This is a genomic window from Desemzia sp. FAM 23990, from assembly GCF_045528485.1.
Taxonomy (GTDB): domain Bacteria; phylum Bacillota; class Bacilli; order Lactobacillales; family Carnobacteriaceae; genus Desemzia.
The window spans coordinates 1-57671 of record NZ_JBGQQW010000024.1; the positions used below are offsets into that span (position 1 = coordinate 1).

Annotated in this window: 51 protein-coding genes, 1 other RNA gene and 1 pseudogene; 43 read left to right on the forward strand and 10 right to left on the reverse strand. The window is 38.3% G+C overall.

All coding sequences use genetic code 11. From position 1 onward, the window contains the following. Positions 1–738: 738 nt before the first annotated feature. A complete protein-coding gene (locus ACEN4I_RS09885) occupies positions 739–873 on the reverse strand; it encodes a hypothetical protein (protein ID WP_407097342.1) in 135 nt (44 codons plus the stop codon). A gap of 179 nt (positions 874–1052) precedes the next feature. Beyond that, a complete protein-coding gene (locus tag ACEN4I_RS09890) occupies positions 1053–1457 on the reverse strand; it encodes a hypothetical protein (RefSeq protein ID WP_407097341.1) in 405 nt (134 codons plus the stop codon). A gap of 167 nt (positions 1458–1624) precedes the next feature. Here ACEN4I_RS09890 and ACEN4I_RS09895 point away from each other — a divergent pair, with 167 nt between their 5' ends. The 8 genes from ACEN4I_RS09895 to nth all read left to right on the forward strand — a co-directional run bounded on the left by ACEN4I_RS09895 (position 1625) and on the right by nth (position 10495). Beyond that, a complete protein-coding gene (locus ACEN4I_RS09895; protein WP_407097340.1) occupies positions 1625–1969 on the forward strand; it encodes a nucleotide pyrophosphohydrolase in 345 nt (114 codons plus the stop codon). Between the two features lies 1 nt (position 1970). Beyond that, a complete protein-coding gene (gene dapB, locus ACEN4I_RS09900; RefSeq protein ID WP_407097339.1) occupies positions 1971–2762 on the forward strand; it encodes a 4-hydroxy-tetrahydrodipicolinate reductase in 792 nt (263 codons plus the stop codon). Then, the gene (locus tag ACEN4I_RS09905; RefSeq protein WP_407102819.1) at positions 2705–3976 is read left to right on the forward strand and encodes a CCA tRNA nucleotidyltransferase; all 1272 of its coding nucleotides are present in this window, start codon (positions 2705–2707) and stop codon (positions 3974–3976) included. Before dapB ends, ACEN4I_RS09905 begins: the two co-directional genes overlap by 58 nt. A gap of 289 nt (positions 3977–4265) precedes the next feature. Further along, positions 4266–7067, forward strand: coding sequence for an ATP-dependent DNA helicase DinG (gene dinG / locus ACEN4I_RS09910; RefSeq protein ID WP_407102820.1), 2802 nt, complete (start codon positions 4266–4268; stop codon positions 7065–7067). An 80-nt stretch (positions 7068–7147) separates the two neighbouring features. After that, positions 7148–7624: a DUF5590 domain-containing protein gene (locus ACEN4I_RS09915; protein ID WP_407097336.1), complete on the forward strand. Its 477-nt coding sequence runs from the start codon at positions 7148–7150 to the stop codon at positions 7622–7624. Between the two features lie 97 nt (positions 7625–7721). After that, a complete protein-coding gene (gene asnS / locus ACEN4I_RS09920) occupies positions 7722–9020 on the forward strand; it encodes an asparagine--tRNA ligase (RefSeq protein WP_407102821.1) in 1299 nt (432 codons plus the stop codon). Positions 9021–9128: 108 nt separating this feature from the next. Further along, complete coding sequence (locus ACEN4I_RS09925) at positions 9129–9851, forward strand: DnaD domain protein (RefSeq protein ID WP_407102822.1); 723 nt, start codon at positions 9129–9131, stop codon at positions 9849–9851. Between the two features lie 11 nt (positions 9852–9862). Further along, positions 9863–10495, forward strand: a complete 633-nt coding sequence (gene nth / locus ACEN4I_RS09930) for an endonuclease III (RefSeq protein WP_407097333.1) — start codon at positions 9863–9865, stop codon at positions 10493–10495. A gap of 142 nt (positions 10496–10637) precedes the next feature. Here the strand turns inward: nth and ACEN4I_RS09935 are convergent, their stop codons facing one another. Both ACEN4I_RS09935 and recU read right to left on the reverse strand, forming a co-directional pair. Further along, positions 10638–13244 carry a PBP1A family penicillin-binding protein gene (locus ACEN4I_RS09935; protein ID WP_407102823.1) on the reverse strand — a complete coding sequence of 869 codons (2607 nt, stop codon included), beginning with the start codon at positions 13242–13244 and terminating at the stop codon, positions 10638–10640. Between the two features lie 170 nt (positions 13245–13414). After that, on the reverse strand, positions 13415–14038 hold the full coding sequence (gene recU / locus ACEN4I_RS09940) for a Holliday junction resolvase RecU (protein WP_407097331.1): 624 nt from the start codon (positions 14036–14038) through the stop codon (positions 13415–13417). A gap of 68 nt (positions 14039–14106) precedes the next feature. Between recU and ACEN4I_RS09945 the strand changes: the two genes are divergently transcribed. From ACEN4I_RS09945 to ACEN4I_RS09960, 4 genes are all read left to right on the forward strand, one after another. Continuing rightward, entirely contained in the window at positions 14107–14649 is a 543-nt protein-coding gene (locus tag ACEN4I_RS09945) for a DUF1273 domain-containing protein (protein WP_407097330.1), read from the forward strand. 137 nt (positions 14650–14786) lie between these two features. Next, positions 14787–15125 carry a cell division regulator GpsB gene (gene gpsB / locus ACEN4I_RS09950; RefSeq protein ID WP_407097329.1) on the forward strand — a complete coding sequence of 113 codons (339 nt, stop codon included), beginning with the start codon at positions 14787–14789 and terminating at the stop codon, positions 15123–15125. A 26-nt stretch (positions 15126–15151) separates the two neighbouring features. Next, positions 15152–15526, forward strand: an RNA gene (gene rnpB / locus ACEN4I_RS09955) — RNase P RNA component class B. A gap of 107 nt (positions 15527–15633) precedes the next feature. After that, entirely contained in the window at positions 15634–16788 is a 1155-nt protein-coding gene (locus ACEN4I_RS09960) for a class I SAM-dependent RNA methyltransferase (RefSeq protein ID WP_407102824.1), read from the forward strand. A 161-nt stretch (positions 16789–16949) separates the two neighbouring features. Here the strand turns inward: ACEN4I_RS09960 and ACEN4I_RS09965 are convergent, their stop codons facing one another. After that, the gene (locus ACEN4I_RS09965) at positions 16950–17372 is read right to left on the reverse strand and encodes a ribonuclease HI family protein (protein WP_407097327.1); all 423 of its coding nucleotides are present in this window, start codon (positions 17370–17372) and stop codon (positions 16950–16952) included. 119 nt (positions 17373–17491) lie between these two features. On the opposite strand from ACEN4I_RS09965, the gene ACEN4I_RS09970 reads away from it, so the two are divergent. Continuing rightward, positions 17492–17932 (forward strand): EbsA family protein, encoded by a 441-nt coding sequence (locus ACEN4I_RS09970; RefSeq protein ID WP_407097326.1) that lies wholly within the window; start codon positions 17492–17494, stop codon positions 17930–17932. Between the two features lie 147 nt (positions 17933–18079). Here ACEN4I_RS09970 and ACEN4I_RS09975 read toward each other — a convergent pair whose 3' ends face one another. Beyond that, positions 18080–18283 carry a cold-shock protein gene (locus tag ACEN4I_RS09975; RefSeq protein WP_079650851.1) on the reverse strand — a complete coding sequence of 68 codons (204 nt, stop codon included), beginning with the start codon at positions 18281–18283 and terminating at the stop codon, positions 18080–18082. Between the two features lie 254 nt (positions 18284–18537). On the opposite strand from ACEN4I_RS09975, the gene ACEN4I_RS09980 reads away from it, so the two are divergent. The 21 genes from ACEN4I_RS09980 to ACEN4I_RS10080 all read left to right on the forward strand — a co-directional run bounded on the left by ACEN4I_RS09980 (position 18538) and on the right by ACEN4I_RS10080 (position 40041). Further along, on the forward strand, positions 18538–20208 hold the full coding sequence (locus ACEN4I_RS09980) for a formate--tetrahydrofolate ligase (protein WP_407102825.1): 1671 nt from the start codon (positions 18538–18540) through the stop codon (positions 20206–20208). A 200-nt stretch (positions 20209–20408) separates the two neighbouring features. Further along, the gene (locus ACEN4I_RS09985; RefSeq protein WP_407102826.1) at positions 20409–22301 is read left to right on the forward strand and encodes an ABC-F family ATP-binding cassette domain-containing protein; all 1893 of its coding nucleotides are present in this window, start codon (positions 20409–20411) and stop codon (positions 22299–22301) included. A 56-nt stretch (positions 22302–22357) separates the two neighbouring features. Then, positions 22358–23305, forward strand: coding sequence for a thymidylate synthase (locus ACEN4I_RS09990; protein WP_407102827.1), 948 nt, complete (start codon positions 22358–22360; stop codon positions 23303–23305). Between the two features lie 27 nt (positions 23306–23332). Continuing rightward, on the forward strand, positions 23333–23833 hold the full coding sequence (locus tag ACEN4I_RS09995; RefSeq protein ID WP_407097322.1) for a dihydrofolate reductase: 501 nt from the start codon (positions 23333–23335) through the stop codon (positions 23831–23833). Positions 23834–23996: 163 nt separating this feature from the next. Further along, positions 23997–24830 carry a GDSL-type esterase/lipase family protein gene (locus ACEN4I_RS10000; protein WP_407102828.1) on the forward strand — a complete coding sequence of 278 codons (834 nt, stop codon included), beginning with the start codon at positions 23997–23999 and terminating at the stop codon, positions 24828–24830. Positions 24831–24868: 38 nt separating this feature from the next. After that, positions 24869–25489: a YpmS family protein gene (locus tag ACEN4I_RS10005; RefSeq protein ID WP_407102829.1), complete on the forward strand. Its 621-nt coding sequence runs from the start codon at positions 24869–24871 to the stop codon at positions 25487–25489. Positions 25490–25509: 20 nt separating this feature from the next. Then, positions 25510–26034: a peptide-methionine (S)-S-oxide reductase MsrA gene (msrA, locus tag ACEN4I_RS10010; RefSeq protein WP_407102830.1), complete on the forward strand. Its 525-nt coding sequence runs from the start codon at positions 25510–25512 to the stop codon at positions 26032–26034. Then, positions 26031–26252, forward strand: coding sequence for a YozE family protein (locus ACEN4I_RS10015; RefSeq protein ID WP_407102831.1), 222 nt, complete (start codon positions 26031–26033; stop codon positions 26250–26252). Before msrA ends, ACEN4I_RS10015 begins: the two co-directional genes overlap by 4 nt. Before the next feature lie 30 nt (positions 26253–26282). Further along, complete coding sequence (gene deoD, locus ACEN4I_RS10020; RefSeq protein WP_407102832.1) at positions 26283–26996, forward strand: purine-nucleoside phosphorylase; 714 nt, start codon at positions 26283–26285, stop codon at positions 26994–26996. Between the two features lie 78 nt (positions 26997–27074). Further along, entirely contained in the window at positions 27075–28574 is a 1500-nt protein-coding gene (locus ACEN4I_RS10025; protein WP_407102833.1) for a S41 family peptidase, read from the forward strand. Between the two features lie 118 nt (positions 28575–28692). Continuing rightward, positions 28693–29235 carry a signal peptidase I gene (gene lepB / locus ACEN4I_RS10030; protein ID WP_407102834.1) on the forward strand — a complete coding sequence of 181 codons (543 nt, stop codon included), beginning with the start codon at positions 28693–28695 and terminating at the stop codon, positions 29233–29235. A 22-nt stretch (positions 29236–29257) separates the two neighbouring features. Continuing rightward, positions 29258–29926, forward strand: coding sequence for a signal peptidase I (gene lepB / locus ACEN4I_RS10035; RefSeq protein ID WP_407102835.1), 669 nt, complete (start codon positions 29258–29260; stop codon positions 29924–29926). Between the two features lie 121 nt (positions 29927–30047). Continuing rightward, positions 30048–30920, forward strand: coding sequence for a ribosome biogenesis GTPase YlqF (ylqF, locus tag ACEN4I_RS10040; protein ID WP_407102836.1), 873 nt, complete (start codon positions 30048–30050; stop codon positions 30918–30920). After that, positions 30913–31713 carry a ribonuclease HII gene (locus tag ACEN4I_RS10045; protein ID WP_407102837.1) on the forward strand — a complete coding sequence of 267 codons (801 nt, stop codon included), beginning with the start codon at positions 30913–30915 and terminating at the stop codon, positions 31711–31713. The genes ylqF and ACEN4I_RS10045 overlap by 8 nt, the downstream gene beginning before the upstream one ends. Positions 31714–31833: 120 nt before the next feature. Next, positions 31834–32706 (forward strand): DNA-processing protein DprA, encoded by an 873-nt coding sequence (dprA, locus tag ACEN4I_RS10050; protein WP_407102838.1) that lies wholly within the window; start codon positions 31834–31836, stop codon positions 32704–32706. A 252-nt stretch (positions 32707–32958) separates the two neighbouring features. Then, positions 32959–35037, forward strand: coding sequence for a type I DNA topoisomerase (gene topA, locus ACEN4I_RS10055; RefSeq protein WP_407097310.1), 2079 nt, complete (start codon positions 32959–32961; stop codon positions 35035–35037). Positions 35038–35265: 228 nt separating this feature from the next. Next, positions 35266–36165, forward strand: coding sequence for a tyrosine recombinase XerC (gene xerC / locus ACEN4I_RS10060; RefSeq protein ID WP_407097309.1), 900 nt, complete (start codon positions 35266–35268; stop codon positions 36163–36165). 34 nt (positions 36166–36199) lie between these two features. Beyond that, positions 36200–36742: an ATP-dependent protease subunit HslV gene (gene hslV, locus ACEN4I_RS10065; RefSeq protein WP_407102839.1), complete on the forward strand. Its 543-nt coding sequence runs from the start codon at positions 36200–36202 to the stop codon at positions 36740–36742. Positions 36743–36795: 53 nt separating this feature from the next. Continuing rightward, positions 36796–38220, forward strand: coding sequence for an ATP-dependent protease ATPase subunit HslU (hslU, locus tag ACEN4I_RS10070; RefSeq protein WP_407097307.1), 1425 nt, complete (start codon positions 36796–36798; stop codon positions 38218–38220). Between the two features lie 18 nt (positions 38221–38238). After that, entirely contained in the window at positions 38239–39036 is a 798-nt protein-coding gene (codY, locus tag ACEN4I_RS10075; protein WP_407097306.1) for a GTP-sensing pleiotropic transcriptional regulator CodY, read from the forward strand. Positions 39037–39162: 126 nt separating this feature from the next. Further along, positions 39163–40041, forward strand: coding sequence for an aldose 1-epimerase family protein (locus tag ACEN4I_RS10080; protein ID WP_407097305.1), 879 nt, complete (start codon positions 39163–39165; stop codon positions 40039–40041). Positions 40042–40292: 251 nt separating this feature from the next. Here ACEN4I_RS10080 and plsY read toward each other — a convergent pair whose 3' ends face one another. Continuing rightward, positions 40293–40895 (reverse strand): glycerol-3-phosphate 1-O-acyltransferase PlsY, encoded by a 603-nt coding sequence (gene plsY, locus ACEN4I_RS10085; RefSeq protein WP_407102840.1) that lies wholly within the window; start codon positions 40893–40895, stop codon positions 40293–40295. Between the two features lie 412 nt (positions 40896–41307). Between plsY and parE the strand changes: the two genes are divergently transcribed. The 9 genes and pseudogenes from parE to ACEN4I_RS10130 form a co-directional block, all read left to right on the forward strand. Further along, on the forward strand, positions 41308–43302 hold the full coding sequence (gene parE, locus ACEN4I_RS10090) for a DNA topoisomerase IV subunit B (protein ID WP_407097303.1): 1995 nt from the start codon (positions 41308–41310) through the stop codon (positions 43300–43302). After that, positions 43292–45766 (forward strand): DNA topoisomerase IV subunit A, encoded by a 2475-nt coding sequence (gene parC / locus ACEN4I_RS10095; protein ID WP_407102841.1) that lies wholly within the window; start codon positions 43292–43294, stop codon positions 45764–45766. The genes parE and parC overlap by 11 nt, the downstream gene beginning before the upstream one ends. 176 nt (positions 45767–45942) lie before the next feature. Next, positions 45943–46485, forward strand: a complete 543-nt coding sequence (locus ACEN4I_RS10100) for a cysteine hydrolase family protein (protein ID WP_407097301.1) — start codon at positions 45943–45945, stop codon at positions 46483–46485. A gap of 78 nt (positions 46486–46563) precedes the next feature. After that, a complete protein-coding gene (locus ACEN4I_RS10105) occupies positions 46564–47787 on the forward strand; it encodes an MFS transporter (RefSeq protein WP_407102842.1) in 1224 nt (407 codons plus the stop codon). Positions 47788–48091: 304 nt separating this feature from the next. Beyond that, positions 48092–50320 (forward strand): formate C-acetyltransferase, encoded by a 2229-nt coding sequence (gene pflB, locus ACEN4I_RS10110; protein ID WP_407102843.1) that lies wholly within the window; start codon positions 48092–48094, stop codon positions 50318–50320. Between the two features lie 105 nt (positions 50321–50425). Then, positions 50426–51193 (forward strand): pyruvate formate-lyase-activating protein, encoded by a 768-nt coding sequence (pflA, locus tag ACEN4I_RS10115; protein ID WP_407102844.1) that lies wholly within the window; start codon positions 50426–50428, stop codon positions 51191–51193. A 101-nt stretch (positions 51194–51294) separates the two neighbouring features. Next, positions 51295–52242 carry a LysR substrate-binding domain-containing protein gene (locus tag ACEN4I_RS10120; protein ID WP_407097683.1) on the forward strand — a complete coding sequence of 316 codons (948 nt, stop codon included), beginning with the start codon at positions 51295–51297 and terminating at the stop codon, positions 52240–52242. A 50-nt stretch (positions 52243–52292) separates the two neighbouring features. After that, positions 52293–53222 carry a manganese-dependent inorganic pyrophosphatase gene (locus tag ACEN4I_RS10125; protein WP_407102845.1) on the forward strand — a complete coding sequence of 310 codons (930 nt, stop codon included), beginning with the start codon at positions 52293–52295 and terminating at the stop codon, positions 53220–53222. Positions 53223–54205: 983 nt separating this feature from the next. Beyond that, positions 54206–54550 (forward strand): annotated as a pseudogene (locus ACEN4I_RS10130) (transposase); the annotation flags it as partial. 199 nt (positions 54551–54749) lie between these two features. Here ACEN4I_RS10130 and ACEN4I_RS10135 read toward each other — a convergent pair. The 3 genes from ACEN4I_RS10135 to ACEN4I_RS10145 all read right to left on the reverse strand — a co-directional run bounded on the left by ACEN4I_RS10135 (position 54750) and on the right by ACEN4I_RS10145 (position 57377). Beyond that, on the reverse strand, positions 54750–55484 hold the full coding sequence (locus tag ACEN4I_RS10135; protein ID WP_407097685.1) for a hypothetical protein: 735 nt from the start codon (positions 55482–55484) through the stop codon (positions 54750–54752). Between the two features lie 712 nt (positions 55485–56196). Then, a complete protein-coding gene (locus tag ACEN4I_RS10140) occupies positions 56197–56781 on the reverse strand; it encodes a hypothetical protein (protein WP_407097686.1) in 585 nt (194 codons plus the stop codon). Between the two features lie 455 nt (positions 56782–57236). Beyond that, the gene (locus ACEN4I_RS10145) at positions 57237–57377 is read right to left on the reverse strand and encodes a hypothetical protein (protein WP_407097687.1); all 141 of its coding nucleotides are present in this window, start codon (positions 57375–57377) and stop codon (positions 57237–57239) included. Between the last annotated feature and the right edge of the window lie 294 nt (positions 57378–57671).

Below are 57671 nucleotides of genomic sequence, written 5' to 3' on the forward strand. Positions count from 1 at the left end.
CTGCGGGTTAAAAAGCCCAAAAAAACGTTTTTTCATCTTATATAGCACAAAAACAGAACAAAAAAGGCAAATCAACGTATAATTGTTTGGAAAAATGGAATAATTTCTCTTTGAACTTTAAAAAAAAATTTTTACCGAGAAAATATTGACACTAACTCTTGAAGAGTATCTGTCAACTATTTATCGGTCGAGTTAGTAAGACAGGAAAGCAACTTGTGTTTACGGCACTTTTTTTATATTCCCTCCATAGACCTATTTCTGAAACCAAAATACATTTTTTTGTCTCAGCCCTTTACTGGAGGTGAAGTATCCTCCGGAATGCTTTGTTTGCTTTTGTAGCCATGGTACCGCCTGAAGCCTGTAGTCTCCAGACTTTCAAGCTTCAAACTAAGCGTCAGCGCTTCAGCGCTGACGCTTAGTAATTCACATTTCATACTTTTCACGGCTACAAACAAACACGCTTCCTCGGGATTTTCAAGTTTGCGGATTAAAATACTGCATTGACACTAGAATTGATTCGTTCAGTTGTATGAGATCAGAGAAAAGTTTCAGCCTTAGCTGACTAGAAAAACTGTTTCTTTCAATACTTCAGCTTCTTACTTCGTTGGTTCTTTTTGAGCTTTACCTGCTTCTTGCATCAGATCGTTCAAAAAATAAGCTGTGTCTTAAAAAGTCATTTTAGGAGCTATTTCTGCGCTTTTGTAAGTGACATAGTCACTATATTTTTTCCTTTTCCCGTTAATTTCCCACCCTGTACTTCATCCAATGGATACTGCGGTTTGCTTTTAAGCCATACATCATTGTCCGGTTGACTGGTACTGAACCAAAACCATTTCGACCTCTATTTTCTGTTGTTGGTTTAGTTGTTGACATACGGGTATTTTCCTTCTTTTTTATCTCTTTTCAATCACCTCGATAAATATTATAAGCATACTCTTGAAGGATCTGAAGATAAGTTGAACTCGTCAAAAAAAGAAGCCGGAAAAGAATTTCGACTTCTTTGATGTAAGAAAGAAGAGCTAGTAATAAGGTAAACTATCCAATCTTTCAGATTAAAAATGCAGTTTTTCTATGATACGTTTAACATTCTCACCTTGCCATTTATAGCCGGCAATTTTTTTATTGACTTGATACTTGTCTTTTTTTCTTTTTAGCGGATCCTGGAACTTGATGACCATATTGTAAAAAATGAGCTTATTTTTAAATTCCAGCTTATCAATGTCTGAAAAAGGAATGACATAAATCTCTTCTGGCAATAATTTCCCCGTAAAAGATAACGGCAATACGACAATCTCCTGTTGGTTGTTAAAATTCAACAACTGAACTTTAACTTTTGCGGCGTTCATGTTTGGAGTCAATACGCTCCCTTTGTGTTCTAAATTTCCCATAATAGTTTGCCCTAATTCTGCTAGATAACCGTTCTTTTGCAGAACTGAAATCACTTCTTGTTCTTCCATATCGATTCCTCCAAAAAAAAGTTGTTTTCTGTAATAAGTATAGAAATTATAGACATCAGAAGCTACTTTTTTGCTTTTGATCCCTTAAAGAATTCAATTTTAATGAAGAGATGCAAGTTCCCTTCTTGATTTTTGACCGGATAAAAGAGAAAATAGACGAGAACTAAATGGAATTTGGGGTGATATTTTTGGAAAAGAGTCTTTCATCAATACAACAAGAAGTAGATGATTACATCCAACAATTCAAGACGGGTTATTTTTCTCCCTTAGGTCAACTTGCTCGGCTTACGGAAGAAGTGGGTGAATTGGCAAGGGAAATCAACCACCATCATGGTGAAAAGCAGAAGAAAGCTTCTGAAGGCACCAAAGAATTAAAGGAAGAGTTGGGGGACACCTTATTTGTCCTCATTTCATTAGCCAATTCATTAGAGATCGATTTGACGGAATCTTTTGACTTAACGATGAAAAAATTCAATGAACGAGATGCGAATCGTTTTGAAAGGAAAGAATAAGATGATAAAAATCGTAGTAGCAGGTTTCAAAGGGAAAATGGGCAGTACAGCAACCAAGATGGTATTGAAGCATCAAGAATTTATACTAGTGGGTGTTTTAGATCCATACGCTGAGGAAAGCAAGTTAAGTGAATTAGCGGATTATCCTTCGGTCGATGTGCCAGTCTTTACTGATAAGCAAAAGTTGATTGATAGTGTGAAAGCGGATGTGTGGATCGATTTTACTGTACCAGAAGTAGCTTTGGAAAATACACAATTTGCTTTACGCCACAGTATCCGTCCAGTTGTAGGTACTACAGGCCTTAATGAAGACGATGTGGCGGATTTACAGAAGATGGCAGAAGAAAGCCGTACAGGTGGCTTAATTGCTCCTAATTTCGCTATTGGAGCTGTGCTGATGATGCAATTTGCTGCTCAAGCTGCAAAATATTTCCCGGATGTTGAGATTATAGAGTTGCACCATGATCATAAATTGGATGCACCAAGCGGAACAGCGATTAAGACTGCAGAAATGATTGCAGCAGAACGTGGATTCCATCAACAAGGCCATCCAGAAGAGAAAGAAAGTATTAAAGGAGCTCGAGGAGCAGATTACCAAGGAATGAAAATCCACAGTGTACGTTTGCCTGGCTTAGTGGCCCATCAACAAGTTCAATTTGGAAGTAATGGGGAAGGCTTGACGATCCGTCATGATTCGTATGATCGTTCGTCCTTTATGACTGGCGTAGCTCTCGGATGTACGAAAGTGATGGAAAAAACGGAATTGGTTTACGGATTGGAAAATTTATTATGATAGAGCTTGACCACACTTTTAAAGAAGCTTTGCCGATAATTGAAAAAATTGAAAAAGCAGGTTTTGAAGCTTATTTTGTAGGCGGAAGCGTCCGAGATGCTTTGTTGAAAAAAGAAATCAATGATGTAGATATTGCCACCAGCGCCTTTCCTGCAGAAATCAAACAGATCTTTCATAAAACCATTGATGTAGGAATCGAGCATGGGACAGTTATGGTCTTGTGGGGAGGAGATTCTTATGAGATCACCACTTTTAGAACTGAATCTGCGTACCAAGACTTCAGACGTCCAGATAAAGTAGAATTTGTGCGCTCTTTAGAAGAGGATCTAAAACGACGGGATTTTACAGTCAATGCTTTAGCGATGGATAAAAACGGTCATATCATGGATTATTTTGAAGGACAAAAAGATTTAAACAATCGTGTCATTAAAGCTGTGGGGTCACCGCAAGAACGGTTCCATGAAGATGCTTTACGAATGATGAGAGCTGTTCGTTTTGTAAGTCAATTAGGCTTTACGATGGAGACAAACACTCAAAAAGCAATCGCTGACCACCATGCGTTGCTGGGGAAAATTTCAATTGAACGTATTTCCGTAGAGTTCATGAAATTGATGCAAGGAAAAAGTCGATCAAAAGGGCTTGAATTGTTTATTCATACGGAATTGTATGCCTATTGTCCTGGATTAGAGCAGCATAAGGATAAATTAGAGAAATTTGCCCGATTTGAAGGAAGTCTATCTACTCGCTCAGCGGCTTGGACGATGCTGATTCACTTTTTAGAGATTCCAACTGCTGAAGTGACAAAATTTTTGAAATTATGGAAATGCTCGAATAAAGAAATGCATGAAGTACAGTTGGAAGTGAAAACATTGCGATCCAGACTAACGCACCCTTATACAGCTGTTGACTTATACCAATCAGGCTTGACGATTGCTTTAGAAGTGGAACATATCTTGGAACAAATGCATTTTCCAGCCAATATAGAGCTAGTGGTTGAGCAGTATGAAAATCTCCCAATTAAAGAGAAAAAGGATGTCCAAATCAGCGGGAATGAGATTTTAGCAGCATTGAAAATAAAACCTGGAAAATGGTTGGGGCAGCTGCTGGAAGACATCGAAATGTTGATCGTTATCGGGCAATTAGCAAATGATTCTGAAGCTATTCTATCTTGGGTGAAAAATCAATCAGAGATAGGAGACCGTTCTGTGAACTGATACTAGAACAGCATGAAAAATCCATTTTTTCTTTTCAATTCAAAGCATTGATGGATGGTCAGATGATTGCTTTTGGAATTCATAAGCGAGCATGCGTACACAGAAAGTTTTCTCCAAAAAATACAACACTAGAATCTGCCCCGCCGTTTTCAATGTCCATCTGAAAGCGGCAGGGTTTCTTTTGTTTGTGCTGGATATTTATCTGCAAACGCAGGAAGAATCTCCATACACAGTTAAAATATGGTATGATGTAATGGATGTAAATTGAGAAAAGAATTAGGTGACAAGAATGGATGAAATGACCACATATGCTGTTGTGGATATTGAAACAACAGGAGGAAATGTTCAAAGTGGAGATCGAATCATTCAATTTGGCTGCGCATTGATTGAAAATGATCAAATCGTACACCAATTTGCAACTGATGTGAATCCGCTGAGAAGCATTCCCAAAGAAATTGAACATTTGACTGGAATCTCAAACCAATCTATTGCGCATGCTCCTTATTTTGAGGATGTCGCGGCAACCATTTATAATTTATTAGATGGATGTATCTTTGTTGCGCACAATATTCAGTTTGACTACCATTTTCTTTCAGAAGAATTTGTTCGTTGCGGTTTGCCGCCGCTTACTTTAAAAGGAATTGATACAGTCGAGTTAGCGCAAATTTTATTGCCTACTGAACCGAGTTTTACATTGAATGATTTGATGAATTCTCAAAATATTGTGCACAAAAACCCGCATCAGGCAGACAGTGATGCTTATGCGACTGCAGAGTTGTTCTTGTTACTTAAACAAACATTAAAAAGCCTTCCATTAGTGACTGTAGAAAAACTAGCTGCTATAGCCCCTAACTGTACAATGGATACAGAAATTTTTATCCGTAGTAATCTGAAAGAAATGAAGCAACAAATCACCGACTTGCCAGAAGGATTAATGATCAAAAAAGGATTAGCCATTCGTCAAAAAGAGGTTTCTTTTGAACAACACGTTCATCGCGAGATCAAAGAGTATCCGCAAGGGCAGCAAGAAAAGGCGAACTTGTTTCAACCGCGTTTTGAACTGCGGAAAACGCAGATCGAAATGATGGATGCTGTCCAGCAGTCGTTTGTTTCAGATAAAAAAGAGCACATGATTATTGAAGCCCCAACTGGGATCGGAAAAACATTTGGTTATTTATTGCCAGCGGTCTACAACGCTTCTAGTGAAGATCCAATCGTCATCAGCACTTTTACGACATTGCTGCAGCAACAGCTGTTCCACAAAGATTTAGCACAGCTGCAAGAAATGATCTCATTTCCGATACAAGCTGCTATTTTAAAAAGCAAAAGCCATTATATTCATTTGTCTAAATTCGAAAGTTTGTTGAAAGAACCGATAATGCAAAAGTTAGAAGCCATTTACCAGATGCGGATCTTAGTGTGGTTGACTCAAACTGAAACAGGAGATCTGGATGAACTGAATTTGACCAATTACAATCAACCTTTTTGGAGTAAAATACGCCATCGGGGCTGGTTGGGAAATGAAACAGAAGATGACTGGTATGAAGAAGACTTTTTCCTTCATGCTCAAAAGCTGGTACAGCATGCTGGAATTATTGTAACGAATCATGCTTATCTATGCCATGATTTGCAAAAAGAAGACAAGAGACTGAAGAATTTTCAGCGATTGATCGTTGATGAAGCTCATCATTTAAGTGAAGTCGCCCAACAATCGACCAGTCAAATTTTTCGTTATTATTATTTGCAAAAGTTGTTCAAATGGTTGGGTAAAAAAGAAGATAAAAGCAGCCTGATCGGACAACTGACGATATTAGCAGATAAAACAACTGCATCGATCACCCATCAATTAGAGAATATTGAAATGAGTGTGTACTTTTTAACCGAGGCGCTGTCAGCATTCGTTGATGAATTGCTTCAGTTTTGTTGGGAACACATTCCTCAGGATGATTACAAAGATCGATACGACATACTTTACGATAGAGAAGAGCATGCTGTCAGGTTCAAAAGAACCACTAAAAAGATTTTGTCTTTGATGAATGAAGTCAGTTATTTAGGGTTTGAAGCAGTTGCTGCATTGTTCAACGAAAGAGAACGATTTACTCAAACTGAATTGCATGTAATCACTGACTTTTATGATTGCTTGACCGATCTGAAAAAGCAACAAGATATTTTTGATGCCGTTTTTCAGCAGTCTGATGAGCAGGAAGTAACGTGGTTTTCTTTTGCAGAAAAATCGCCTAAAAATAGTTTCGCTGCACAACAATCTTATGTGTTCAACTCCCATTTTTTAAAAGAGCAGCTGGTGGATAAGGTTCCGACCATTATTTATACCGGTGCTACGTTAGAAGTAGACGGCAGCTTTGACTATTTCCAAAATCAGATTGGTGAAACAAATGTCCATACGTTAAAATTGGATTCTCCGTATGATTATGGAAAACAAGTTAAATTTTGGGTCCCAGAAGGAGTCAAGCCGGTCAAAAGTATGACGAAAAAAAGGTATGCTCAAATGATCGTCCAGTATTTAAATACGATTTGTAAAAATTCAGATGAAAATGTCTTGGTGCTGTTTACTGCTTTTGAACCGTTGCATGATGTTTATGAACAATTGCAAAGAAAATCGGATTTTTTTGGAAGAGAGATATTGGCACAAGGACTATCAGGCAGCAGAGAGAGGATTCTCAAACGCTTTTTCAGATCACAGGGGGGCATTTTACTAGGAGCAGACAGCTTTTGGGAAGGTGTCGATTTACCGGGTAAAGCGCTCAGCGTTCTCGTAGTGACTCGATTGCCTTTTGAATCACCAGAACGGCCTTATGTAAAAGCCAAGCATTACTGGATGAAGAAGAATCACTTAAATCCCTTTTACGTTGATACCTTGCCTAAAGCTACTTTACGGTTAAAACAAGGACTGGGGCGTTTAGTAAGGTCTCCATCAGACAAGGGTGTTTTTATCGTATTGGACGAAAGACTGTTGTATTCCAATTTTGGCAAATTGATGCAGCGTTCGTTGCCCCAAGGGATGAAGATCGAAGAAATTGCTGAAGAGAAAATGGAATCAGAACTAAGTAAATTCTTAACAGATGACCTGTAGAAAAGAGCTTTTATTTCTGCTATACTAATCTAATTAGAGAGACTATTTTTGATAAAGAAAAGACGGGATTGTTTGAAAAAATGAAAAAAAACATTTTTATTGTTTCTATCGTTGTGATGATAGCGGTGATTGCTTTTTCTATTTCAGTGTATCAAACTGCCAGCAGTCCTTTACATAAAGCTGAGGATGAGGCATTTGCTGTGGCGAAAAGCAGTGCCGGCTTAACTAAAGTAGACGATTTCTATTGGTACAATGGAACCAAGACGTACTTTACTGTCACTGGTACAAATCAGGAAGGCGAAGCAGTTATTGCAATCGTTGCTCAAGATGGAGGAGCTGCTACAGTATATAACCAAGCTGATATCATTACTGAAGCAGAAGCTGTTCAGCTGACCAAACAAGCAACAACGCCAAAAAAAATTCTTGAAGCTAGAATCGGGATGGAAAATGGAACGGCCATTTGGGAAGTTGCCTACAAGCAGGAGAATGGCCGTTTGGGTTATTACGTCATGTCTTTAGAATCAGGAGAATGGATAAAAGGAATCGAGAATATTTAAAATTCCTTTTTCAAATGCTTTTCCTGTAGTACAATGAATGAGGTAAAGTACTATGAAACGTTAAGAAAAATTCAAATGCAAAAAGGAGATTACTAAGTTGAATCGTATTAGAATTATTGACTCTAAAAACCATGTGGGTGAAGAAGTGGAAATCGACGCTTGGATCGCTAACAAACGTTCAAGTGGAAAAATAGCTTTTCTGGAATTAAGAGATGGCTCTGCCTTCTTTCAAGGGGTCATTGTAAAGAATGATGTTGAAGAAGAAACGTTCCAATTAGCAAAAAGCATCTCACAAGAATCTTCTGTTGTGATCAGAGGAATCATCCAAGAAGACACTCGCTCGAAATTCGGTTATGAAATTTTAGTGAAAGATATTCAATTGATTGGCGAGAGTCATGATTATCCAATCACGCCTAAAGAACATGGTGTGGAATTTTTGATGGATCATCGTCATTTATGGTTGCGTTCTTCTAAACAACACGCCATCATGCAAGTTCGGAATGAAATCATTCGCGCAACCTATGAGTTTTTCAACAAAGAAGGATTTATCAAAATCGATCCGCCGATTTTAACAGGTAGTGCAGCTGAAGATTCAACAGAACTTTTCCATACAGAGTACTTTGATCAAGATGCTTACTTATCTCAAAGTGGCCAATTGTATATGGAAGCTGCAGCTATGGCTTTTGGAAAAGTATTTTCATTTGGGCCAACATTTAGAGCAGAGAAATCAAAAACTAGAAGACATTTGATCGAGTTCTGGATGATGGAACCTGAAATGGCCTTTACCTCTCATGAAGAAAGCTTAGTTGTTCAAGAAAACTATGTTGCTTATATCGTTCAACAAGTTATCGACAACTGCGAACAAGCTCTTCATACTTTAGATAGAGACGTAGAAACGTTGCGCAAATATACACAACTGCCTTATCCAAGAATCAGCTATGATGATGCTGTTACATTACTGCAAGAGAATGGATTTGAAGACCTTGAATGGGGAATCGATTTTGGTTCTCCGCATGAAACCTTTATTGCTAGCCAATACGACAAACCCGTGTTTATCGTAAATTATCCAAAAGCAATCAAAGCGTTTTATATGAAACAACACCCAGAAAGAACAGATGTCGTTTTATGTGCTGATATGATTGCACCTGAAGGTTATGGAGAAATTATTGGAGGCAGCGAACGTGAAGAAAACTTAGATCTTCTAAAAGCCCGTCTTCACGAATTCGGTCTGAAAGAAGAAGACTACGATTGGTATTTAGATTTGCGTAAATACGGTAGTGTCCCTCATTCAGGATTTGGTTTAGGTCTGGAAAGAACCGTTGCTTGGATCACTGGAACTGAACACGTACGTGAAGCTATTCCTTTCCCACGCTTATTGAACCGTATCTACCCATAGAAAGAATCACACGAAACCCGAATGGGAGCTGGGATAATCATCCTGGCTCCTGTTTTTATTCATCTAATGAACCAGTGCAGTGAGAAGTAAAAGAAGGGAGTGGAGTTGATGAGTCTTTCACTCATTCAAAAATGGATAAAGTTGGGCAATACAACTATTTCGAATGTATTGTTGCAACACTATCGTCAACTAGGTATCACCAACAACCAATTGATTTTGATTATCCAATTGAAATCTCTCATGGATAGTGGGAGTGATTTTCCGGATATCGAGATCATTGCTCAACGGATGCAATTGCCAACGGCTAAAGTATTTACCGCTATCCATGACTTGATTCAGCAAAAATATTTGACTATTGAAACCAGTATAGATAAAGAAGGCAAATCAAAGGACAGCTACCAGCTGGATTTTCTTTGGGAGCGATTAGCGACTTTATTGGAGCAAGAAGAAAGAACGATCAAAAAAGAAGAGCAGCAATTGACTGAGAAGGACTTATTCAATCGCTTCGAATCTGAGTTTGGCCGTCCTTTGTCGCCAATGGAAATCCAAACTATCGGTATGTGGCTGGATGAAGATAAGTATGAAGTTGATTTGATCGAAATGGCTTTAAGAGAAGCAGTTTTGAGTCAAGTGTATAATTTGAAATATGTAGACCGGATCTTATTGAACTGGGAAAAGAAAAATATCAAAACAAAAACGCAAGTTGTTCAAGAGTCAAAGAGAAGACGCAATCACCAAACAAATATGCAACAACCTGCGCCTACTAATGAAACAACAGTTAAACCGAAAGTACCATTATACAATTGGTTAGAAAATCAGGATAATCATTAAGGAGGGGTTTCTTGCTTTCGAAAAAGAAAACCATTCAAGTCATTGAAGCTATGGGGCAGATTTTCCCAGAGGCTAAATGTGAATTGATTCACCGCAATGCGTTTGAGCTGCTGATATCGGTCATGATGAGTGCTCAGACAACAGACGCAGCTGTAAACCGTATTACTCCAAAGTTGTTTGAATCCTATCCGACACCTGAAGCGTTTGCTGATGCACCCGTGGAGGAAATTCAAGAACACATTAAAACGATCGGTTTGTACCGCAATAAAGCAAAATATATCAAAGGCTGCTGCGAGAAGTTGATTTCAGATTTTAATAGTAAAGTTCCGAGAACTAGAGAAGAACTGGAGACATTGCCTGGAGTAGGTAGAAAATCCGCCAATGTGGTATTAAGTGTCTCTTTTGATATTCCTGCAATAGCGGTAGACACTCACGTGGAACGAGTGACTAAACGCTTAAAGATCGTACCTCAAAAAGCCAGCGTCAGAGAAGTAGAAGAAGTCCTGATGAAGAAATTGCCTCCTGAGTTATGGGGCAAAGCGCATCATCGATTGATTTTCTTTGGCCGCTATCAATGTCCAGCTAGAAAACACGATCATGAAAAATGTATTGAACTGCTGGAAAACCATATGTCAGAAGAATAAGGTGAAAGATTGATCCGGAAGCGAATCAGTCTTTTTTATAGAACTTATTTCAAAATAAAAGCAAAAAAGAAAGCTGTTTGATCCAGATCCAATAGGATCAAACAGCTTTCTTTGGTTTATTTTAATCACAGAAGAAGAAAAATTAATCTTCATCTGTTTGTGATTCTTGACTGCTCTGTGAGGAGCTGGCTTGAGAGCTTTCAGAAGCTTGAGAAGAACTAGAACTGCTTTCATCTGATTGGCTAGAGGAGCCTTCAGAACTTGACGACTCTGAAGAAGCACTTGATTCAGAAGAGCTTTCGCTTTCTTCACTTTCGGATTCTTCTTCACTCTCATCGCTTTCTTCCTCCTCACCGGAAGGAGGAACCACAACACTGACTGAAGCCGTTGGACCGGTCTTTCCATTAGCTCTTACAGCAACTGTGATGCCAACCGTACCTTCAGAAGGGTTTTGAACGACATACCCTAAATCTTTAGTTGTGGCTGTTTGGCCGCCCACAGTCAATTCATAAGTTGGTTCTTCATCTGAATGGCTTAAAGAATAAGCATCCCAGTTAATAATGATTTCATTTGCTTCAGCATCATAAGAAGCTTTTAGTCCGCTTGGTGCAGTCAATTCTTCTCCATAATTCGTTGATACTGAAGTAGGTTCTGTACCTCTAACAAATAGTTCTCTGACAATTTCTGAGCTAGGAGTATTGGGGCCTGGAAGAGCAGCCGGGTTAGATCCTTTTTCAACTGCCACTTCAACTACAGAACTCGGCTTAGTCCAATCTGAATTTTCAACAGATTCTGAAAGTTGGGCCATAACTTCACGATAAATTTTTCGCGGTATTTCTCGTGTACCGTCATCATCAGAAAGCCAGTGACCTTCTTCAAATATATTCGTGTATCCGCTCCAAACAGAAACAGAGTAATTTGTAGTATAACCTACATATGCAGAAGCAGGAACCGCTCCATTAGGAATATTGTGCTCTGCCATCTGATCAGAAGTATAATTTGCCGTCCCGGTTTTTCCAGCTTGTGGAACTCCTGGGATGCTGACTAAACGAGAAGTTGTTCCGACATCCACAACGTCTTTCAACATATCTGTAATCATATAAGCTGTAGAATCACTCATAGCTTTTGTTGTAGAAGGTGTTAAATCGATTTCTTCTCCATCAGCGGTAATCACTTTTGAAACTGTGTAAGGCTCAGTATATTCTCCGCCGTTTGCAAATGGTGCATAAGAAGCTGCTAAATCAATTGGTGATAACGAGCCACTAAAAGAATCTGCTTCATAAACGGTGTTATCTTTTGCTAAACTAGGGTAGTCAGAAAGGCCTACATTAGTTAAGAAATTTTTAACATTTTCTTGTCCAACATCTTTAAAAATCTTGTATGTCGGCACATTACGAGAATCCACTAAAGCGCGTCGCATGCTGATTTGTCCTTCATAGTCTCTGTCCCAGTTATTGATAGTTTGACCAGACTCATAAGTGGTCGGTTCATCTACTACTTGATGGTATGTTGAGTAGTCTAGATACTCGATTGCTGGACCGTAAGTTGTAAGAGGTTTAATGGTAGAACCGATTTGTTTTATTTCAGCAGCATGATTAAAGAGCATTTGACCTTCTTGTTTACGCGATCCGCCGATAGCTTTCAACTGTCCTGTGTTGACATCTACGACTGTTACTGCTGACTGCATGTCGTCGTTAGGGAAGATGTTGTAGTCATCTGAATTTAAGACGTCATAAACTTGTTGTTGAGCATCCATATCTATATTGGTATAGATTTTCAATCCAGCAGTATGAGGATCTAAGCCTGTTTTTTCTTTGACCTCTTCAATGACGGTGCTTAAGTAACTATCAATGACTTGAGTATCTGCTGAATTACCTTGGTTTTCTACCAATCCTTCAGTAATAGGCACATCTTGAGCCGCATTCATCTCTTCTTGAGAAATTTTTTCATTTTCATGCATCATATATAAAACGGTGTCTCTTCTTTGTTTAGCACGATCAGGATTCGTATAAGGATTGTAAGCATTCGGAGCTTGCGACATACCCGCTAATAAAGCAGCTTCATGCAATTCCAATTCGCTTACAGGCTTACCGAAGTAATACTCACTAGCGGTGCCCATCCCGTATTGGTTGTCAGACATATAAACTTTATTGATATAAAAAGTCAAGATCTGTTCTTTTGAATACTCTTGCTCTAATTTTACAGCTAACCAAGCTTCTTGAGCTTTACGCTTTATTGTTTGGTCTTCTTGTTTAGTAGAAAAAACAGACAGTTTGATCAATTGCTGGGTGATGGTACTTCCACCTTCAGCACCAAATCCATCGGTTACGTTGGCTAAAACAGCTCCTGCAATTCGGATGGGATCAACTCCGATATGATTATAAAAACGTTGGTCTTCAATAGATAAAACAGCGTCTACTAAAACTTGGGGAATTTCACCAGCTTCTACTAGAACTCGTTCTTGTCCGCTAGAATATAACTCATTACCTTCTGGGTCGTAAAAAGTAGTAGAAGGATTGTCTACTAGATCATCAAGTGTGATTTCTGGTGCGCTAGAAGCATAATAAGTGAACAATCCTACACCGCTTAGCAAAGCAATAATGACCAGTGCGACAAGAGCGATCAAAATCCGTTTAAACCAAGATTTATTAACTTTCTTTTTTTTCTTTTGTTGGTTCTTTTTTCGGTTTCCAGATTTTTTCTGGTTCTTTTTCTTGGAAACACGAGACATTTCATTATTTTCTGGCATATCTTAATTCTCCTTAACAAATATCCATGGAGGTAAAAAAAGATCTCCATTTCTTATGTGCAATTTTTACTTGACCTGTGTATGGCTAGTCTTACTTTAGATACGTCAAATCTATGTAAGCCTAGCAAACTTTCCATACTGAATTTCCTTTGACAACGCAGTTCTATTTCCTATATGTTAGATAGAGAGTAGTCAATCAATTGATCCACCACGTCCAAATAGGGAATACGCGGCGAAAAACCATAATACATCTCATACCCGTTTTTTTCAAGTTCTGAAATGGGAATAGATTTGCGTCCATCTTTTTGATCGTCCCAGTAAGTGAGCAATAGCTTAGCTTCTAGGAGAAAAAGGCGATTTATTGACGAAAATCGTAAAATAACGAAACAAATTCCTTTTTGTTTCAAGCACTGATGCATATGGGTAATTTGATGCTGATGAAAGTTCTTTAAAGGAAACGATAATTTGTTTTTGGTTTCTTTAGCTTCAAAATCCAAATAAAAACCACGGTAAACTCCATTGTAATCGGTAGTAGACGCTTGTCTGAAATATGCTTCTTTAATGACAGCTGCACTTCGTTTAGGGTAGTCTACGTTGACGATTTGTATAGGTGTAGGTTTCTTATGAATCACCGCCCGTTCTTGTCTTAAATAACTGATATTGCTATCATTGATATCATCTTCTAAAGACATTCCTCGATTACTAAACGTAGTCAGTTTGTTTTTTTTCTTACGCGGTGTTGGCTTTGTTTCTGGTTTAGCATACTGCTTACCATTAGGATAATTTACTACCATTTGCATCACTTCCTAGTTTGCATTATACCAAATATGATACTTGAAAGAAAAGGAGATTCAAATAGTTTATGACAAACTTATATATTAGCGGCTATCGAACCTATGAACTAGGCGTTTTTTCAGAAAAAGACGCCAAAATTGATGTCATAAAAAAAGCTCTGAAAAATGAAATTACCAGCTTTATCGAAAATGGCGTCGATTGGATTTTAACTAGTGGTCAATTAGGTGTGGAGCAATGGACAGTAGAAGTAGTCGACGAATTGAAAATGGATTATCCTGAAATCCAACAAGCCATTATTTTTCCGTTTTTAGAGTTCGGTTCCAACTGGAAAGAAGATAAACAATTAAAATTGAGTGAACTGAAAGAATTAGCGGATTATATTGAATCGACTTCTCACCAACCATATAAAGATCCTTCCCAATTAAAAAATCACCAACATTTTTTATTGGAGCATACCAGTGCTGCCTTGTTAGTGTACGATAGAGAATTTGAAGGGAAAACGAAGTTTCTTTATGAAGAGATACAAAAGAAACAAGAACACAGCTCTTATGAATGTCGTTTAATCGATTTTGATCAATTGCAAAATACGATTCAAAATGAAAATGAGTAGTCCGATTTATTAAAAAAGTGAGAGAATCCATTTAAAATTCAGTTTGCTATTTTTTTTTAACCGTATCTTTGTTATAATGGTGAGGAAGAGAAGAGTTTCTAAAATATTGGAAAAGTTGAAACGAATGAGGTGCAATTATGGCGAATAGAACTTTAACGACTAAAGACATCCTACAAAAAGAATTCAAAACAGGTATGCGTGGATACAGTCCAGCAGAAGTCGATGAATACTTGGATGAGGTTATTCGTGATTATGAATCATACAATAAAGAAATCAGTCAGTTAAAAGCAGAGAACGAACGTTTACATAGTAAAGTAGACGAGCTGACTAAGCAAGCAGCATTGCAAAAACCAGGACAATCTGGTCAATCCAGCAATACAGTAACCAATTTTGATATTTTAAAAAGACTGTCAAACCTTGAAAGACATGTATTTGGTTCTAAATTAGATACAGATAATTCAAGTGACTTTGAATAGTCAGCATGGTTAAATAGATATTTGTAAATTTCGGGCAATCGCGGTCTAGCTAGACTAGGCTGAGGAAAGTCCATGCTCGCACAAGCTGAGATGCTTGTAGTGTTCGTGCTTAGCGAAATCATAAGCTAAGGCCTTTAGTGCAAACTAAAGTGACGGCAGAAAAAAAAGCTAAGGTGGCAACACTATGCTTGAGTATTCTTGAAAGTGCCACAGTGACGAAGCAATAGGGGAAACGCTATTGGTGGAACGGGTAAACCCCTCGAGCGAGCAACCCAAACTTTGGTAGGGGCACTCTTTCTATGGAAATGAACAGATGAGAGAGGCAATTCATTGCAGACAGATGATTGCCCCCAGATAATTTGTGCCTGAAAATTATCTGGGACAGAACATGGCTTATAGAAATTTACAATCAGGGAAACCCTCCTTTTTAAGGAGGGTTTTATACATATTTTTTGCTTTTCACCTAAAAAGCAGTTTAGTATAGTAGAAAAAGAATGGAGCATTCTACATGACAATAGAAAAATTTAAACTCGTTGCTACAGCAGCAAGCGGGATTGAAGCGTTAGTTGGAAAAGAATTACGCCAGCTTGGTTATGAATGCCAAGTTGAAAATGGAAAAGTTTATTTTGAAGGCGGATTAGAAGACATTGCACGGACAAATCTTTGGTTAAGAACAGCCGACCGCATCAAAATAGTGGTTGCGGAGTTTGAAGCTTATACATTTGATGAGTTGTTTGAAAAAACAAAAGCTGTTGCTTGGGAAGACTTGATTCCTATGGATGGAGAATTTCCAGTAGCGGGTAAATCGATCAAATCTAAATTGTATAGTGTGTCAGATTGCCAAGCGATCGTAAAAAAAGCAATTGTGAACCGTCTAAGTGACGTTTATCACCGCAGCAGCCGCTTGCCTGAAACCGGGGCTTTGTTTCCTTTAGAAGTGGCTTTGTTAAAAGACAAAGTAACCATTACTTTGGATACCACCGGATCAAGCTTATTCAAACGTGGGTACCGTACTGAAAAAGGGGGAGCACCTTTAAAAGAAAATATGGCTGCAGCTTTGATTCTGTTGACTACTTGGCGCAAAGATAAACCATTTCTTGATCCAATGTGCGGTTCTGGTACTATTCCTATTGAAGCTGCTTTGATCGGACACAATATTGCTCCTGGATTCAATCGCTCTTTTGTCAGTGAAGGATGGGACTGGTTTAATGAATCTGTGTGGGAAACAATCCGTGAACAAGCAGAACAAGAAGCTGATTACGATGTTGAATTGGATATTCAAGCTTCTGATATAGATGGACACATGATCGAAATAGCGAAACGCAATGCTACTGAAGCAGGTGTTTTAGATAGTATCTCCTTTAAACAAATGCAAGTAGCTGATTTCAAAACGGATAAAGAATATGGGGTGATAGTGGCGAACCCCCCTTATGGTCAACGTTTAGGCGAAGAAGAGTCGGTAAGAAAAGTTTATCGTGAAATGGGAACAGCCTTCCGTCCATTAGAAACATGGAGCAAATATATTCTGACCAGCGATTTAACGTTTGAAAAAGAATATGGTCAAAAGGCTACGAAAAAACGTAAATTATACAATGGTGCCTTGCGGACTGATCTGTTCCAATATTGGGGAAAACGTCCACCTCGTCAGCCTAAAGAGCAATAAAACAGCCTTTTAAGTGTTTAGTTGTTTGGTACAACTAATAAAAAACGAATCTATATTTGTCATCTGCCCATTAGTTGCTGTAGACAACTGATGGGCAGATTTTGTTTTATCAGGAAAATAAAAGGATGCAGCTCTTTTGTTGTTGTAGAGACAAAAATAAGTTATGCTTTAGTGGAGTCGAAATTCTTGAGAGCCGTTCTTAGTGCTTGGCGAGCCAAGTTGTCTGCACCTTTGTTTTTTGCATCTGGGATCCATTCAATGAGGTACAATTCAAACTGATTTAAGAGGCTTTTTAATTGGTGCAAATGAGGTTTAAAGACTTCATTTTTCACATAGCTTTTTTGGATAGCCGAAACAACTATTTTGCTATCTGAAAAAATTTGAAGAACCTCTTTGTTCAGTTTATGATCTACGAGATAGGACAAGCCTGTAACTAAAGCGATAAACTCAGCTTCATGATTACTGTAGGTACCTTCAAGAGGTACGGCAGTTTGTTGATAGAGATCTTCGCCAACTAAAACAAAACCTATTCCGCTGGGACCGGGATTGCCTTTAGTTGCGGCATCTGTATAAATTTTTATCATTAGAAAAAACTCCTTAAAAAGTACCAATTTATTCAAACTTAACTGCTACTATTATAGTACTACATTTGAATAAAATTGTTTATATATTAAGATACATAGGATGAATGTGAGGGAATTGTGTGAAACGGTCAAAAAAATCAAAAATCATTCTTTCGTTTGAACCGGCTTATCAAATAATCTATTGGTCGATCTGTTGGTTGACTTTTTTTATAGCTGTAATAGCTGCATTGGAGTACACAGCAATTAATTGGACAAGTATTGTCTTTGGTGTATTAACTATTGGGTTAGTTGCTTTGACTAGGACCATTCATTTGAAGATAGAAAAGGAGCAGCTGATTTTTTCAGGTTGTTTGAAACAAAAAAAGACGCTCTCTATTTCAGCTATTCATAAAATTGCTTTTTCTAAAATGAGAGTCATCATTTTATTGAACAGCAATGACTCTGAGCAATACCGTTTTTATTTAAACCAAAAAAACAAACAAATTTTTTTAGCTCACATGAAGGAACACTATCCTGCAATTATTTTAGAAGAACAACAAGCTGCTTCTAGTGAATATTAGTTGGAGCTGAAGTAACTCAAAAGCATTAAAAAAGAGCGGGAAATCCCGCTCTTTTTTAATGCTTTTGTTGACCAGATAGTGAGCAATGATTGTGTAAAAAATATTCTGATCCCCCTATGTGTAACGCATGGAAATAAAAGGGCAATGCTACTTTGCTATTCTTACTTTGGTCGCTTGTGGACCACGATTTCCTTCAGCGATATCAAACGTTACTTTTTGTCCTTCAGCCAAAGATTTGTATCCTTCTGCTTCGATGCCTGTAAAGTGTACAAAGATATCTTCAGCATCGTTGTATTCGATAAAGCCGTAACCTTTGTCATTGTTGAACCATTTAACAATACCATTTTCCATGATAGGTTTCCTCCTAATAAGGGGATTTTTCAATTGTAAGACGATAGAGATTAGAATGCTATGTCTTTCAATCATTATATGAATAAACAAATAATCCGTCAATGGAAATCTCCTTATAGAAAAACGCTTTCTGTTTGTGCAGGTATTTTTTCATTTGCAGACAAGAGAAAGTTTTTTTCAGTTTGCGAATGCGGTATACTAGTTAAGAGAGAAAAGGTGTTTTCCATAATGGAAATTGAAAGGATGATGAATCAATGCTGACAGATATTCAAATTGCACAACAATCAAAGAAGAAAAAAATCAAAGAAATTGCGCACAAGATAGGTTTAAATGAAGAGGATCTTGAGCTGTACGGCAATTATAAAGCAAAAATTCAATTAGAAACGATTCAACAATTGAAAGATAAAGAAAACGGAAAGTTGGTACTAGTAACATCGATCAATCCCACACCTGCTGGAGAAGGAAAGTCCACGGTATCCGTTGGGTTGGCAGATGCATTGAATCGGGTAGGAGAATCCACTATTCTGGCTTTGCGCGAACCTTCTTTGGGTCCTACAATGGGAATCAAAGGTGGGGCTGCTGGAGGAGGTCACGCACAAGTTGTTCCTATGGAAGACATTAATTTGCATTTTACAGGAGATCTGCATGCTTTAACTTCTGCTAATAATGCATTATCGGCATTTATTGATAACCATATTTATCAAGGTAATGAATGCAACATCAATCCTACGACAATCAGTTGGAAACGGGCGGTTGATTTGAATGACCGAGCTTTAAGAAATGTGGTGGTTGGATTAGGCGGAAGATTGAATGGTGTACCTCGTGAAGACGGATTCGATATCACAGTGGCCAGCGAATTAATGGCCATCCTTTGTTTAACTACTGGTCTTCAAGATTTAAAAAATCGTTTAAAACAAATTGTGGTTGCTGAAACCTACGACAAACAACCTGTTACTGTAGCAGACTTGCATGTAGAAGGAGCTTTGGCATTATTGCTGAAAGACGCTATCAAACCAAATTTGGTTCAGACGCTGGAACATACGCCTGCTTTAGTGCATGGGGGGCCTTTTGCCAATATTGCTCATGGATGCAACAGTGTACTGGCTACCAGCACTGCAATGAAATTAGCGGACTATACGGTGACAGAATCGGGATTTGGAGCTGATTTAGGTGCCGAGAAGTTTTTAGACATCAAAGTTCCCAATTTGGAGAAAGCTCCTGATGTTGTCGTTATTGTAGCAACGATCCGGGCACTGAAGCTGCATGGCGGAGTGAAATTGGATCAGTTAGAAGAAGAAAATAGCAAAGCGATCACTAAAGGGTTTGCTAACTTAGAAAAACACATTGAAAATATCAAACGCTACAATTTACCCGTTGTAGTCGCTATTAATGAATTCAGTAAAGATACTCCAGCTGAAATCAATCATCTAGCTGCCTTATTGAACAAACAGCAAATCCCTGCTGCGAACACTTCCGTATGGGCAAATGGGTCGAAAGGCGGGATTGATTTGGCGAATAAAGTCATTTCCGCTGCCAACCAAGGACATGAAGACTTTCAACCTTTGTATGAAGACTCTAGCAAGGTCGTCGACAAAGTCCAAAAAATCGTAACCGAGATTTATGGCGGACAAGAAGTGTACTTCACTAAAAAAGCCTTATCTCAAATGAAATTATTTGAACGACGTGGTTGGGACGAGTTGCCGATCTGTATGGCGAAAACTCAATATTCTCTTTCAGATGATCCTAAAAAATTAGGCAGACCAACTGGTTTCGCTGTTACCATTCGAGAATTTATTCCTAAACTAGGAGCGGGATTTATTGTGGCATTAACAGGAGACGTATTGACTATGCCAGGGTTGCCTAAAAAACCAGCAGCGTTAAATATGGACATCAAAGAAAATGGAGATATCACCGGCTTGTTCTAATCAGCCGATAAAATAAGCTGTTTCAACACCTTGACCAACGTTAAACGGGTCAAGGTGTTTTTTTCGTATGGTGTAAAATCCAGAGGAAGTTTTTTAAAATACCTGACGAGGGTTTCTATTTGATATAAAAATGGTAAAATAAGAAAGACCTCATGTAAAACGGAGTATGTATTAAATGAAATGAAAGAGTTGAACTCATTATGAAAGAATTAAAAGCAGAAAACTTAACGCGTACCTATGGAGAAAAAGTCCTATTAAACCAAGTGAATTTTTCTATTATGGAAGGCGATCGTATAGGTTTGATCGGTGTAAACGGTTCTGGCAAGACTAGTTTATTGAACACTTTGACGGGAAGAGACAAAGCCGAACAAGGATCGATTCAAACACCAAAGGAATATCGTATTGGGTATTTAATGCAAGACCCAGATCTGGATACAGAAAAAACGGTCTTTGATGCGGTATTTCAAGGGGAAACACCGATTCTAAAAGCCGTTCGCGAGTATGAACAAGCTTTGGAGAAATTGAACGAAGATACACTGAATTCCGCTTATCAAGAACGTTTTTCTAAAGCAGAACAGCGGATGACTCAGGAAGATGCTTGGATCGCAGATACGAATGCAAAGATCATATTGACTCAATTAGGCGTTTTCGATTTGAATCAACGTGTGTCGACTTTATCGGGAGGGCAAAAAAAACGTGTCGGTTTAGCTCAAGTGCTCATTCAAGCTCCAGATTTATTGATTTTAGATGAGCCCACCAACCATTTGGATTTTGAAACCATCAATTGGCTGGAAACTTACTTGAGTCAGTATAAAGGGGCTTTGTTATTGGTAACCCACGATCGTTATTTCCTAGATCGGGTAGTGAATCGAATCATCGAATTGTCTCATGGCGATTTGTACTTCTATAACGGAAATTACATGCAATACGTGGAAGAACGCGCTGTCCGTCAAGAAGCGGCTATTCAAGCTGAACACAAGCGGAATCAATTGTATAAAAAAGAATTGGCTTGGATGAGAACAGGGGCTAAAGCCAGAACAACTAAACAACAAGCTCGGATCGACCGATTCCAAGATTTAGAAGACAATTTGAATCAAGTCAAAACGGATGGACAAGTGGAAGTCAATCTGGAAGGTTCTCGTTTAGGGAAACGTGTCTATGAATTAAAAGAGGCTACACTAACGATCGACCATAAACTAATTTTGAAGGAGTTCAACTTACTGGTACAAACAAAAGATCGAATCGGCATCACAGGTAAAAATGGGACTGGTAAATCTTCTTTATTAAATGTACTGGCTGGTAGAGTAACCTTAGATTCCGGTGTTTATACTGTCGGAGAAACAGTCCGAATGGCTTATTATACACAAGAAATCGAAGACATGGATCCTACGAAACGAGTGATCGCCTATTTGCAAGAAGTGGGAGAAGAAGTCTCTACAAGTGCGGGTGAAAAGATTAGTGTCACTAACTTGTTGGAACAGTTTTTATTTGAACGCCATACTCACGGGACTCAAATCGGAAAATTATCTGGTGGTGAGAAGAAACGGTTATACTTGCTGAAATTATTGATGCAGCAGCCAAATGTTCTGCTGCTGGATGAACCTACAAATGATCTGGATATTGCTACATTAACCGTTTTGGAAGACTATATTGAAACCTTCCCGGGTGCTGTGTTAGCTGTTTCGCATGATCGTTATTTCTTAGATAAAATGGCAGAAAAAATGTTGATTTTTAAAGGAAATGGAGAGATTATCACCCATTACGGCAATAGCAGTTCTTACATGGAACAAGAAAAAGAAGATGAACAAGCTGCTAAACCTGGAAATACCAAAACTCCAACAGAGTCAGTTGTAGAGGATAAAACAAAAGAAAAAGTGAAATTGACTTACATGGAGAAAAGAGAATGGGAAACAATCGAAGACGACATCGCTGAGATAGAAAAATCGATTGAAGCTATCAAAGAAGAAATGATTGGAAAAGGGAATGATTTTGCGAAGTTGCAAGAATTGCAAGAAAATCTGACTGCACAAGAAAATCATTTGGAAGAAAAAATGGAGCGCTGGGAATATTTAGCTTCGTTTTCTGAAATGTAACAGCATTTGCAGGACCGATAACAGCAGAAATGAGAGTTAAAAGCGGAGGGATACTAGTGGAAGAAGCTTATTTATCATTAGCGAGAAAAATTTTAGCAGAAGGAACAGATAAAAGTGATCGTACGGGGACTGGAACAAAAAGTATTTTCGGTCACCAAATGCGTTTTGATCTGCAAGAAGGTTTCCCTTTATTGACTACGAAACGTGTTCCTTTTGGATTGATCAAAAGTGAATTGTTGTGGTTTATTAAAGGAGACACCAACATTCGCTACTTACTTGAACACAATAATCACATTTGGGATGAATGGGCGTTTGAACGCTATGTGGCGAGCCCAGAATACGCCGGCCCTGACATGATTGATTTCGGTAGACGTTCATTAGCAGACGCTGCTTTTAAAGAAGTGTACCAACTAGAAATGAAAAAATTTACGGAACGTATTTTAAACGATGCTGCATTTGCTGAACAGTACGGAGAATTAGGGAACGTCTATGGTTCACAATGGCGACAGTGGAAAACGACTCAAGGGGAAACCATTGACCAGTTAAAAGATGTTATTGAAATGATTCGTACAAATCCGGATTCTAGACGCTTGATTGTCTCCGCATGGAATCCAGAAGATGTGCCTAATATGGCATTGCCGCCTTGTCATACGTTGTTTCAATTTTATGTAGCAGAAGGTAAGTTGAATTGTCAGTTGTATCAACGTAGTGCGGATGTCTTTTTAGGAGTACCGTTTAATATTGCCAGCTATGCTTTATTGACGCATTTGATTGCTCACGAAACAAATTTAGAAGTTGGAGAATTTGTGCACACTTTTGGAGATGCACATTTATACAGCAATCATGTCGATCAAATCCAAGAGCAATTGTCTCGTGAACCTAGATCCTTTCCAAAGCTGGTATTGAACCAAAAAAAAAGCAGTATGTTTGATTTTGAAATGGAAGATATCCGCATCGAAGGATACGATCCGCACCCGAGAATAAAAGCTCCAATAGCGGTATAATAAGTATAAAGTAGGGAGTGGTAATAGATGATAGCTTTTTTATGGGCAGAAGATAAAAACGGTCTGATTGGAAAAGGCGGAACATTGCCTTGGTATCTGCCGAATGACCTGAAATTTTTTAAACAAATGACGATAAATCAAGCCATTGTAATGGGGAGAAAAACATTTGAAGGAATGGGGAAACGCCCTCTTCCAAATCGCATCAACATTATTTTAACGTCAGACTCCTCGTATCAAGCCGATGGCGTGGAAGTCATGTCTAGTCGTGAAGAAGTATTGGCTTTCGCAAAAGCTTATGAGAAAGATACCTTGATCACTGGAGGCGCTGGTGTCTTTCAGCATTTTCTAGAGGATGTCGATATCTTGCATCGGACAGTCATTGATGGAGAATTTGAAGGGGATACCTATATGGTTCCTATCAATTGGGACGACTGGACCTTAACACATGTGGAAGAGGGCGTGAGAGACGAAAAAAATGTTTATGCGCATCGTTTTGAGACCTATCGCCGAAAAAACAGCTCCAAATAAAGAAGATAAAAGCTTTGCTGCAGATTTTATGCGGTAAAGCTTTTCGTCCCTGAAAAAAATAAAAAAGAATCGAGGAATAGGCGATCTAGTACTTATTTTTTGTGAGATAAAATGGTAAAATGAACCAACGTAAAATAATGGAAAGGAACAGAGTGCATTTGATATGAAAAAAGTACGTTCATCACTGCTCAGTTTACTGTTCCTATTAATAGGCAGTTTATTGGTGGTATTGTTGCTCAATGCTTTCTTTAATACACCTGGAGAGGAACAGACAACTCCTGAGAGCATACCTGAATCGGTCGAACTTGTGGCTATTGGTGATTCATTGACAGAAGGTGTCGGTGATAGTCTATCCAGTGGCGGTTATGTTTCTCGGGTCGCTGATTTGTTAGAAGAAAAGAAAGAAGTTGCTGAAGTTACCACACAAAATTTTGGGGTCAGTGGAAACCGCAGTGACCAAGTGCTTTCCCGAATGGAATCCGATTCTGAAATAAAGACAGCTGTTAAGTCAGCTGATATGGTAGTATTTACGGTAGGTGGAAATGATGTTATCCGTATTTTTAAAGACGAGCTGCTCAATGTTCAGTTGGACAGTTTTATCCAACCGCTGCAAGTATATCAAGAGAATTTAACAAAAATGATTCAACTGGTCCATGAATGGAATTCAGAAACAGACATTTATATTTTTGGCATCTACAATCCGTACGCCATTTATTTTTCAGAAATCGAAGAAATGCAGCGGATCGTTGATGAGTGGAATCAAGCCACTCAAGATACTGTTGCCGCATTTGAGTATACCCATTATATTCCAATAGATTCAGCTTTTACGGTTGAAGATCCAAATGCCTTGGCACAAACGAAAGCAACGAATGAAGTGATTGAAAATCCGTATCTTTACGAAGAAGATTTATTCCACCCCAATGATGCTGGTTACAGCAGAATGGCCGCTTTATTGCTGACAGAAATGGAAAAAACGGAAGCCTTTTTGGAAGAATAAACAGGCAGCTTCTATAATGCAACTTAAAAGGAGGTACTATGGACGAAAAAAGAATGGATAAAGAAAGAAAAGAACCGCTAAATATATGGAAATGGGCATTCTTGACCTTAGCAGCTATTCTTATAGGAACAGGAATCTGGTTTGTTCAACAACTGCAACCGGTCAGATATGGAGAAGTCAATGAAAGACCCGTAAATACAGAAGATGTCATGACCTTTAGCGTAGCTGCTCAGAAAGAAGAAGTCACACAATTGATGAACCAATACATTGATGAGGAAGTAACAGGAAGCAATGTAAATTATGAGGTCTTGCTGGATGAGAATTTTCAACTTGCAGGAAGTTTTGAAGTATTTGGCTTTGAGGTGCCGTTTAATTTGTATATGGATCCATTTGTAACCGATAATGGAAATATACAACTAAAAGCAGACCAGTTGTCTTTAGGACAATTGAATCTGCCGATTTCATTTGTAATGAATCAACTGGGTAATCAGTTGTCGATTCCCGAATGGGTAGTGATCGATGGGGAAACAGAAACGATCACCTTGAACTTAAATGATTTCCAATTAGATAGCGGCATTTTCTTCTCCGCCGAACGAATCGATTTAGTAGAAAACGAACTATTGGTGAATGTCCATATCCCGGCTTCAACCACTGAATAAAAGAAATGAGGTTAATGAACATGACAGAAACAGCTATTTTTGCTGGTGGATGCTTTTGGTGCATGGTATCCCCTTTTGATCAACAACCCGGTATTGAATCGGTGATTTCCGGCTATACTGGCGGTCAAACTGTTGATCCTACTTATGAAGAGGTAAAGTCGCAACTGACTGGACATACAGAAGCCGTTAGAATTACTTTCGATCCAGAGATAATCTCTTATGCGGATTTAGTCGAAATTTACTGGAAGCAGACAGATCCTACAGATGCTATGGGACACTTTATGGACCGCGGCAGCAGTTATCGGCCAGTGATTTTTGTGCACAATGAAGCTCAACGAACAGCTGCCGAAGCTTCTAAACAGGCACTGCAAGACAGCAGGAAATATTCTAAACCGATTTTGACGACCATTGAAGACAGCTGTCCTTTTTATGAGGCAGAAGAAGAACATCAAGAATTTTACCGCAAAAATCCTGAACGCTACCAACAAGAAAAAGTGGAGCGCGAGGCATATGCGAATAAACAACAAATGGGGCAAGTACGATGATACGCACATTCTACCAATATCTGATGACTGAAAGAGATGCAGATATGAAAGATCCGGTGACGATTTTTGCGAATTCAGCTTTTCGAGACTCAAGTTTTCCAAAGCAATCCAAGGATTACCATGAACTGTGTCACTATTTAGAAATGAACGGTTCGTATTTAGAAACGATGACCATATTTGATGAAGCATGGGAACGGTATTTGGCTACTAAAAAATAACAAACTGAAGACTAAATGGAGGGATTAGATATGAGTGTACATATCGAAGCAAAAGAAGGACAAATTGCAGAAACGATTTTATTACCAGGAGATCCATTGAGAGCAAAATACATCGCGGAAACTTTTTTAGAAAATGTAGAGCAGTACAATTCGGTTAGAAATATGTTTGGTTACACAGGGACATATAAAGGGGAACGTATTTCTGTACAAGGTACAGGGATGGGGCTTCCTTCTATGATGATCTATGCAGAAGAATTGATGACACAATACAATGTACAGAACTTGATTCGTGTGGGAACTGCTGGAGGAATGAAGGCTGACATCAAAGTTCGCGATGTGGTTTTAGCCCAAGCAGCCACTACCGATTCAAGTGCAGTAATGAATACATTCAATGGACAAGTTCAATTTGCACCGATTGCTGACTTTGATTTGCTGAAAGCAGCTTATGAGATCGGAACTGAAAAAGGATTGAAAATGCGTGCTGGCAATGTATTGTCTGCGGATCGCTTTTACAATGAAGAGTTAGATAAGAAAAAATTGGCAGACTATGGTGTAATGGCTGTAGAAATGGAAGCTGCTGGACTGTACACTTTGGCTGCCAAATACAACCGCAGAGCATTGACGATCTTAACCATCAGTGACCATTTGATCACTGGAGAAGAAACGACAGCTGAAGAGCGTCAAACTACTTTTAACGATATGATTGTTATTGCCTTAGATGCTGCTTTAAAAATCAAAGGATAGTCATTTTTTTAGGTAAGTGGTACACTTTTTTCAAGGAATTAAATCAAGCGACTATTATCAAGCAGAAAGGAGCTATCTATGAATAATGATTCGAACAAGAAAAAAAGAACGCGTATTCATCCAGTAGCGTATGTGGTGTCTCTAATTGTGGTAGCATTGCTTTCTGTAGGGTTTACTCTTTTAGCAACACATGCTTCTATCTCTGCACCAACGGAACCCGAATCATCTAATGCAGTTTCATCTAGTCAATCAGAATCTGCCGTCACCAGTACAAGCGGGATCGATTATACAAAGTTTGAACAGGTCTATAACACGTTGATGACAGAATATTTTCAAGAAGTGAGCAGTGAAGACTTAATGGAAGGTGCTCTTTCTGGGATGACAAATGCTGTAGGAGATCCTTATACGCAATATTTAGATTTATCTGATTCTGCTGTTTTGAATGAGAGCATTGATGCTTCTTTTGAAGGCATTGGCGCTGAGGTCCAAAAACAGGGGGATTACATTATGATCGTGTCCCCAATCGCTGGTTCTCCAGCAGAAAAAGCTGGTTTGATGCCGAATGACATTATTTTAAAAGCAAATGACCAAGAATTGAGCGGCCTTTCTTTAAATGAGGCAGTGTCTTACATTCGTGGAGAAAAAGGGTCTGAAGTCGTTTTGACAATCCAGCGAGGAGACAATACGTTTGAAGTTACGCTGACACGAGATACGATTCCGGTAGAAACGGTGGTCTATAATTTAGATGAATCAGACCCGACAGTCGGTTATGTCGGTATCACGAGTTTTTCTACACCAACCTATACCGAATTGGTCGCCGCCGTGGAAGACTTGAGAGCTCAAGGAGCTACCTCATTTGTCTTTGATGTCCGCCAGAACCCAGGCGGTTTATTGGATGCAGCCATTAATATTTCCAATATGTTTTTAGAAGATGGTGAGACGATTGTTCAAACTCAAGAACGTGATCAAGAACCAGTTCCCGTTGTTGCAGATGATGCTTCAATGGGAGATTTTCAAGTGACAGAGCCATCTGTTCTGTTAGTTGATGAAGGAAGTGCCAGTGCATCAGAGATTTTAGCAGGTGCACTGCAAGAATCTGCTGATATCACTGTTATGGGATCGACGACATTTGGAAAAGGGACAGTACAATCTGTGATTCCTTTTGCAGATGAAAGCGAGTTGAAATTAACGATTGCCAAATGGCTGACGCCAAACGGAAATTGGATCCATGATAAAGGTATTGAACCTGATATTGCAGCGGAATTACCTGAATATGCTTATCTTTTAATGATCAATTCTTCGGCCACCTACCAAGAAGGTGACACATCTGAAGAAGTGGCGAATTTAGAAAAAGTGATCGATGCTTTGAGTTATGATGTAGGTGAAGTGGATGGACATTTTGATGAAGCCACTGCTGAAGCAGTTGAAACATTCCAAGCTGATCAAGAGTTGACGGTTGATGGTGTCGTGACAGAAGAAACGGCTATTATGCTGATTACAGAATTGCGCAATTTGATTGATTCAAATGACACGCAGTATGAGGAAGCTTTGGACCATTTGCAACAATCAGGTGAATAGAGAAAGAAAGAAGATGGAGGTAGTTCTGTCTTCTTTTTTTCGGAGCGGCAACAAAAACATAGTTATTTCAGCACTTTTTTAGTATGATAAAGATAAATAAAGTTTGGAGCGAAATGATATGAAGAAATATTGGAAGGAAAATGGCAAAGGATGGTTGAAAGCAGTGCTTTTTGCAGCAATTGCCGTATCGATTATCAAGTATTTTATTTTTCTTCCAGTTTCCATTGACGGCTCTTCGATGTTTCCTACATTTCAACAAAACGATCAAATTATCGTTGAAACTATTCACCAAATCAACCGATTTGATGTGATCGTTTTTCGTGATTCTTCAAATCGGACATTTGTAAAACGAGTGATTGGTCTTCCTGGAGAAAGTATCCGGTATGAAAATGATCAGTTGTTTATCGATGATGAACCGATCAATGAGCAGTTTTTGGAGAACGATTATGTCAAAACAGCGGGTGGCGTTTGGACTTCAAATTTTACCCTTGAGAATCTGACGGGAGAAGCATTGGTTCCAGAGGGACATTATTTTGTATTGGGAGATAATCGGCGCTTGAGCCATGATAGTCGTTATTATGGACCTATACCAGCGGAAATGATTATAGGGGAAGCGGTTATGGTATACTATCCATTTGAACGTATATCTATCGTAAATTAAAGGATGAAGGTAGGAGATAGCAATGAACAATAACTATGATGCGGAACAAGGACAAATGAACCAGTCCTATGAACCTCGAAGAGACAAATACCCTTCAAAAAAAAGAAAGACTGCCCCACCGGAAAATACGCCTTCTAATAAATGGAAAGAATTTTTTAGTACCCTACTGTATATTGTGGTCGCTTTAGTGATTTTTATGCTGGTACGCCACTTTTTGTTTGCTGCAGTAAGTGTTGAGGGCGATTCAATGGTTCCGACGTTACACGATAATGATCGTCTGATCTTAAACAAGGTAGCGGATATCAATCGATTTGATATTGTTGTATTCGATGCACCTGATGATCCAGGGAAACAATACATTAAACGGGTGATCGGAGTGCCTGGGGACACGATAGAAGTACGAGATGATGTTTTATTCGTTAATGGGGAAGAAGTACCAGAAGAGTATTTGGCAGCTGAGTATTTTACCTTAGATGAATCAGACAACTTTACGGATGACTTTAATTTGTCTATCTTGACTGGAATAGAAAAAGTCCCTGAAGGACAATACTTTTTATTAGGCGATAACCGAATCAACTCAAAAGACAGCCGTTACTTTGGGTTTGTGGAAGAAAGTGCGATTGTTGGTACAACTGATTTAAGAATTTGGCCGTTAAGCGATATTGGAGATATGAATCCAGCAAATGAGTAGCACACAACACTGTACAATAGGATAAAACTAATCAAGAGATTCTAACCAGAAACTTTTTGGTGGAATGGAAAGGTTAGTTTTTCTTTTTGGAACAATGATTGAAATAAAGGACGTGAATGGTATGAAAGTAATACAATGGTATCCAGGTCATATGGCCAAAGCCAAAAGAGAAGTATCTGAAAAAATAAAATTAGTGGATGTCGTTTTTGAGCTGGTGGATGCAAGACTGCCGATTTCCAGTCGAAATCCGGTGTTGGATGAAATCATTCAACACAAACCACGCATCATGATCTTAAACAAAAGTGATTTGGCCGATAAAAAAGCTACGCAGCAATGGGTCAACTACTTCGAAAACCAAGGCATTCCTGCTATTCCGATCGTAGCTCAAGAAGGCAAAGGGGTTAAAGAGATTACTGCCAGAGCTAAACAATTGATGCAGCCTAAATTTGATCGTATGGCTGAAAAAGGCATGAAGCCCCGTCCGATTCGAGCCATGAGTATCGGAATCCCCAATGTTGGGAAATCGACCCTGATCAATCGTTTAGTGAAAAAAAATGTTGCAAAAACTGGAAACAGACCAGGGATCACAAAAGCCCAACAATGGCTTAAATTGGGAAAAGAAATCGAATTATTGGATACTCCCGGAATTTTATGGCCGAAGTTTGAAGATCCCGAAATAGGGAAAAAACTGGCATTGACAGGAGCTATCAAAGATACGCTGTTGAATATAGATGACATTGTATTATATGGATTAGGGTTTTTGAAAGAAAATCATCCTGCCGCTTTAGCCAAACGCTACAATTTGACAACAGAAGAATTAACTCTTGATAATCCAGAGTTATTGATGTTGATCAGTGAAAAACGTGGCTTTAGAGATGATTACAATCGAGCTGCAGAAATGGTCTTATACGAGATTCGTGATGGAAAAATAAGTCCATTTACTTTAGATGTTGTACCTGTACAAGAATCTGAAGGAGAAGAAACGAATGATTGATGCCAATAAACCACTTAGTATCGCAGAAATAAAAAAGGTTTTACAGACGATCACGGATCCGTCAGATGAGCGTTTAGATGCTTTTCGATTAGATTCTCGCAAAGGTGCCCTGACCGCCTTAAACAGTTGGGAACGAAAAATAGAAAAACAACAGTTGAAAGAAATGAAGCTTCAGGAAATGCTGGTTTACGAAAAACGAGCGTGGTCTCATGGAAAAAAACTAGTTGCCGGGATCGATGAAGTGGGTCGCGGGCCTTTGGCAGGGCCTGTTGTATCTGCTGCTGTCATTTTACCAAAGGATTTTAATGTCATCGGTATAAATGATTCTAAGCAATTGTCTTTAGCTAAAAGAGAAGAACTCTTTGAGGTGATTCAATCTGAAGCATTAGCCATCGGTATTGGCATCAAAGACACAACGGTCATTGATCAAGTGAATATTTATGAAGCATCAAAACTGGCCATGATCGAAGCTGTGGAACAATTAGAGGTTCAACCAGATCATTTATTGATAGATGCTATGAAATTGCCTCTTTCATTTCCTCAAGAAAGCATTATTAAAGGGGATGCCAAGAGCGTTTCAATCGCAGCGGCTAGTATTATTGCCAAAGTAACCAGAGACCGTATGATGGAAGAGTATGATTCCATTTATCCAGGTTATGGATTTTCAAAAAATGCTGGGTATGGGACTAAGGAACATTTGAATGGTTTAGATCAATTAGGTGTTACTCCTATTCATCGTCACAGTTTTGCGCCTGTACGAGAAGCTTATCGGCAACAATACTCTTCATTATAATAAGTAGAAACAGAAACTAGGACCAGTGTCCTAGTTTTCTTTGCGTGGTCAAAAACATTTCAAGGATTAAAAAAATTTCTCTATTTCTACGTATGTTTAATTAAAGGGAGGGACAGAGAGATGTTGAATATTGAACAGTTAAATTTAATTATGCTCCATTTATCCTTATGCAGAGGTGTGGATTCCAGCCAACGTATCATGATGATCGTGGCCGTTATGGAAAATCCGGATTGTACATTAGCAGAATTGGCCGACAGTGCAGGACTCGTAGAACAGAAAAGAACTCTTTTTTACGAGAGTTACCAGTCTATTCCGTTAGCAGAAGTAGTCCAAGAACACCAAAAAAAGAACATTCATTGGGTATCCATTTTCGATCCTCGTTTTCCAGAATACCTTAGACACATTTATGATCCGCCTGCCTTATTATTTTATAAAGGCGATATCAGCCTGGTAAAAGAAAATTTGCTGTCTGTGGTCGGTTCAAGAAACCATAGTCCATACACTACAGAGGTGCTGAAGCAATTTGTACCAACTTTGATCGAGAAAAAGTTGGTACTTGTCAGCGGGTTAGCTAAAGGGGTAGACACCCAAACACATCAATTAGCTCTTCATCATTCAGGTAAAACGATCGCTGTTATTGGTTGCGGTTTGGATTGTTACTACCCTAAAGAAAACCAAGAACTGCAAGATGAGATAGCTGATAATCATCTGCTGTTGTCTGAATACCCTATAGGAACCAAGCCATTGAAACATCATTTTCCTATGCGGAATCGAATCATTGCTGGTCTCAGTTCAGGAACGTTAGTCATTGAAGCCAAATACCGCAGCGGCAGCTTAATAACGGCTAATTTAGCCTTGCGTGAAGGGCGGGAAGTATTTGCTGTGCCGGGAGCTATTACAAATCCTTTTTGTGCGGGGACCAATGACTTGATTGTACAAGGTGCTACTTGTGTATTGAATGGAGAAATGCTGACACAAAACTATCGTTTATAAAAAAAACTTTTCTTTTTTTATTTTTCTCGAAAGATAAATCTAAAAAAACAAAACAAAAGACTGCTGCTTCAGCTTTTAGCTGTCTTTTTTGAGTCCCTCTTTTTTAGACGTCATTTCTAGAAAAATTAAAAAGCTTTCATTTGAATAGTTGACAAATACCACTTGAATAGCATAAGATGATTTACGATTTCAGTTAGTTATTCAAACCAGTGATAAATACAACGAATACGTTCAATTGAAAGGAGTATTTTATTGGCCTATAAATATTTGGTGATCGTGGAATCACCTGCTAAAGCAAAAACAATTGAAAAATATTTAGGAAGAAATTATAAAGTAGTGGCCAGTTTAGGTCACATACGTGATTTACCTAAGAGCCGCATGGCGATCGATACGGAAAATCATTACCAACCAGAATACATTTCCATTCGAGGCAAAGGACCTTTGATCAAAGAATTGAAAAAATACGCAAAAAAAGCTGAAAAAGTTTTTCTCGCAGCTGACCCGGATAGAGAAGGGGAAGCTATCGCTTGGCACTTGTGTTATCTGTTGGGCTTAGATATAGAAGATAAAAATCGTGTAGTTTTTAATGAGATTACGAAAGACGCTGTAAAAGGGGCTTTTAAAGAACCTCGTTCCATTAATTTAGACCTCGTCGATTCTCAACAAGCCAGACGTGTATTAGACCGTTTAGTAGGGTATACGATTAGTCCTATTCTATGGAAAAAAGTCAAAAAAGGGTTGAGTGCAGGTCGTGTCCAATCAGTCGCATTAAAATTGATCTGTGATCGTGAAGAAGAAATTGCCGCCTTCGAACCTGAAGAATACTGGTCAATTGATGGAAATTTCAAAAAAGGAACTAAAAAATTCAAAGCAGCTTTTTATGGAGTAAACGGTAAAAAGACAAAGTTGACGAATGCGGAAGAAACCCAAAAAGTGATTCAGCTAATTGATGGCGATGAATTTGAAATAACAAACGTGGTTAAAAAAGAACGTAAACGGAATCCATCGCTGCCATTTACCACCAGCAGTATGCAACAAGACGCGGCCCGTAAAATCAATTTTAAAACCCGTAAAACCATGATGACCGCGCAACAGTTGTATGAAGGAATCGCTCTTGGACGTGGTGGAACAGTAGGCTTGATCACTTATATGCGCACCGACTCTACACGGATCTCGGATACTGCTAAAGGCGAAGTTCATGACTTTATTAATGAAAATTATGGTCCGGAATATGCCAATGCGAAACCTCGTGTGGGAAAAAAATCAGAAGGCTCCCAAGACGCCCATGAAGCAATCCGTCCTTCCAGTGTGAAACGGACGCCGGAAGAAATCCAAAAATATTTGTCCAAAGACCAGTATAAATTGTATAACTTGATTTGGTCTCGTTTTGTAGCCAGCCAAATGAAACCAGCTGTTTTCGATACGATGACAGTAGATTTGGAGCGAAATGATGTATTATTCAGAGCAAATGGACAAAAAATGAAGTTTCCGGGGTACCAAAAAGTGTACATTGAGTCCAGTGAAAGCGGCAAAACAGAAAAAGACAACATTTTACCACCTATGGAAGAAGGCGAGACGGCTAAGACAGTTGATATTGAACCTAAGCAACATTTCACTCAACCGCCAGCTCGTTTCTCTGAAGCAACGTTGATCAAAACGTTGGAAGAAAATGGTGTTGGACGTCCGTCTACCTATGCCCCTACATTGGAAACGATCCAACGAAGATATTATGTTAAATTAGCTGCCAAACGATTTGAACCTACAGAATTGGGAACAATCGTCAACGGACTGATTGCAGAGTACTTCCCTCAAATCGTAGATGTTCACTTTACCGCTCAAATGGAAAAAGATTTAGACCAAGTTGAAGACGGAAAAGAAGAATGGGTCAATGTCATCGATCGCTTCTATCAACCATTTGAAAAAACGGTTGAGATTGCTGAAGAGCAAATGGAAAAGGTCCAAATCAAAGATGAACCAGCCGGATTTGATTGTGAGGTTTGTGGTCATCCGATGGTCATTAAAATGGGAAGATATGGAAAATTCTATGCTTGCAGCAATTTTCCGGAATGTCGTAACACGAAAGCCATTGTTAAAGACATCGGCGTTACTTGTCCAACTTGTGGAGAAGGCCATGTTATTGAACGCAAATCGAAAAAGAACCGCATTTTTTACGGATGTGATCGTTATCCTGATTGTGAGTTTGTTTCTTGGAACAAGCCGATCGGTCGAAATTGTCCTAAGTGCGAGCATTATCTAGTAGAGAAAAAAGTTGCTAAAGGCAAACAAGTTATCTGTAGCCACTGTGACTACGAAGAAGAATTGCAAAAATAATCTATTGATAAAACAAGGATCAAGCAGGACCTTTTCAATTTTATGGAATGAAAAAATTGCTTCACGAGTTTTATCAAACGCCACAGCTTGAAGTGGTTTAGATTCATTTAATCGGTCAAAGAACTATGATTTTTATCGGATTAAGTTTCGTTTAAAGAGTTCCCAATCGATTGTAATCCCTTTGCTGGTATGATAAAGTTACTTTGTCGTACGAGTGGAGGGATTTTTGTGAACAATCAAAAATTGATCGAGCTTTTTTTAAATTATTTGATTTCAGAGCGGGATTATTCCGTTCTCACAAAAAAAGCTTATCAAGAAGATATTGAACAATTTAATGCATTTTTAAATCAAACGGGAGAATCGGCGTTTAATACAGTCTCCATCCAAGATGTCAGGATTTTCTTGGGAGAATTAAATGAAAAAAAATTAAGTCGAAATAGTGTTTCTCGAAAAATATCGAGTCTGCGAGCATTTTATCAATTTTTATTGCGCAATGAACTCGTGACAGACAATCCTTTCTCTTATGTTCACTTAAAAAAGAAAAATTTGAGATTGCCAAGATTTTTTTATGAGAAAGAAATGGATGTCCTTTTTCAAACCGTTCAAGGAGATGGGCCATTAGACATGCGCAATGAAGCTATCTTGGAAGTTCTCTACGGTACAGGTATTCGTGTCAGCGAGTGTGCCGGTATTCAGTTACAAGATATTGATTTCGAGTTAAATGTATTATTGGTCCATGGAAAAGGCAATAAAGAACGCTATGTTCCATTTGGACATTATGCGGCAGTTGCGATGCAGCATTACTTGGAAAAAGGACGTAAACCGTTGATGCAGAAGCACCATAAAGAACACAAGACGTTATTTGTGAATCACCATGGAGATGGGATCACACCTACAGGAATTGAATACGTGTTGAATCAAGTCATCAAAAAAAGCAGTCTTACATCAGACATTCATCCGCATATGCTCCGACATACCTTTGCGACACATTTGTTGAACAACGGTGCAGACATGCGTACTGTTCAAGAACTCCTTGGACATTCAAGCTTATCATCGACCCAAATTTATGCTCATGTAACAAAAGAAAGCTTACAAAAAAATTATCGTCAATTTCATCCTAGAGCTTAAGAGAGCCTGGGTGTAGTTAAATGGAGGAATTAATATGACAGAGTTTCATTCTACAACTATTTTTGCTGTTCAACATAATGGTAAAAGCGCGATGGCTGGTGACGGTCAAGTAACAATGGGCGAACAAGTCATCATGAAAGGCACTGCCCGTAAAGTAAGACGCTTATACAACGATGAGGTAATTACAGGATTTGCCGGCAGTGTGGCAGACGCTTTTACACTGGAAGAAAAGTTTGAAAACAAACTAAATGAATATAAAGGTAATCTGACCCGTGCAGCTGTTGAATTGGCTCAAGAGTGGCGTACAGATCGCGCGTTGCAAAAATTAGAAGCTTTATTGATCGTCATGAATAAAGATGAAATGCTATTAGTTTCAGGTAATGGAGAAGTGATTCAACCCGATGACGGTATTTTAGCGATCGGGTCCGGCGGGAATTTTGCATTAGCTGCAGGAAGAGCGCTAAAAAAACATGGATCAGACCTTTCTGCTGCTGAAATCGCACGTGAAGCACTGGAAACAGCTGCAGATATTTGTGTCTTTACCAATCACAATATCATCGTGGAAGAATTCAACTAAACCTTAAAACTTTCAAATAAGATAGAAAAAAAGATACAAGGACGTGAAGGATAATGAACGAACTAGATAATATTACTCCAAGACAAGTAGTCACAGAATTAGATAAATATATCATCGGACAAGACAAAGCAAAAAAATCAGTGGCTGTTGCCTTGCGCAATCGCTACCGTCGTTTACACTTAAGCGAAGAAATGCAACAAGAGATCACTCCTAAAAATATCTTGATGATCGGAGCAACGGGTGTAGGTAAAACAGAAATTGCCAGACGATTAGCTTATATTGTCAAAGCGCCATTTGTCAAAGTTGAAGCTACTAAGTTTACTGAAGTGGGCTACATTGGACGCGACGTAGAATCAATGGTTCGGGATTTAGTGGAATCAGCGGTCCAAATCGTGAAGAAACAACAATATTCCAGAGTATACGTTCAAGCTGAAAAAAGAGCGATTGAACGTGTGGCTAAAATTTTAGTGCCCGGCATCAAAAAAGAACAGCGACAAGCAAATAATGCGAACAATCCTTTCGGAGCAATGTTTCAAAATATGGGCATCAATCCAAATCAGTTTGATCCGATGGAAGAAGAATCAGAAGAAGTCACTCCTGAGATTTCTACCAATCGCGCGAATATCCAACAACAAATCCGTGATGGGATTTTAGACAACCGCGAGATCACAATTAAAGTAGACGAACAAAAGAAAACGATGAATTCGCCAATGAATGCCGGTTTGGAGCAAATGGGTATCGATCTTTCTGATACATTAGGCGCATTGTCTCCTAAGAAAAAAGTGGAACGAAAAGTAACGGTTAAAGAAGCGCTAGAAATCTTTGTTCAAGAAGAATCTGAAAAACTGGTTAATGCGGAAGATATCCATGCGGAAGCCGTTAAATTGGCTGAAAATTCCGGTATCATTTTTATTGATGAAATCGATAAAATCACTTCTAAAGGAAAAAATGATGGCCAAGTTTCTCGTGAAGGAGTTCAAAGAGATATATTGCCTATCGTAGAAGGGTCTACCGTCAGCACAAAATATGGAACTGTCCAAACAGATCACGTACTGTTTATCGCTTCAGGTGCTTTCCACGTGTCTAAACCAAGTGACTTGATTCCCGAGTTGCAAGGACGTTTCCCGATTCGCGTAGAATTAGATGATTTGACGAAAGATGACTTTGTTAAGATTTTAACAGAGCCTAACAATGCCTTGGTCAAACAATACCGAGAATTGCTCAAAACAGAAAATATCACCGTCACCTTCACGTATGAATCCATTGAACGAATGGCGGATATTGCGTACCAAGTGAATACGGAAACGGATAACATTGGTGCCCGCAGATTGCATACCATTTTAGAAAAAGTATTGGAAGACTTATTGTTTGAAGCTCCTGATATGCAAATGGGTGAAATCACAATTACGGAAAATTACATTGATGATAAACTGCAACATATTGTTGCCGATAAAGATTTGAGTCGTTATATTCTGTAACTTGGTGGTGGATGAAAAATGGAAGAACTACTAGAAAAAATGCGCAACATGAATCGCCTCCTTCAAACAGTTGGAGGAATCGTTGATTCAGGAAATAAAGATACCGATCAACTGCCTTTTACGAATTTAACTAAAAATTTAGGCGATATTTTGAAAGTCAATACGTATTTGATTGATGAAAAAGGAAATTTGTTAGGATTCTTTGAAAAACACGCGATCAACAATGATCGCGTCAAACAAATGTTGATCGAAAAGAAATTTCCGAAAGAATATGCAGACAGCATGTTGGAAATCACTCTCACTACGGCAAACATCGGTATTGAGAGTGATTATACGGTTTTCCCTATAGAATCGCGGGAAAAAGTTACGTCAGGGCTGACCACGGTTATTCCTATTTTTGCCAGCGGAGAACGCCTGGGAACGCTGATTTTAGCGCGTGAAACACCTGAGTTTGACAACAGCGACCTGATTCTTGGAGAACATGCCGCCATTATTGTAGGGATTGAAGTCTTGAACATCAAGAAACAAGAAGTGGAAAAAGATGCTCGAGACGATGCTACGGTTCAACTGGCTTTAAATACGTTGTCTTACAGCGAATCAAAAGCTGTAAAAGCTATTTTCAAACAATTAGATGGATTGGAAGGACGTTTAACGGCAGCCAATGTGGCTGATGAAGTGGGCGTTACCAGGTCTGTGATTGTCAATGCCTTAAGAAAATTAGAATCTGGCGGAATCATTGAGTCTAGATCGCTTGGTATGAAAGGGACTTACATTCGTATCAAGAACGAAAAGTTAGTGCACATGCTTGAAAAATGATGACCGGGCTGCAGTGAGCAGCTCGATCAACTAGAAAAAAGCCTCCATGTTCGGATGTGAGGTTATTTTTTTTATTCTAAAGCAAGCGCTTAGTCAACAATTAGAGAATTATAGGAGATGATGTAGATGACCGTCAGCATAAAAAACAACTACTTAACTGTAGAGATTGCTTCAAAAGGGGCAGAACTGCAAAGTATCCGGAGCAACGGAACGGAAATAGAGTACTTATGGCAAGGAGATAAAGAGTATTGGAATAGAAAGTCTCCGGTGTTGTTTCCGATAGTAGGCCGATTAAAAGAAGATTCCTACACCTATAGAGGCCAGACTTATTCTATGACACAACATGGATTTGCTCGAGACGAAGACTTTGAATTGGTGGAACAAGAAGAGCAAAAAGTCGTTTTCCAATTGACTTCCAGCGAAAAAAGCAAACAACTGTATCCGTTCGATTTTGCTCTCCTTATAGCTTATGAAGTTATCGAAAATACAGTACAAGTATCCTATTCAGTTAAAAATACAGCTGACAGTGAACAGATGTACTTCTCTATAGGCGGACATCCTGGATTTAATGTACCTTTGACTGAGTCTACTAAGTTCGAAGATTATTACTTGAGCTTTTTGCCGAGACGATCTCGAAAACAAATTCCGCTGCAGGGTCCTTATGCAGATACCGCTCATACAACTTTAGCTCAAACAAACACTACATTGCGTTTGGATAGAGAATTGTTTGATAACGATGCGTTAGTATTTGAAGTGAAAAACAGCAATACTTTTAGCATACAATCTGATAAAACGCCTCATTCTGTAGAGGTTACATTTGAAAATCACCCTTATGTTGGGGTATGGTCTGTTCCTGGGAAAAAAGCTCCTTTTGTATGTATTGAACCGTGGCATGGAATAGCCGATACCGTTGATGCTTCAGGTAAGCTGGAAGATAAACTAGGCATTCAAACGCTGCCCGCTCAAGAGACATTCCAAACGAAATATTCCATCCAAGTTAATTAACGACTGTTTTCCGGTCGTTTTAAAAAGCAGAAAAAGGGGCTCTTCATATGCTGGCGATGGTAAAGAAATTGTTGGGGATGAGTTTCTAAAAGGTTCAACTGAAAAGGAAACTATTTTTTATTTGCCAACGTCAAAGAGTATAGAACAAGAAAAAGGCTGTCTCAATTTTGAGACAGCCTTTTTTGCGTCTTTGACTTTGAAAACAAAAGAGAAGCTGCCTGCTTCGCTGGTTTTTATAAGAACAAGACAGATCAGTTTTCATTTTTATAACGAAACCCAAATGGAACTTTGCTTTCAGTCCCATTCTTGATACGGGTGATATTATCTCGGTGACGATACGTAATAAATATTGTCAGGATAAAGGCAATGATTGTTAACACCCAGTCGTGTATGAACAAAGTGGAAAAAGTAATGAGAACTAAGGCCGTCATACTGCTTAAGCTCACCATGCGTGTAAAGTACAATAATATACCAAACAATGCAATACAATAGATAAAGAATGGTGGATTATAGGCCAGCAATACCCCTGCACTGGTTGCAACTGCTTTACCGCCTTTAAACTGGGCAAATAAAGGATAAGTGTGTCCCAAAATAGCTGCAAGCCCCACTACCATAGGGTTTAAATCAGAATGAAAAAAATAAGGCAGACTAGCGCCTAATGTCCCTTTAAGAACATCTGCTGCTAAAACGGTTATTCCTGCCTTTACTCCAAGCACTCGAAAGGTATTGGTAGTTCCTGTGTTGCCGCTTCCATATTCACGGATATCTGTATTGTAAAACTTTTTCCCGATCCATACGCCTGAGGGAATCGATCCTAAAAGGTACGATAGAACAAACATGAGTATTGTTGTCATCGATCAATTTCTCTCCTTACCAACTTGATTTGCTGCGTACGACTCATTTTACCATTTATTCTTTTAAAATACTACACAGGATAAAAGAGAAAAAGGATTGTTTTCGGGAAAGAAAGTGGTTTCGAAAAAGCTGATTTGAAGGAAAACTGCCATTTTAGAGAAATTTTTGGTATAATAAACCGAACACCTATTCGGTTTAGTTCGGTTGACGGAAATAGAAAAGAGTCTGTTCCTCGACTAGTTGACTAAGATTCATAAAATAGGTATGATTTGAATGTTCTTTTTAAATGCTCTGTAAACGGTATAAGTATGTTAAAATGACTTGATACATGATGTAAAGTTCATTCAAAAAAATAATCAAAGCAATACATGTAAGAAAAGAATTTGTATGGTGTAGGGAGTTTTGAAAGATATGGCAAAAGACAAATATGAATATAATGACTCTTCCATCCAGGTATTAGAAGGATTGGAAGCCGTCCGCAAAAGACCAGGTATGTACATCGGGTCTACGGACACCAGAGGATTGCATCACTTAGTTTATGAGATCGTAGATAATTCAGTGGATGAGGTCCTTTCAGGTTTTGGGAATGAAATCAAAGTGACTTTGCACAAAGACGATAGTGTGACAGTAAGAGACAATGGTCGTGGGATGCCTATAGGAATGCACTCTTCGGGGATTCCAACGATTCAAGTTATTTTTACCGTTTTACATGCAGGTGGAAAATTTGGTCAAGGCGGCTATAAAACATCTGGTGGTTTACACGGTGTAGGGGCCAGTGTGGTCAATGCACTTTCAGAAAGACTTTCTGTAACGGTGTATCGTGATGGTTCACAATACACGCAAGAATTTATCAATGGCGGTAAAGCTAAAGGAAATATGATTAAAAAAGCTACTCGTGAGAAAAATGGGACGACTGTCCACTTCAAACCGGATCCGTCTATTTTTTCTACGACGACTTTTTCTTACGATGTTTTGTCTGAGCGCTTAAGAGAATCGGCCTTTCTACTGAAAAATGTCCGCATTGAATTGATCGACGAACGCAATGATCAATCAGATGTTTTCCATTATGAAGAAGGCATCAAAGAGTTTGTGGATTATTTAAATGAAGACAAAGATACATTAACACCTGTAGCGTATTTTGCTGGGGACAGCAATGGTATCGAAGTCGAGTTTTCTTTCCAGTACAACGATGGCTACTCAGAAAACATCTTATCATTCGTTAACAACGTACGGACAAAAGACGGCGGTACTCATGAAGCTGGAATGAAAACTTCTTTGACCAAAACCTTTAATGAATACGCCCGTAAAGTGAATCTGTTGAAAGAAAAAGACAAAAATCTTGAAGGCAGTGATGTTCGTGAAGGATTAGCTGCTGTTATCTCGGTTCGGATCCCTGAAGACCTGTTGCAGTTCGAAGGGCAGACTAAAAGCAAATTAGGAACCCCTCAAGCCCGTTCAGCAATCGATTCAGTCATCAGTGACCAAATGAACTATTACCTCACAGAGAACGGCGAATTAAGCCAACAGCTCGTTCGTAAAGCGATCAGAGCTAGAGAAGCGCGTGATGCTGCTCGTAAAGCGCGTGACGATTCCAGAACAGGGAAAAAACGCAAAAAGAATGACGGCTTGCTTTCTGGTAAATTGACACCGGCACAAGGTAAAAATGCGAAGAAAAACGAATTGTATTTGGTGGAGGGAGATTCGGCTGGCGGTTCAGCGAAACAAGGTCGAGATCGTAAATTCCAAGCTATTCTGCCCTTGCGCGGAAAAGTCGTCAACACTGAAAGAGCCAGCATTCAAGATATTCTGAAAAATGAAGAGATCAACACGATGATCTATACGATTGGTGCTGGAGTAGGTCCAGAATTTGATATTGAGGACTGCAATTACGATAAAGTCATTATCATGACCGATGCGGATACGGATGGAGCGCACATCCAAGTATTGCTGTTGACGTTCTTCTACCGTTACATGAAACCATTAATCGAAGCTGGAAAAGTTTACTTGGCATTGCCTCCATTGTATAAGTTATCCAAAGGGTTCGGCAAAAAAGAAAAAGTCGCTTATGCTTGGACAGATGATGAATTGGTCGACGTAACGAAAGACTTTGGGAAAAATTATGTCTTGCAACGGTACAAAGGGTTAGGGGAAATGAATGCGGACCAACTATGGGACACCACAATGAACCCAGAAACCAGAACCTTGATTCGGGTGCGCATTGATGACGTGGCTCAAGCTGAAAAACGGGTTTCCGTATTAATGGGCAATAAAGTGGAACCAAGAAGAAAATGGATCGAATCCCATGTAGAATTTTCTCTTGAAGAAGGCGGAAGTATTTTGGAAAATTCACAAATCATGAACGACAATGAATCAGAGAACGAAGGAAGTGCGCTAGATGGAGAATAAAAACGAGGTTCAAGAGCTTACATTAGAAGAAGTCATGGGAGATCGCTTTGGACGGTATTCCAAATACATTATTCAAGAACGTGCCTTGCCGGATATCCGTGACGGCTTAAAACCCGTCCAAAGACGGATTCTTTTTTCCATGAATGTGGAAGGAAATACTTCTGAAAAAGGTTTTCGGAAATCTGCTAAAACAGTGGGTAACGTTATCGGGAATTACCACCCTCATGGGGACTCCAGTGTATACGAAGCGATGGTACGTTTGAGTCAAGATTGGAAGCAACGTCAAGTGCTGATCGAGATGCACGGGAATAACGGTAGTATGGACGGAGACCCTCCAGCGGCTATGCGGTATACGGAAGCACGCTTGTCTTCTATTTCGGATGAATTATTACGGGACATTGATAAAGACACCGTAGAGTTTATGCTGAACTTTGACGATACTACAGAGGAACCAACTGTACTGCCTGCTCGTTACCCTAATTTATTGGTCAATGGGGCGACAGGTATTTCTGCAGGTTATGCAACGGATATCCCGCCGCATAACCTTAGCGAAGTCATTGATGCCACTATCTATTATGTGGATCATCCAAATGCCACCACCGAAAAATTGATGGATTACATCAAAGCTCCAGATTTTCCAACAGGAGGCATCATTCAAGGGATCGACGGTATTCGAAAAGCTTACGAAACGGGCAAAGGTAAAATAATCGTCCGTTCAAAAACGGAGATTGAGGAACTGCGCGGTGGTAAACAGCAAATTACCATTTCGGAAATCCCTTATGAAGTGAACAAGGCTAACTTGGTCCGTAAAATGGACGAGATTCGTCTGAACAAACGGATTGAAGGCATAGCCGAAGTACGGGATGAAACAGATAGAGAAGGACTTCGTATCGTTGTTGAGTTGAGAAAAGAAGCCAATGCGGAAGGTATTTTAACGTATTTATTGAAAAATACCGACTTGCAGGTCAATTACAACTTCAATATGGTGGCTATCGACAATAAACGTCCTATGCAGGTGGGCATTGCTCGCATGTTGGGAGCTTATTTGGAACATAAAGAAGAAGTCATCACTAAACGGACGCATTACACATTGCGTAAAGCAGAACATCGACAACACATTGTGACTGGATTGATCAAAGCTGTTTCTATCATGGATCAATTGATCGCGACGATTCGTAAGAGTACCGATAAAAAGAATGCTAAAGAAAACATCATGGCTCAATTCGGGTTTACGGAGATCCAAGCGGAAGCTATTGTCTCCTTACAGTTGTACCGCTTGTCCAATACAGACGTTACGGCGCTAGAAAAAGAAGCCAAAGAACTGCATCAAGCTATTGAAAGCTACCAAAAAATCTTAAACAGCCCTGCCGAAATGAAACGTGTGATCAAGGCAGAATTGAGAGAGATCAAAAAGAAATATGCTACACCGCGCTTGACTCAACTGGAAGATAAAATTGAAGAATTGAAAATCAATAAAGAAGTGTTGATTCCAGAAGAAGACGTTGTAGTGGTCGTCACTAATGAAGGATATATCAAACGAACCAGCCTGCGTTCTTATACAGCTTCACCTGCGGAAGATGTGGGAATGAAAGAAGGAGACTACCCGATCTTTATAGACAAATTGACTACATTGGAACACCTCTTGATTTTCACGACCAAAGGTAATGTCATTTACCGGTCCGTACATGAACTAAGCGATTTAAAATGGAAAGAAATGGGAGACCATCTATCTCAATACATTAGTTTAGAGCCGGATGAAAAGGTCTTGAAAGTTTTTGGCTTCAATGATTTTGTTGCTGGACCAACTTTTACGTTGATGTCAAAAGAAGGGTATATCAAACAAGTAGAAGCGAATGTGTTTAAACCATGGAGAAGTTATAAGACGAAATCGACTAAAGCAATGAAGTTGAAAACAGAGACCGATCGTGTGGTCAATGTTGAAATAACCGAAAATGCATTGATGCATGACGTCTTTTTGGTAACCCATCTTGGTTTTGGATTGCGTTATTCGCTGAGTGAAGTTCCTGTCATAGGAGCAAAAGCTACTGGTGTACGTTCAATCAATTTGAAAGAGACAGATTATGTTGTTGACGGCGTATTGATGGACGTAGAGGCGCCGAAGACGGACGTTATGGTCATTTCTCAAAGAGGAGCCGTTAAGAAAATGGATCTGGCAGACTTTTCTGTTCTAGGAAGAGCGAAACGTGGATTAATGGTCTTTAGAGAACTGAAAAAAAACCCACATCGGATTGCGTTGTTGACAAAAGTAACAGGAGAAGACAATGAACTGTATTCGATTGTCACGACGAAAGACAAATTGATCGAGATGAAACCTGAAAATTATGTAGTCAGTGATCGATACAGCAATGGTTCCTTTATCTTGGATCAAGTTGCTGATGGCGAGCCAAAAGCGATTAAAGAAAATAATATTGTGTACCTTAAAGAAGACGAACCAACAAACTAGAGAGTCATTTAAACCAAGCTGTATTACGGGCTTGGTTTTTTTGTACTTGAAATGGAAGTGAATAAGCATTAGATAAATTGTAATCAGGCTTTCAATTTAGTAAAATGAATGAACACAAATGTGAGCTTTTTTATTCTTTAATTCAAATCATTGTCAAAATTTTAGGAGGGATTTACATGCCAAAAGAAGCTTTATTAATCGTTGACATGAGTAATGATTTTGTTGCTGATAATGGAACTTTAACAGTGGGGAGACCTGCACAGGAAATCAGCCCCTATATCCAGGAACTAGCCACTGAATTTTTAGCAGGTGGTCATACAGTTGTCGTTGCAATGGATGCCCATCAACCAGATGACCCACATTTTGAATTATGGCCGCCTCATAATGTTGTAGGAACGAATGGGCAGCTCTTATACGGAGAATTAAACGATTGGTTTCAGAAACATCAAGGCCATGAAAATCTTCTCTATCAACCAAAAACCAACTATAATGCTTTTTTCCAAACTGGTCTAGCGGATACATTGAGAACCTCAGGAGTAGGTAAAATCCATGTAGTAGGTGTAACAACAGATATTTGCGATTTTCTAACTGTGGCAGGAGCTGATGCGGAAGGGTTCAAAACTGCCCTTCATAGACGAGGGGTAGCGACATTTACGGATCTTGGAGAGACTATGATCGAGCATATGGTACGTTGTTTCCATACAGAAGTAATTAATTGATTAAATGCTTTTCGAGAAGGATATTGCTAATATTATTTCGCGAAACAACAGTGTTTAGAAGAGAAATGGGTTGAAAAAATGAATGCACACCGACAGCAGCATCCGACGAACTGGTTAAGGAATATTACTCTCTTTCTAAGCAGCCAAACGATTACATTGTTTGGTTCGTCTCTTGTTCAGTATGCCATGTTGTGGCATGTCACCTTAACAACAGACTCCGGAACAATGATGACACTGTATATTATTTGTGGTTTTATTCCAACATTTCTATTGTCCCCAGTTGCAGGAGTATGGGCAGACCGCTATAACCGAAAAGTACTCATCATGTTATCAGACGGGTTGATTGCATTTGCGACGTTGATTCTTGCCATTCTTTTCTTTCTAGGGTCTGGTTCCATCTGGTTGCTTTACTTGATGGCCGCTATTCGCGCTTTTGGTGCTGGAATTCAAACGCCAGCAATCGGTGCGATTTTACCACAGATTGTTCCCGAAGAAATGCTAACGAAAATTAATGGAATCAATGGTACTATCCAAGCGATGGTCATGTTTATTTCGCCAGTAGTTAGTGCCGCTTTGTTAGATATTGCGACGATGGAAATGATTTTCATGATTGATGTAGTTACCGCAGCATTAGCTATTGCTGTCTTATTGATTTTAAAAGTACCAACTCACTACAAAGCGGCAGCAGAGGAAATGAATAGCTATTTTACTGATTTTATGCAAGGAATCAGCTATATCCAGCATCATGACTATTTAAAAGTTTTCTTCTTTTTCATGTCTGTCTTATTCTTGTTGATTGCACCAGCTTCATTTTTGACTCCGTTGCAAGTAACACGTACCTATGGAGAAGAACTTTGGCGGTTATCGGTGATTGAAATTGCGTTTTCCATTGGTATGATAGCAGGAGGAGCCCTCATTGCTGTTTGGGGCGGGTTTAAGAATAAAATTATTACAATTGCTTCCGCCAGTATGGTAATGGGACTTTGTACGATTGCTCTCGGTGTACTGCCGAATTTTTGGTACTATCTTTTCTCGTTTGGTGTATTTGGAGTTGCACTTCCTGTTTTCAATACACCTGCGACTGTCATGTTACAGGAAAAAGTGACAGAAAATTATTTAGGGCGAGTATTTGGTATTATGAGTATGATATCTACTTCTATGATGCCATTAGGGATGCTTGTGTTCGGCCCACTTGCCGATATGCTGAAAATAGAATGGATCTTGGTAGGGACTGGTATTTTGATTAGTATACTGGCTATTTTTCTGATTCAAAACAAAACGCTTATAAAAGCAGGGAAATAACTATCTGCAATGATAAGCAATGGTTCTCCAGTATCATCCTGAGCGATGATACTGGTTTTTTTGTAGATAAAGAGTTTTATGTGATTTTAAAAACTTGACTATTTTTGATTTTTTATACCTTTTTCACAAATTTTAAAAGCTTATTTTAAAGTATAAAATGAGTAAGTCTCAGCGGGAGGAGACAAGATATTGTTAAAAAAGTTCTATATAAGAATTGGATATTTTTTATTTATGTGATATAATGAGCGTGTAAAAAAGTTTGTTAGACTAAAACGACTCACATTAGATATACGGAGGTAAGGAAATGGAACAATGGAAAGGGTTTAAAGGTAAGGTTTGGAAAGAAGAAGTAAATGTAAGGGATTTTATCCAACAAAATTATCATCCGTACGATGGCACAGATGAATTTTTAGAGGGCGCAACAGAAGCGACTACTGCCCTTTGGGATCAAGTCATGGATTTAAACCGTCAAGAACAACAAGCAGGCGGAGTATTGGATATGGATACAAAAGTTGTTTCTACCATTACATCTCATGCTGCTGGTTACTTAAATAAAGAATTGGAACAAATTGCGGGATTCCAAACAGAAAAACCTTTCAAACGCAGTTTACAACCATTTGGCGGTATACGTATGAGTGAACAGTCTGCAGAATCTTATGGCTACGAAATAGACCCAGAAGTTTCTCACATTTTTCGTGATTACCGTAAAACTCATAACCAAGGTGTTTTTGATGCCTATACACCTGAGATTCGTGCTGCTCGTCGCAGCGGAGTCATCACTGGTTTGCCAGATGCATATGGACGTGGACGGATCATTGGGGATTATCGTCGTGTAGCGCTATATGGCGTAGATTATTTGATTAAAGAAAAGAAAGCAGATCTAGACACTAAGGGTTACGGTACAATGAGTGATGACATCATACGTGACCGTGAAGAGATCAATGAACAGATTCGGGCTTTGGGCGAATTGAAAGAATTAGGACATATCTATGGTTTTGATCTCTCTCAACCTGCTGCTACAGCGAAAGAAGCTTTTCAATGGTTGTACTTGGGTTATTTAGCAGCCGTCAAAGAACAAAATGGTGCTGCAATGTCATTAGGACGTACATCAACTTTCTTAGATATTTACATGGAGCGTGATCTAAAAGCTGGTACTTTAACTGAAGCAGAAGCGCAAGAAATCGTAGATCACTTTGTGATGAAATTGCGTTTAGTAAAATTCTCTCGTACACCGGATTATAACGACTTATTTTCAGGTGATCCTACTTGGGTAACGGAAGCTATCGCGGGTGTGGGGATTGATGGCCGTCATATGGTGACTAAAAACAGCTATCGGTTCTTACATACTTTGTCTAATCTGGGACCAGCTCCAGAACCAAACTTGACTATCCTATGGTCTAAACAGTTGCCGGAGAATTTCAAAAAATTCTGTGCCAAAGTGTCTATTGCTTCCAGTGCTGTTCAATATGAGAATGACGACATCATGCGTGTGGAATGGGGCGATGATTACGGGATCGCTTGCTGTGTATCTGCTATGCGTATCGGAAAACAAATGCAATTCTTCGGAGCTCGCGCCAACTTGGCTAAAACGTTATTGTATGCGATTAATGGCGGGGTAGATGAAAAATCTAAACAACAAATTGGACCTAAGTATCAACCGATTGCTTCTGAATATTTGGATTATGATGAAGTTATGGAAAAATACGATACAATGATGGAATGGATCGCAGGGCTGTATTTGAATACATTGAACATCATTCATTACATGCACGACAAATATTCTTATGAACGCATCGAAATGGCGTTGCATGATAGCGATATCCTTAGAACAATGGCAACGGGTATTGCTGGATTTTCTGTAGCCATAGACTCATTATCTGCTATCAAATACGCTAAAGTTAAAACCATTCGTGATGAAGATGGTTTAGTAGTGGATTACGAAATCGAAGGCGATTACCCTAAATACGGAAACAATGACGACCGCGCTGATGAAATCGGGATCTGGTTATTAAAAACGTTCATGGGCAAAGTAAAAAAACATCCTGCTTATCGTGGAGCTACACATACGACTTCTATTTTGACCATTACCTCAAATGTCGTGTACGGTAAGAAGACGGGCAATACACCTGATGGACGTCGTTCAGGAGAACCTTTTGCACCAGGAGCTAACCCAATGCACGGCAGAGATACTCATGGAGCATTGGCTAGTTTGACATCAGTAGCTAAAATCCCGTACAAATATTCGTTAGACGGTATCTCAAATACATTCTCTATCATTCCAAAAGCATTAGGTAAAGAAGATGACGTACAACAAGAAAACTTAGCTAGTATGTTAGACGGATACGTATCTAAAGGCGGACATCATTTGAACGTAAACGTCTTTAATCGTGAAACGTTGGTTGATGCTATGGATCATCCTGAGAACTACCCTCAATTAACGATCCGGGTATCAGGATACGCTGTAAACTTCATCAAATTAACACGCGAACAACAAATGGATGTTATCAATCGTACAATGCATGCCAGCATGTAAGCAAGAAAATCATTAAACTACGATTGCTGTCATAACTAATTTAAGTAAAAGGAAGGGTTAGGAAGAATGTCTTCTTAGCCCTTTTATAAAAAGGAGTAAAACACAATGAGTAATGAACCTGTCATCGGATATGTGCATTCAACAGAAAGTTTTGGTTCAGTTGATGGTCCTGGTATACGTTTTGTCACGTTCATGCAAGGATGTCGCATGAGGTGCGAATTTTGTCATAATCCGGATACGTGGAACATGGGTGGAGGGACGCCTTATACTGCCGATGAATTATTGGAGGAAGCATTGCAATACCGTGACTATTGGGGGTCAAAAGGCGGGGTTACCGTCAGTGGTGGTGAACCGTTGCTGCATATTGATTTTTTGATTGAGTATTTCAAAAAAGCCAAAGCAGAAGGGGTCCATACGACATTGGATACTTGTGGCCAGCCCTTTACACGGGATGAACCTTTTTTTAGTCGTTTTGAGGAATTGATGTCCTATACAGACTTGTTATTGTTTGATATTAAGCACATTGATGCAGAAAAGCACAAGCAGTTAACGATGCATTCTAACGAAAATATCCTAAATATGGCACGTTATTTATCTGATATAGGGAAACCTGTGTGGATCAGACATGTATTGGTTCCGGAACGTTCGGACTTTGACGAAGATCTTATTCGACTAGACCAATTTATAAAAAAACTGAAAAATGTCGTGAAAGTGGAGATTCTCCCTTACCATAAACTAGGACTTTATAAATATGCAGCGTTGAACATTCCTTATAAATTGCAAGGGATTGAGCCGCCTACACAAGACAGAATCGATAACGCCAATCGATTATTGCATATCGAAGATTATAAATTGTACCAATTTGTTCAATAAGTGAATAAATATTCTATTAAAAGAGCAATTTAAGATTGCTCTTTTTTAGTTGTTTGCTTATGATGAAGGTAGGGGAAAGGTTAAAGAGGAAGGGAATCAGAATGAATTTAAAAGACCAGAGTGTGTTTTCAGGAAAAACATTGGATTATTTTATTCAATTAACTGAAACCATGAACTATACATATGCTGCACAAAAGTTGGGTATCTCACAACCCGCTTTAACGCAAAGAATCAAAAAATTTGAAAGAGCATTAGGTGTTCCTTTATTTTATTTCAAAGGCAGAGAGATGCGGTTAACGGATGCTGGGCGAGTTATGGTCAGAGCCACACAATCGGTTCAAACGACCTTTAAAAACGCCATTGAAGACATAGAATACTTAGAAAATGAAAAAAACGGCCACTTAAAAATAGGTTTACTGTCATCGATAGAAGATGGAGTCTTTATGGACTTTATAGCGTCTTATTATGGAACCTTTCCTACTTGCAAAGTATCGTTGTATTTGTTGTCCAGAGAAGAAATCTGGCACCAATTAGAAAAGAATCAAATCGATTTCGCTATTTTGTGTTTGCCGGAAGACACGATAAAAAATTGGACTCATTATTCATCCAAAATCATAGTAGCTGAAGAATTATTTCTACTGCATCAGAGTGCTGAGTTAAAAGATCGTGTCTCCGTTCGTTTAAACGAAACGACTAATCATAAATGGGTTTTTTATCCACGGAATTTTTATGTCAATGATATTTTAAGGTTTAAATTTGTCCAACATAATCTTGATTTGCCTTTAGTTTCGGGCTATTTTTCAACGCCAAGACAACTACAGTTATTTAGTCAAAAAACCAATTCTCTCTCTGCATTACCTAAATCGTATATTGATGCTCATCCTTTAGAAAACGATCAACAGATGCTGCCATTTGATCCACCTATTACATATACACTGGCATTTGTGTATCAAAAAGAGAAAAGAACACTCGATCGTGTGAATCAATTTTTCACCTATTTTGACAAATTTTTAGAAGAAAAAGACTATGCCTCTAGACTAAAAAGCTAATTTGTTCTACTATAAAAGATGTGAATCAAAATAAAGGAGTGTCATGACAAATGAGCAAAATTTTAGTTTTTGGACATCAAAACCCAGATACAGATGCTATTGCATCAGCTATCTCATTTTCTTACTTGCAAAATGAATTAGGAAAAGATACAGAAGCGGTAGCTTTAGGAGAAATAGGGGAAGAGACTGCATACGCATTAAAATACTTTGGTATGAAAGCACCACGCGTCATTGAAACAGCAGCAAATGAAACCAACACGGTTTACTTAGTGGATCATAATGAAGCACAACAAAGTGTTTCAGATATTCAAGACGTTGAAATCGCATCTGTTGTAGACCATCACCGTATCGCAAATATTGATACAGCAAATCCTTTGTACTACCGTGCAGAACCAGTTGGTTGTACAGCAACGATTGTATTGAAAATCTTTAAAGAAAACAGCGTAACCATTCCTAAAAACATCGCTGGTTTAATGTTGTCAGCCATTGTTTCAGATACATTATTGTTTAAATCACCAACGTCTACAGCTGAAGATGAGGCAGCAGCAAAAGAACTTGCAGCTATTGCTGAAGTCGATTTAGATGTATATGGTTTAGACATGTTGAAAGCTGGAACAAACATGAGCGACAAAAAGGCTGAAGAATTGATTGATATGGATGCAAAAAGTTTCCCAATGGGCGACAAAAACGTCCGTATTGCACAAATCAATGTGGTTGATGTAGAAGATGTCTTTTCTAAACAAGCTCAATTAGAAGAAGCTATCCAACAAGCCAATTTAAATAACGGTTTCGATTTATTCATTTTAGTTGTCACAAATATCTTAGATAGTGATTCAGTGGTTTTGGCTATCGGTAATCCGATTGCAGCTGTTGAAGAAGCCTTTAACGTAAAACTAGAAAACAACAAAGCAGTCTTAAAAGGTGTCGTATCACGTAAGAAACAAGTGGTTCCACAATTAACAGAAGCTTTAACTAAATAAGCTGTAAATCAATCAAACATCCTGAAGGCTGATAAAAAATCAGTCATCAGGATGTTTGTCGTTAAAAAACATTTACGGACAGACGGCAGCAAACTAAACTGAAATGAGCTTAGAAACGTGCTGAGAAACTAATATATGGATTAAAAGAGTTTTTAGTACAGCAAAATGAAATCATAACTATTTGAAGTAAATAGTTACAACCTGTAATGAGTTGAAAGATAAATTTCTAAGAACTCAAACAAAAACAATCAGTGAGATAAAGTTCAGTCAACAAGTGAATCGAACTATAATAAAGAAAAAAAAAAATTTTCTTAAGTTGGAATCAAAAAACAGCTCAAGAGAAAGAAAACAGGATAAAAGAGGATAATTTTTAAGTTTTAACCAGTTATTATCTCTGTCAACTACTTTGTATAATATATATTATGTAAACTAAAAAAATAAGAAACAAATCAATCCCATTCAATATAAAAGCTCTCTTCATCCGCTCTTCTAATTAATTTATTCTTAATTAAAAATCATGGCGTCTCACACTCGCGCTCCGTTATCAATTTTTTTTTGATAATGTCATTGCATGAGCATAGCTGATCTTATCAAGTTGCAACTTGACGATATACTTATCACAGCGTAGCAGCTAATTTCTATTAGCAATAGTCCGTAGGCTGATCTATGCATTTTGCAATGGGAAGCCGACCGACTAAGTTTTTTTAACAAGAACTATAAACTTGTAAACTATTTAATTCTCAAAGGACAAACAAAATATAATTTAATATAACTATAGTTTCGATTCCAAGTCAACGTACATTTAGGTTTCGCGTTATGGAAACTTATGAATTTGCTTAGAAAACCGCGTTTGATCTGATACATTTTTCTCATTAGAAATTTTAATGAGATTTTGAATTGATTTAAACTCCAATTTATTTATTTGGTTGTTCATTTCTCCTTTTATGGAATTGATATATTTTGTAGAATAATTAAAGTGTTTTTTTATCTTTGATGTCGAAAAATGTAAACAATGCCCATTAAAAGATACTTGCTATAACAACACTAAAACAAAAACATACTCTGTCACTATAAAAAATAGAGAACATACACAACAATTAGCCTTTGAAGAAAGCGACTATTTTAAAGAACGTTCAAAAAACAGATATAAAATAGAGGCAAAAAATAATGAATTAAAAAATAGACACGGTTATAAAAAAGCGCATTTAACCGGTTTATTTGGCATGAAATTACAAGGGGCCACCACGCTCTTTGTAGTGAATATGAAGCGAATTATAAAGCTGAAAGAAGAAAAAACAAGAAAAAATGAAGAAAATAGACAAAAATAATCAGTGATAACTGTTTACGTTTACGTAAAAATTCAGAAATCACTGATTATTTTTTTGTGTTTGTACATGATAATTTTAGACTGCTAGTTTTTCAGCAGCCTCTGTGCCAGCATTTGACTTTTTTTTAATATTAAACGAAAACGTCTTGTGATTCAATTAACAATACTGAAATTCGGTAAGGATATAGTTTTATGCAACACTAGTGAAATAGAATAATAAATAAATTGAAAAAAGCAATACCTAAGATGATTAACATTGGCTGTAAGAAGCTATCGTTTATAAGATTGAAAAATAAACTAGATTGTTTATCTAGTTCAGCATTTATTGCAATTTCATTCCCTTGCGCCACAAATTCACTAAATAGTGGACCAATACTTTCTTGATCCACTCCATATACTTCGTATTCACCAGCTGACAGATTTAATGGAGTAAACGTGTGAATGAGATTGACTTCTGAATCAACTTGCTGCGAAGAATCTTCTATAGTCGTTTCAAAAAGGCCAACAACATTAAATACTTCATTATTAATAGTTAGTGTACTGTTTTCATTATTAATACGGTAAACCCAATCAGAGTTTTTCTCTACCAATACGCTTGGTACGCCCTCTTCAAATCCTCGATTAAATTGTTGCAGAGCCTCATCTGATATTTTTTCATCAACAAGATAATCAGCTTCTAATTTACCATACACTCCTATACGGTCATCAAAATATGGAAAGAAAAGCATGGAGAATTCCTCTTCGTTATACCAATTATCCAACTCGGAAATAATTCTATTTCCACTTGTTGCTGCGTTCCACGACTGAAAGACAATTTCTTCATGTTCTGCTTTTTCTGCTTCGAATAGCACTTGATATCTAAGAATAAAAATTGAAGTGAAATGTTGAAGTAATAGAAAGAATAATAAAATAAAAGCAATATGTGGCTTTCTCATAAACCAACCAACTCTCTTTTTATTGATGAAACTTATTAGTTATTATTTTGAAATTACCCGAGCCATAGGCCATGGGTTACTTGTTGCAACGTAAGTATGTCCATAATTAAATACTACTTGTGGTGCAACAGGATTAAGTGTATCAAAGTATGAGTGTTGACGTTTTCGATAGGATTTGAGGCAGCCTTTACTTCTCCTTCAGATAGACCCAATAACCCAAAAGATAAAGCGGTTACATAAGAAAACCTCGAGCGTGAGCTCGAGGTTTTCTTATGCCATGGAAACAATAAAATTTTAATGCAACACTAGTGAAATTAAGTACAAAATTCCGTTCCCTTGGTAGCCAGAGTTGTTAAGTAGAGCACTGAATGAAACGCTTGTTCGAATCACTAATCACTTCTTAATGGTATAGGCTAAAAAGAAGTTATATACTTATTATTCTTCAAAGAGATTAGGGATAAAGACGCAAAAGTATTTACCAAAATTTCTTTCTAGATAATACGATAGATTTTTATGACAATTCATCAATTTACAAGTGATGAACATATAGCTTACTATGTTTGTTTCATTAAAGTGATTGCGATTATTTAATACATAAAAAAGTCTCTCCTTAAGAGATGATGAACCTTCTATAGAATGAAATTCATATATTACTTTGTAATTTTCTAAATTGATTATGACAACTAACGAATATGAGGCTTTATTGGATTAATTACCAAATCCCTCGCATGAATGCTCTAGCATGTCCATCTCCTCTTAATTGAAGATACAAGCACATATCATGTTGGCCAAACCCCGCAATGTTATATTTTTCACGGTATCTTGCTTCAGCGTACCGACTATTTCCGGTTACATGTGGAGTAAGTACTTCATAATACTTTTCTCCAGTTGGACTAATTACCGATGCATTAAATTCTCCATTTGATACCCCAAGAATATTAGCATTATAGGGACTAAGGTTTACTCTAAATGTTGCAGTCATTGTTCCAAACCAGCTTGCTCCTTGCGTACCCGTAAAGTTAGCACTGACTTTTTTGCTATACGATCCATTTGGCCACGTAGCAAAAGGGGCTATTAATTGATCTTCTGTATCTTCAACTGTAATGGTTAATGTTCCTTTTTCTGTTTCGATAACTTCTGAATAAAAGTCGTCTCTAATATCGAATTCTTCTGTCCCCACTAATTCTTGAGACAGTTCTGGAGAATCAATCTCTGCGCCCATGACTGGTATTGGCGTGAGACTCATCGTGACTATAGAAAAAAATGAAATAATAATTAACTTTAACTTTGTTTTCATTACTGATATCTCCTTTTTCATTAGTTTTTTTTAACGACCACTAGCATTTTTGTATGACTCTCATAATAATGAGGTTCATCTCTTTAGGAGAAAGCTTTTATGAAGTAATCACACTATTAAAATCTAATAAATTCTTATAAAAGTCTGGGAGGCATAATTAGCGAGTAGGAATAATTAATATTGAACTAAGGGCTCTTCCTTTTTTGAACACGCTTTCATTTCCGAGTGCAATGATTTTGAAAAGCATAATTTATTTATAAAGAAGAGCATGATTCTTTACTAAAGTTTATTAGTTATGAATTCTTAATAGATGTCATTGGTATAATTTGAGTTAATCGTGGAAACTTGTTTACTATTGGTACATTTATCTTGGTTTATTAAGTAGAAAGAAAGTACGTAGTAATTCTCTCTTCTCAACATAAAAAAAGCACCCCAAAATAAAAGTTATCACTTTTTTAAAGATGATTTTCATTTCCTTCATTTTTCTCATACATTTTAATTAATATATCTCGAATCTCAGATAATCTTTTTAAAACAAAATAAGCAAAGAAAGGAAAAACAATCCAAGAAAGCAATTTAAAAATTGGCAAAATCATTTTCATTCTCCTTTTATTATAGATAATTACTGTTCGTTCTAATTTTACTTCTCTATAATTATTCTTATGACAAATTGTTCGTGATTACGCAAAGAGTTAGTAACTTATTAACCATTAAGGAACATTCAAAATACTCAGGCCTCCTTCCTAATGGGATAAAAACAAAAGCTTATTTTCCTTATGTCCATATGTGTTAATCAACTAAATTATAGAATAAAGAAGGTTCTTTGTCAAATAGTGTTGGTAAGAAGTATGTGTCAAGTTTTTCTCGGGCGTCCCATTACTGTGCTAGTT

Bases quoted from the DNA above. Each gene is read 5' to 3' on its own strand.
- ACEN4I_RS09885 (WP_407097342.1), bottom strand. From the start codon at position 873: ATGTCAACAACTAAACCAACAACAGAAAATAGAGGTCGAAATGGTTTT.
- ACEN4I_RS09890 (WP_407097341.1), bottom strand. From the start codon at position 1,457: ATGGAAGAACAAGAAGTGATTTCAGTTCTGCAAAAGAACGGTTATCTA.
- ACEN4I_RS09895 (WP_407097340.1), top strand. From the start codon at position 1,625: ATGGAATTTGGGGTGATATTTTTGGAAAAGAGTCTTTCATCAATACAA.
- dapB (WP_407097339.1), top strand. From the start codon at position 1,971: ATGATAAAAATCGTAGTAGCAGGTTTCAAAGGGAAAATGGGCAGTACA.
- ACEN4I_RS09905 (WP_407102819.1), top strand. From the start codon at position 2,705: ATGTACGAAAGTGATGGAAAAAACGGAATTGGTTTACGGATTGGAAAA.
- dinG (WP_407102820.1), top strand. From the start codon at position 4,266: ATGGATGAAATGACCACATATGCTGTTGTGGATATTGAAACAACAGGA.
- ACEN4I_RS09915 (WP_407097336.1), top strand. From the start codon at position 7,148: ATGAAAAAAAACATTTTTATTGTTTCTATCGTTGTGATGATAGCGGTG.
- ACEN4I_RS09925 (WP_407102822.1), top strand. From the start codon at position 9,129: ATGAGTCTTTCACTCATTCAAAAATGGATAAAGTTGGGCAATACAACT.
- ACEN4I_RS09935 (WP_407102823.1), bottom strand. From the start codon at position 13,244: ATGCCAGAAAATAATGAAATGTCTCGTGTTTCCAAGAAAAAGAACCAG.
- recU (WP_407097331.1), bottom strand. From the start codon at position 14,038: ATGGTAGTAAATTATCCTAATGGTAAGCAGTATGCTAAACCAGAAACA.
- ACEN4I_RS09945 (WP_407097330.1), top strand. From the start codon at position 14,107: ATGACAAACTTATATATTAGCGGCTATCGAACCTATGAACTAGGCGTT.
- gpsB (WP_407097329.1), top strand. From the start codon at position 14,787: ATGGCGAATAGAACTTTAACGACTAAAGACATCCTACAAAAAGAATTC.
- ACEN4I_RS09960 (WP_407102824.1), top strand. From the start codon at position 15,634: ATGACAATAGAAAAATTTAAACTCGTTGCTACAGCAGCAAGCGGGATT.
- ACEN4I_RS09965 (WP_407097327.1), bottom strand. From the start codon at position 17,372: ATGATAAAAATTTATACAGATGCCGCAACTAAAGGCAATCCCGGTCCC.
- ACEN4I_RS09975 (WP_079650851.1), bottom strand. From the start codon at position 18,283: ATGGAAAATGGTATTGTTAAATGGTTCAACAATGACAAAGGTTACGGC.
- ACEN4I_RS09980 (WP_407102825.1), top strand. From the start codon at position 18,538: ATGCTGACAGATATTCAAATTGCACAACAATCAAAGAAGAAAAAAATC.
- ACEN4I_RS09985 (WP_407102826.1), top strand. From the start codon at position 20,409: ATGAAAGAATTAAAAGCAGAAAACTTAACGCGTACCTATGGAGAAAAA.
- ACEN4I_RS09995 (WP_407097322.1), top strand. From the start codon at position 23,333: ATGATAGCTTTTTTATGGGCAGAAGATAAAAACGGTCTGATTGGAAAA.
- ACEN4I_RS10000 (WP_407102828.1), top strand. From the start codon at position 23,997: ATGAAAAAAGTACGTTCATCACTGCTCAGTTTACTGTTCCTATTAATA.
- ACEN4I_RS10005 (WP_407102829.1), top strand. From the start codon at position 24,869: ATGGACGAAAAAAGAATGGATAAAGAAAGAAAAGAACCGCTAAATATA.
- msrA (WP_407102830.1), top strand. From the start codon at position 25,510: ATGACAGAAACAGCTATTTTTGCTGGTGGATGCTTTTGGTGCATGGTA.
- ACEN4I_RS10015 (WP_407102831.1), top strand. From the start codon at position 26,031: ATGATACGCACATTCTACCAATATCTGATGACTGAAAGAGATGCAGAT.
- deoD (WP_407102832.1), top strand. From the start codon at position 26,283: ATGAGTGTACATATCGAAGCAAAAGAAGGACAAATTGCAGAAACGATT.
- ACEN4I_RS10025 (WP_407102833.1), top strand. From the start codon at position 27,075: ATGAATAATGATTCGAACAAGAAAAAAAGAACGCGTATTCATCCAGTA.
- lepB (WP_407102834.1), top strand. From the start codon at position 28,693: ATGAAGAAATATTGGAAGGAAAATGGCAAAGGATGGTTGAAAGCAGTG.
- lepB (WP_407102835.1), top strand. From the start codon at position 29,258: ATGAACAATAACTATGATGCGGAACAAGGACAAATGAACCAGTCCTAT.
- ylqF (WP_407102836.1), top strand. From the start codon at position 30,048: ATGAAAGTAATACAATGGTATCCAGGTCATATGGCCAAAGCCAAAAGA.
- ACEN4I_RS10045 (WP_407102837.1), top strand. From the start codon at position 30,913: ATGATTGATGCCAATAAACCACTTAGTATCGCAGAAATAAAAAAGGTT.
- dprA (WP_407102838.1), top strand. From the start codon at position 31,834: ATGTTGAATATTGAACAGTTAAATTTAATTATGCTCCATTTATCCTTA.
- hslV (WP_407102839.1), top strand. From the start codon at position 36,200: ATGACAGAGTTTCATTCTACAACTATTTTTGCTGTTCAACATAATGGT.
- hslU (WP_407097307.1), top strand. From the start codon at position 36,796: ATGAACGAACTAGATAATATTACTCCAAGACAAGTAGTCACAGAATTA.
- codY (WP_407097306.1), top strand. From the start codon at position 38,239: ATGGAAGAACTACTAGAAAAAATGCGCAACATGAATCGCCTCCTTCAA.
- ACEN4I_RS10080 (WP_407097305.1), top strand. From the start codon at position 39,163: ATGACCGTCAGCATAAAAAACAACTACTTAACTGTAGAGATTGCTTCA.
- plsY (WP_407102840.1), bottom strand. From the start codon at position 40,895: ATGACAACAATACTCATGTTTGTTCTATCGTACCTTTTAGGATCGATT.
- parE (WP_407097303.1), top strand. From the start codon at position 41,308: ATGGCAAAAGACAAATATGAATATAATGACTCTTCCATCCAGGTATTA.
- parC (WP_407102841.1), top strand. From the start codon at position 43,292: ATGGAGAATAAAAACGAGGTTCAAGAGCTTACATTAGAAGAAGTCATG.
- ACEN4I_RS10100 (WP_407097301.1), top strand. From the start codon at position 45,943: ATGCCAAAAGAAGCTTTATTAATCGTTGACATGAGTAATGATTTTGTT.
- ACEN4I_RS10105 (WP_407102842.1), top strand. From the start codon at position 46,564: ATGAATGCACACCGACAGCAGCATCCGACGAACTGGTTAAGGAATATT.
- pflB (WP_407102843.1), top strand. From the start codon at position 48,092: ATGGAACAATGGAAAGGGTTTAAAGGTAAGGTTTGGAAAGAAGAAGTA.
- pflA (WP_407102844.1), top strand. From the start codon at position 50,426: ATGAGTAATGAACCTGTCATCGGATATGTGCATTCAACAGAAAGTTTT.
- ACEN4I_RS10120 (WP_407097683.1), top strand. From the start codon at position 51,295: ATGAATTTAAAAGACCAGAGTGTGTTTTCAGGAAAAACATTGGATTAT.
- ACEN4I_RS10125 (WP_407102845.1), top strand. From the start codon at position 52,293: ATGAGCAAAATTTTAGTTTTTGGACATCAAAACCCAGATACAGATGCT.
- ACEN4I_RS10135 (WP_407097685.1), bottom strand. From the start codon at position 55,484: ATGAGAAAGCCACATATTGCTTTTATTTTATTATTCTTTCTATTACTT.
- ACEN4I_RS10140 (WP_407097686.1), bottom strand. From the start codon at position 56,781: ATGAAAACAAAGTTAAAGTTAATTATTATTTCATTTTTTTCTATAGTC.
- ACEN4I_RS10145 (WP_407097687.1), bottom strand. From the start codon at position 57,377: ATGATTTTGCCAATTTTTAAATTGCTTTCTTGGATTGTTTTTCCTTTC.